This window comes from Streptomyces sp. NPDC004266, from assembly GCF_042874095.1.
Lineage (GTDB): Bacteria > Actinomycetota > Actinomycetes > Streptomycetales > Streptomycetaceae > Streptomyces.
The window spans coordinates 256,479-312,644 of sequence record NZ_JBIAMM010000004.1; the positions used below are offsets into that span (position 1 = coordinate 256,479).

The 56,166-nt window shown below is 71.7% G+C and carries 50 protein-coding genes and 1 pseudogene (2 of these 51 running past the window's edge); 15 read left to right on the top strand and 36 right to left on the bottom strand.

The window, feature by feature from the left end; all coding sequences use genetic code 11:
• The 19 genes and pseudogenes from ACFYUZ_RS12370 to ACFYUZ_RS12460 all read right to left on the bottom strand — a co-directional run.
• On the bottom strand, positions 1 to 614 hold the 5' portion of the coding sequence (locus ACFYUZ_RS12370) for an ABC transporter permease (protein WP_389308133.1). Its footprint begins 382 nt before the window's first position; the window shows 614 of its 996 coding nt (coding positions 1-614); it begins with the start codon at positions 612 to 614; the stop codon falls past the left edge of the window.
• Complete coding sequence (locus ACFYUZ_RS12375; protein WP_389308134.1) at positions 607 to 1,530, bottom strand: ABC transporter permease; 924 nt, start codon at positions 1,528 to 1,530, stop codon at positions 607 to 609. The genes ACFYUZ_RS12370 and ACFYUZ_RS12375 overlap by 8 nt, the downstream gene beginning before the upstream one ends.
• A gap of 92 nt (positions 1,531 to 1,622) precedes the next feature.
• Positions 1,623 to 3,251 carry an ABC transporter substrate-binding protein gene (locus ACFYUZ_RS12380; RefSeq protein WP_389308136.1) on the bottom strand — a complete coding sequence of 543 codons (1,629 nt, stop codon included), beginning with the start codon at positions 3,249 to 3,251 and terminating at the stop codon, positions 1,623 to 1,625.
• 102 nt (positions 3,252 to 3,353) lie between these two features.
• Entirely contained in the window at positions 3,354 to 3,980 is a 627-nt protein-coding gene (locus ACFYUZ_RS12385) for a peptidoglycan-binding protein (RefSeq protein WP_389308553.1), read from the bottom strand.
• A gap of 9 nt (positions 3,981 to 3,989) precedes the next feature.
• Positions 3,990 to 4,277, bottom strand: a pseudogene (locus ACFYUZ_RS12390) (peptidoglycan-binding protein); the annotation flags it as partial.
• 23 nt (positions 4,278 to 4,300) lie between these two features.
• Entirely contained in the window at positions 4,301 to 5,305 is a 1,005-nt protein-coding gene (locus tag ACFYUZ_RS12395) for a penicillin-insensitive murein endopeptidase (protein WP_389308138.1), read from the bottom strand.
• Between the two features lie 32 nt (positions 5,306 to 5,337).
• Positions 5,338 to 6,411: an N-acetylmuramoyl-L-alanine amidase gene (locus ACFYUZ_RS12400; RefSeq protein WP_389308140.1), complete on the bottom strand. Its 1,074-nt coding sequence runs from the start codon at positions 6,409 to 6,411 to the stop codon at positions 5,338 to 5,340.
• Positions 6,412 to 6,429: 18 nt separating this feature from the next.
• A complete protein-coding gene (locus ACFYUZ_RS12405; RefSeq protein ID WP_389308141.1) occupies positions 6,430 to 6,861 on the bottom strand; it encodes a DUF2690 domain-containing protein in 432 nt (143 codons plus the stop codon).
• A gap of 19 nt (positions 6,862 to 6,880) precedes the next feature.
• Entirely contained in the window at positions 6,881 to 7,312 is a 432-nt protein-coding gene (locus tag ACFYUZ_RS12410; RefSeq protein WP_389308143.1) for a DUF2690 domain-containing protein, read from the bottom strand.
• A 23-nt stretch (positions 7,313 to 7,335) separates the two neighbouring features.
• On the bottom strand, positions 7,336 to 7,767 hold the full coding sequence (locus ACFYUZ_RS12415) for a DUF2690 domain-containing protein (RefSeq protein WP_389308145.1): 432 nt from the start codon (positions 7,765 to 7,767) through the stop codon (positions 7,336 to 7,338).
• Positions 7,768 to 7,790: 23 nt separating this feature from the next.
• Positions 7,791 to 8,201, bottom strand: a complete 411-nt coding sequence (locus tag ACFYUZ_RS12420) for a DUF2690 domain-containing protein (RefSeq protein WP_389308147.1) — start codon at positions 8,199 to 8,201, stop codon at positions 7,791 to 7,793.
• A 94-nt stretch (positions 8,202 to 8,295) separates the two neighbouring features.
• Positions 8,296 to 8,715, bottom strand: coding sequence for a DUF2690 domain-containing protein (locus ACFYUZ_RS12425; RefSeq protein ID WP_389308149.1), 420 nt, complete (start codon positions 8,713 to 8,715; stop codon positions 8,296 to 8,298).
• A 390-nt stretch (positions 8,716 to 9,105) separates the two neighbouring features.
• Positions 9,106 to 10,194, bottom strand: coding sequence for an ABC transporter ATP-binding protein (locus ACFYUZ_RS12430; protein ID WP_389308151.1), 1,089 nt, complete (start codon positions 10,192 to 10,194; stop codon positions 9,106 to 9,108).
• A complete protein-coding gene (locus tag ACFYUZ_RS12435; protein ID WP_389308153.1) occupies positions 10,187 to 11,245 on the bottom strand; it encodes an ABC transporter ATP-binding protein in 1,059 nt (352 codons plus the stop codon). The genes ACFYUZ_RS12430 and ACFYUZ_RS12435 overlap by 8 nt, the downstream gene beginning before the upstream one ends.
• Positions 11,246 to 11,259: 14 nt before the next feature.
• Entirely contained in the window at positions 11,260 to 12,213 is a 954-nt protein-coding gene (locus tag ACFYUZ_RS12440; RefSeq protein ID WP_389308155.1) for an ABC transporter permease, read from the bottom strand.
• A complete protein-coding gene (locus tag ACFYUZ_RS12445; protein WP_389308555.1) occupies positions 12,206 to 13,138 on the bottom strand; it encodes an ABC transporter permease in 933 nt (310 codons plus the stop codon). The genes ACFYUZ_RS12440 and ACFYUZ_RS12445 overlap by 8 nt, the downstream gene beginning before the upstream one ends.
• A 170-nt stretch (positions 13,139 to 13,308) precedes the next feature.
• Positions 13,309 to 14,949 carry an ABC transporter substrate-binding protein gene (locus ACFYUZ_RS12450; RefSeq protein ID WP_389308157.1) on the bottom strand — a complete coding sequence of 547 codons (1,641 nt, stop codon included), beginning with the start codon at positions 14,947 to 14,949 and terminating at the stop codon, positions 13,309 to 13,311.
• Positions 14,950 to 15,428: 479 nt separating this feature from the next.
• Positions 15,429 to 17,330 carry a translational GTPase TypA gene (gene typA / locus ACFYUZ_RS12455; protein ID WP_389308159.1) on the bottom strand — a complete coding sequence of 634 codons (1,902 nt, stop codon included), beginning with the start codon at positions 17,328 to 17,330 and terminating at the stop codon, positions 15,429 to 15,431.
• A 282-nt stretch (positions 17,331 to 17,612) separates the two neighbouring features.
• Positions 17,613 to 19,991: an ABC transporter family substrate-binding protein gene (locus ACFYUZ_RS12460; RefSeq protein WP_389308160.1), complete on the bottom strand. Its 2,379-nt coding sequence runs from the start codon at positions 19,989 to 19,991 to the stop codon at positions 17,613 to 17,615.
• 200 nt (positions 19,992 to 20,191) lie between these two features.
• Between ACFYUZ_RS12460 and ACFYUZ_RS12465 the strand changes: the two genes are divergently transcribed.
• From ACFYUZ_RS12465 to ACFYUZ_RS12480, 4 genes are read left to right on the top strand one after another with little or no spacing between them, the layout of a single operon-like run.
• Positions 20,192 to 20,419 (top strand): hypothetical protein, encoded by a 228-nt coding sequence (locus ACFYUZ_RS12465; RefSeq protein WP_389308162.1) that lies wholly within the window; start codon positions 20,192 to 20,194, stop codon positions 20,417 to 20,419.
• A 16-nt stretch (positions 20,420 to 20,435) separates the two neighbouring features.
• Positions 20,436 to 21,266: a hypothetical protein gene (locus ACFYUZ_RS12470; RefSeq protein ID WP_389308164.1), complete on the top strand. Its 831-nt coding sequence runs from the start codon at positions 20,436 to 20,438 to the stop codon at positions 21,264 to 21,266.
• Positions 21,267 to 21,276: 10 nt separating this feature from the next.
• On the top strand, positions 21,277 to 23,151 hold the full coding sequence (locus tag ACFYUZ_RS12475) for a fumarate reductase/succinate dehydrogenase flavoprotein subunit (protein ID WP_389308556.1): 1,875 nt from the start codon (positions 21,277 to 21,279) through the stop codon (positions 23,149 to 23,151).
• Positions 23,148 to 23,918 (top strand): succinate dehydrogenase/fumarate reductase iron-sulfur subunit, encoded by a 771-nt coding sequence (locus ACFYUZ_RS12480; RefSeq protein WP_389308166.1) that lies wholly within the window; start codon positions 23,148 to 23,150, stop codon positions 23,916 to 23,918. Before ACFYUZ_RS12475 ends, ACFYUZ_RS12480 begins: the two co-directional genes overlap by 4 nt.
• A gap of 2 nt (positions 23,919 to 23,920) precedes the next feature.
• Here the strand turns inward: ACFYUZ_RS12480 and ACFYUZ_RS12485 are convergent, their stop codons facing one another.
• Positions 23,921 to 24,676 carry a transglutaminase domain-containing protein gene (locus ACFYUZ_RS12485; protein WP_389308168.1) on the bottom strand — a complete coding sequence of 252 codons (756 nt, stop codon included), beginning with the start codon at positions 24,674 to 24,676 and terminating at the stop codon, positions 23,921 to 23,923.
• 91 nt (positions 24,677 to 24,767) lie between these two features.
• Positions 24,768 to 25,793 carry a hypothetical protein gene (locus ACFYUZ_RS12490; RefSeq protein ID WP_389308169.1) on the bottom strand — a complete coding sequence of 342 codons (1,026 nt, stop codon included), beginning with the start codon at positions 25,791 to 25,793 and terminating at the stop codon, positions 24,768 to 24,770.
• A 172-nt stretch (positions 25,794 to 25,965) separates the two neighbouring features.
• Between ACFYUZ_RS12490 and ACFYUZ_RS12495 the strand changes: the two genes are divergently transcribed.
• Both ACFYUZ_RS12495 and ACFYUZ_RS12500 read left to right on the top strand, forming a co-directional pair.
• Entirely contained in the window at positions 25,966 to 28,041 is a 2,076-nt protein-coding gene (locus ACFYUZ_RS12495; protein ID WP_389308558.1) for a TPM domain-containing protein, read from the top strand.
• 29 nt (positions 28,042 to 28,070) lie between these two features.
• Positions 28,071 to 28,781: a PspA/IM30 family protein gene (locus ACFYUZ_RS12500; RefSeq protein ID WP_389308170.1), complete on the top strand. Its 711-nt coding sequence runs from the start codon at positions 28,071 to 28,073 to the stop codon at positions 28,779 to 28,781.
• 18 nt (positions 28,782 to 28,799) lie between these two features.
• On the opposite strand, the gene ACFYUZ_RS12505 is transcribed toward ACFYUZ_RS12500, so the two are convergent.
• The 7 genes from ACFYUZ_RS12505 to ACFYUZ_RS12535 all read right to left on the bottom strand — a co-directional run bounded on the left by ACFYUZ_RS12505 (position 28,800) and on the right by ACFYUZ_RS12535 (position 37,470).
• On the bottom strand, positions 28,800 to 31,355 hold the full coding sequence (locus tag ACFYUZ_RS12505; RefSeq protein ID WP_389308172.1) for a SpoIIE family protein phosphatase: 2,556 nt from the start codon (positions 31,353 to 31,355) through the stop codon (positions 28,800 to 28,802).
• Between the two features lie 144 nt (positions 31,356 to 31,499).
• Entirely contained in the window at positions 31,500 to 31,922 is a 423-nt protein-coding gene (locus ACFYUZ_RS12510) for an ATP-binding protein (protein ID WP_389308173.1), read from the bottom strand.
• Between the two features lie 143 nt (positions 31,923 to 32,065).
• Positions 32,066 to 32,548, bottom strand: a complete 483-nt coding sequence (locus ACFYUZ_RS12515; RefSeq protein ID WP_389308175.1) for a (deoxy)nucleoside triphosphate pyrophosphohydrolase — start codon at positions 32,546 to 32,548, stop codon at positions 32,066 to 32,068.
• 40 nt (positions 32,549 to 32,588) lie between these two features.
• On the bottom strand, positions 32,589 to 32,768 hold the full coding sequence (locus tag ACFYUZ_RS12520) for an SPOR domain-containing protein (protein ID WP_093874257.1): 180 nt from the start codon (positions 32,766 to 32,768) through the stop codon (positions 32,589 to 32,591).
• A 595-nt stretch (positions 32,769 to 33,363) separates the two neighbouring features.
• Positions 33,364 to 34,116, bottom strand: a complete 753-nt coding sequence (locus ACFYUZ_RS12525; protein WP_389308177.1) for a GntR family transcriptional regulator — start codon at positions 34,114 to 34,116, stop codon at positions 33,364 to 33,366.
• Positions 34,117 to 34,504: 388 nt separating this feature from the next.
• Positions 34,505 to 35,683, bottom strand: a complete 1,179-nt coding sequence (locus ACFYUZ_RS12530; protein ID WP_389308179.1) for a DUF4190 domain-containing protein — start codon at positions 35,681 to 35,683, stop codon at positions 34,505 to 34,507.
• 212 nt (positions 35,684 to 35,895) lie between these two features.
• Positions 35,896 to 37,470 carry a S8 family serine peptidase gene (locus tag ACFYUZ_RS12535; protein WP_389308180.1) on the bottom strand — a complete coding sequence of 525 codons (1,575 nt, stop codon included), beginning with the start codon at positions 37,468 to 37,470 and terminating at the stop codon, positions 35,896 to 35,898.
• A gap of 183 nt (positions 37,471 to 37,653) precedes the next feature.
• Here ACFYUZ_RS12535 and ACFYUZ_RS12540 point away from each other — a divergent pair, with 183 nt between their 5' ends.
• Entirely contained in the window at positions 37,654 to 38,766 is a 1,113-nt protein-coding gene (locus tag ACFYUZ_RS12540; protein ID WP_389308182.1) for a threonine synthase, read from the top strand.
• A gap of 4 nt (positions 38,767 to 38,770) precedes the next feature.
• Here ACFYUZ_RS12540 and ACFYUZ_RS12545 read toward each other — a convergent pair whose 3' ends face one another.
• The 3 genes from ACFYUZ_RS12545 to ychF form a co-directional block, all read right to left on the bottom strand.
• Positions 38,771 to 39,550 (bottom strand): DUF4232 domain-containing protein, encoded by a 780-nt coding sequence (locus tag ACFYUZ_RS12545; RefSeq protein ID WP_389308184.1) that lies wholly within the window; start codon positions 39,548 to 39,550, stop codon positions 38,771 to 38,773.
• 129 nt (positions 39,551 to 39,679) lie between these two features.
• Positions 39,680 to 42,325 (bottom strand): BTAD domain-containing putative transcriptional regulator, encoded by a 2,646-nt coding sequence (locus tag ACFYUZ_RS12550; RefSeq protein WP_389308186.1) that lies wholly within the window; start codon positions 42,323 to 42,325, stop codon positions 39,680 to 39,682.
• 324 nt (positions 42,326 to 42,649) lie between these two features.
• Positions 42,650 to 43,738: a redox-regulated ATPase YchF gene (gene ychF / locus ACFYUZ_RS12555; protein WP_389308188.1), complete on the bottom strand. Its 1,089-nt coding sequence runs from the start codon at positions 43,736 to 43,738 to the stop codon at positions 42,650 to 42,652.
• A gap of 161 nt (positions 43,739 to 43,899) precedes the next feature.
• On the opposite strand from ychF, the gene ACFYUZ_RS12560 reads away from it, so the two are divergent.
• Positions 43,900 to 44,559 (top strand): DUF6542 domain-containing protein, encoded by a 660-nt coding sequence (locus ACFYUZ_RS12560; protein WP_389308190.1) that lies wholly within the window; start codon positions 43,900 to 43,902, stop codon positions 44,557 to 44,559.
• Between the two features lie 49 nt (positions 44,560 to 44,608).
• Here the strand turns inward: ACFYUZ_RS12560 and ppgK are convergent, their stop codons facing one another.
• Together ppgK and ACFYUZ_RS12570 are read right to left on the bottom strand one after the other, a co-directional pair.
• A complete protein-coding gene (gene ppgK, locus ACFYUZ_RS12565) occupies positions 44,609 to 45,364 on the bottom strand; it encodes a polyphosphate--glucose phosphotransferase (protein ID WP_389308192.1) in 756 nt (251 codons plus the stop codon).
• Between the two features lie 30 nt (positions 45,365 to 45,394).
• Positions 45,395 to 46,447 carry a 4-hydroxy-3-methylbut-2-enyl diphosphate reductase gene (locus ACFYUZ_RS12570; protein ID WP_389308194.1) on the bottom strand — a complete coding sequence of 351 codons (1,053 nt, stop codon included), beginning with the start codon at positions 46,445 to 46,447 and terminating at the stop codon, positions 45,395 to 45,397.
• Between the two features lie 54 nt (positions 46,448 to 46,501).
• On the opposite strand from ACFYUZ_RS12570, the gene ACFYUZ_RS12575 reads away from it, so the two are divergent.
• The 4 genes from ACFYUZ_RS12575 to ACFYUZ_RS12590 all read left to right on the top strand — a co-directional run bounded on the left by ACFYUZ_RS12575 (position 46,502) and on the right by ACFYUZ_RS12590 (position 50,472).
• Complete coding sequence (locus ACFYUZ_RS12575) at positions 46,502 to 47,854, top strand: APC family permease (protein WP_389308195.1); 1,353 nt, start codon at positions 46,502 to 46,504, stop codon at positions 47,852 to 47,854.
• Positions 47,855 to 48,062: 208 nt separating this feature from the next.
• Entirely contained in the window at positions 48,063 to 49,280 is a 1,218-nt protein-coding gene (gene xseA, locus ACFYUZ_RS12580; protein WP_389308196.1) for an exodeoxyribonuclease VII large subunit, read from the top strand.
• Positions 49,281 to 49,436: 156 nt separating this feature from the next.
• Entirely contained in the window at positions 49,437 to 49,706 is a 270-nt protein-coding gene (locus ACFYUZ_RS12585) for an exodeoxyribonuclease VII small subunit (RefSeq protein WP_389308198.1), read from the top strand.
• Between the two features lie 175 nt (positions 49,707 to 49,881).
• Complete coding sequence (locus ACFYUZ_RS12590) at positions 49,882 to 50,472, top strand: malonic semialdehyde reductase (protein ID WP_389308200.1); 591 nt, start codon at positions 49,882 to 49,884, stop codon at positions 50,470 to 50,472.
• An 80-nt stretch (positions 50,473 to 50,552) separates the two neighbouring features.
• Here the strand turns inward: ACFYUZ_RS12590 and ACFYUZ_RS12595 are convergent, their stop codons facing one another.
• Positions 50,553 to 51,086 (bottom strand): DUF4245 domain-containing protein, encoded by a 534-nt coding sequence (locus tag ACFYUZ_RS12595; RefSeq protein WP_389308202.1) that lies wholly within the window; start codon positions 51,084 to 51,086, stop codon positions 50,553 to 50,555.
• 117 nt (positions 51,087 to 51,203) lie between these two features.
• Here ACFYUZ_RS12595 and glpX point away from each other — a divergent pair, with 117 nt between their 5' ends.
• Positions 51,204 to 52,238 (top strand): class II fructose-bisphosphatase, encoded by a 1,035-nt coding sequence (gene glpX / locus ACFYUZ_RS12600; protein ID WP_093874272.1) that lies wholly within the window; start codon positions 51,204 to 51,206, stop codon positions 52,236 to 52,238.
• Between the two features lie 98 nt (positions 52,239 to 52,336).
• Here glpX and ACFYUZ_RS12605 read toward each other — a convergent pair whose 3' ends face one another.
• Both ACFYUZ_RS12605 and ACFYUZ_RS12610 read right to left on the bottom strand, forming a co-directional pair.
• The gene (locus ACFYUZ_RS12605) at positions 52,337 to 52,708 is read right to left on the bottom strand and encodes a WhiB family transcriptional regulator (protein WP_352016757.1); all 372 of its coding nucleotides are present in this window, start codon (positions 52,706 to 52,708) and stop codon (positions 52,337 to 52,339) included.
• A 146-nt stretch (positions 52,709 to 52,854) separates the two neighbouring features.
• Entirely contained in the window at positions 52,855 to 53,574 is a 720-nt protein-coding gene (locus tag ACFYUZ_RS12610) for a DUF1707 domain-containing protein (protein ID WP_389308205.1), read from the bottom strand.
• Positions 53,575 to 53,840: 266 nt separating this feature from the next.
• On the opposite strand from ACFYUZ_RS12610, the gene ACFYUZ_RS12615 reads away from it, so the two are divergent.
• Positions 53,841 to 55,511: a fumarate hydratase gene (locus ACFYUZ_RS12615; RefSeq protein WP_389308207.1), complete on the top strand. Its 1,671-nt coding sequence runs from the start codon at positions 53,841 to 53,843 to the stop codon at positions 55,509 to 55,511.
• 177 nt (positions 55,512 to 55,688) lie between these two features.
• Positions 55,689 to 56,166: the 5' portion of an HAD family acid phosphatase gene (locus ACFYUZ_RS12620; protein ID WP_389308209.1), read on the top strand. 152 nt of this gene lie beyond the right edge of the window; 478 of the gene's 630 nt are visible here — the first part of the coding sequence; it begins with the start codon at positions 55,689 to 55,691; its stop codon lies beyond the right edge, outside the window.

The window sequence follows — 56,166 nt, forward strand, 5'->3', positions numbered from 1 at the left end:
CAGCCGAGCAGCACCATGAAGCCGATGACGGGCCAGACGGTGGAGCTGGTCACGACCGAGAGGAGCACCAGGCCGCCGAGGACGACGGGGATGGCGAAGAAGACGTCGGTGATCCGGGAGAGGAAGCCGTCCCAGGCGCCGCCGTAGAAGCCGGCGAGTCCGCCGAGGACGCCGCCGAGGATCGCGACGCCGAGGGTGGCGCAGACGCCGACGGTGACGGAGGTGCGGGCGCCGTAGACGACCCGGGTGTAGACGTCGCAGCCCTGGCCGTTGAAGCCGAAGGGGTGGCCGGGCTGGGAGCCCTCCTGGGCCTTGGAGAGGTCGCAGTCGAGGGGGTCGCCGGAGGCGAGCAGCGAGGGCCAGATGGAGATGACGACGAGGAACAGGATGATGAGCCCGGAGATGATGAAGATGGGGTTGCGGCGCAGGTCGTGCCAGGCGTCGGACCAGAGGGAGCGGGGCTTCTTCTCGGCGCCGGTGCCCTGGGGTCCGCCGGGTGTCTTCTCCAGCGTCTCCGCCTCCGCCGTGCCGAGGTCGGATGCGCCGCCGGCGCCGGTGGAGGCGATGGCGCGCCCTTCGTCGTAGGACTCAAGAGGTTCGAGCGGCTCAGGCATAGCGAATCCTCGGGTCAAGGACGGCGTACAGGAGGTCGACCAGGAGGTTGGCCAGCAGGAACACCAGGACGAGGATGGTCACGAAGCCGACGACCGTCTGGGTGTTCTGGCGGACGATGCCCTGGTAGAGCTGGTAGCCGACGCCGTGGATGTTGAAGATCCGTTCGGTGACGATGGCCCCGCCCATGAGGGCGCCGATGTCGGCGCCGATGAAGGTCACCACGGGGATGAGGCTGTTGCGCAGCAGGTGCCGGGTGACGACCCGGCGGCGCGGAAGGCCCTTGGCGACGGCCGTGCGGACGTAGTCGGCGCGCTTGTTCTCGGCGATGGAGGTCCGGGTGAGGCGCGTGACGTACGCGAGCGAGACGGACGCGAGGACGAGGCCGGGGACGATCAGCTCGTCGAAGGGCGCCTCGGGCGAGACGGCGGGTTTGATCCAGCCCCATTCGACGCCGAGGAGCAGCTGGAGCAGCAGGCCGGTCACGAAGGTCGGGATGGAGAGGACGACCAGGGTCAGCAGGAGCACCGAGGTGTCGACGGGGTGGCCGCGCTTGAGCCCGGTGACGACGCCGAGGGTGATGCCGATGACGACCTCGAAGAGGATCGCGACGATGGTGAGCCGGATGGTGACGGGGAAGGCGTTGGCCATCAGCTCGGTGACGGGCTGGCCGTTGAAGGCGGTGCCGAAGTCGCCGGTGAAGACGTTGCCCATGTAGGTCAGGTATTGCTGCCAGACCGGCTTGTCGAGGCCGAACTCCTTCTCCAGCTGGGCGGCGGTGGCCGGGTCGCAGGCGCGGTCGCCGCACAGTCCGGCGACGGGGTCGCCCATCACGTTCACCATCAGGAAGATCAGCAGCGTGGCGCCGAAGAAGACCGGGATCATCTGCAGCAGCCGCCGGATCACGTATCGACCCACGGAGGCCTCCAGGAAGGGTGGGTTGTGGGACGGCGTACGGCCCGGTGCGGAGATCCGCGGTCCGGGCCGTACACCGCCTGACCGCTACGGCGTCACTTGACCTTGATCTGGTCGTAGACGGGGACGCTGAAGGGGTTGAGCGTCACGTTCTCGACGCGGTCCGAGTAGCCGGCGCTGCCGTTCTGGTACCAGAGCGGGATGGCCCCCATGTCGTTCTTCAGGACCTCTTCGGCCTGCTGGAAGATCCCGACGGCCTTCGGGGTGTCGGTCTCGGCGTTGGCCTGGTTGACCAGCTTGTCGAACTGCGGGTTCGAGTACTTGCCGTCGTTGGAGGAGGCGTTGGTGTAGTACAGCGGCTGGAGGAAGTTCTGGATGAGCGGGTAGTCCATCTGCCAGCCGGCCCGGAACGGTCCCTTCATCTTCTGCGTGCTGACCTGGCTGCGGAAGTCGGCGAAGGTGCCGATCGGATTGCCGACGCAGGCCTTGTTGTTGCCGAGCGCGTTGTTGATGGAGTTGCAGACCGCGTCCACCCACTCCTTGTGGGAGCCGGTGTCGGCGTTGTACGAGATCGTCATCGTGCCGCCGGGGATGCCGCCGCCCTCGGCGACCAGCTTCTTGGCCTCGGTGGGGTTGTACTTGCAGGCGTCGCCGCAGATGTCCTTGAAGCCGCCGGCCGCGCCGAGGACCGGGGAGGTCCAGTCCTGCGCGGGGGTGCGGGTCTTCTGGAAGATCGTCTCGGTGATCTGGTCCCGGTTGATCGCCATGGAGAGGCCCGTGCGGAGCTTCTCCTGGCCGGGCTTGTTCCAGGCCGGGTCGTAGAAGGGGAACGACAGGGTCTGGATGATGCCGGCGGGGGTGTTGATGTACCGGTCGCCGAGGTCGGCGGAGACGTTCTTGAGCTGCGAGGCGGGGACGTCGTCGACGAGGTCGAGGTTGCCGGCCGTCAGGTCCGTGTAGGCGGTGTTGTTGTCGGTGTAGACCTTGAGGGTGATGCCGCCGTTCTGCGCCTTGTCGGGGCCCGGGTAGCCGTCCCACTTCTTGAGGGCCATCTGGGAGCCCTTGGAGTAGGAGTCGACGGTGTACGGGCCGTTGCCGATCGGCTTGCTGAGCCAAGCGGCGTGATCGGTGTAGAAGGCCTGGGGCAGCGGGGCGAAGGCCGCGTAGCCGAGGGTGTCGGGGAAGGTCGAGAACTTCTGGGTCAGCTTGACCGTGAAGGTCTGGTCGCCGGTGACCTTGAGTCCGGACAGGGTCGTGGCCGTCGGCGCGCCCTTGTCGGGGTGGACCTTGTCGTATCCCTCGATGTAGCCGAAGAAGTAGGCGCCCTTCTGGTTGTTCTTCAGGTTCGCGCCGTAGTTCCAGGCGTCGACGAAGGACTTCGCGGTGACCTTCTCGCCGTTGGAGAAGGTCCAGCCGCTCTTGACCGTGATGGTGAAGTTGATCGAGTCGGTGGTCTCGATCTTCTCGGCGAGCATGTCCTTGGCCTCGCCGGTCTTCGGGTCGTACTGCTTGAGCCCTCGGAAGATCATGGACAGGACCTTGCCGCCCTGGACCTCGTTGGTGTTGGCGGGCTCCAGCGGGTTCTGCGGGTCGCCCCACGAGGAACTCACGATGCCGTCGGCCCCTCCGCCACCGCCGCTGTCGCCGCCACCACCACAGGCCGTCGCCGCGAGGGCTACGGCGGTGGCCAGTGCGGCCCACTTGGCGTGCGTGGCTCCGCGCATGGAGTGCCTCCCGTTGTCTTGCCGAGACTTAGGCCCCCATACCACCGCAACCCGGACAGGGGCGCATCTCGGCGACAGCTGTCCGGGGGGCGGGCGACGCGGTCAGTGCAGGAAGGTCACGTCCCAGTGGCTGCTCTCGCGGGCGTAGAGGTTGCCCGAGGGAGCGGTGTAGAGGGCGGCGCCGTCACCGCGGGTGCCGGAGTAGGCGAAGGTGCCGGTGATGTAGTTGCTCAGGCAGGTGGTCGGGCTGAAGTCCAGCTTGTAGCCGTTCCAGTGGCTGTACGTGCCGCTGGCGTGTCCCGTCTCCGTGCCGCCGGTGACGGTCAGGGCGCAGCCGCTCGCGCGGCGCAGCGTCACGGCGCCGTCGGCGGAGGTCTGGCGCAGTCCGTCGAAGGAGGTGCAGCTGCTGCTGTTGCGGTCGGAGCAGTTGCCCGAGGAGGTCCAGGTGATGCCGGCCGAGGTGAAGAGGGCGGCCGCCTGGGCGTGGGTCAGCAGGCCGCTGCTGCCGCCGCTGCCGCCGGAGGAGCCGGTGACCAGGGCGCGCCAGGTGTCCGGACCGACGATGCCGTCCGCGTCGAGGCCGTGGGAGGACTGGAAGGAGCGGACCTTGGCGTCGGTGCCGTCGCCGAAGGCGCCGTCGACGGCGAGCCCGGCGCCGTACCGGTTGAGCTGCGTCTGGGCGGCCTTGACCGCGGAGCCGTTGTCGCCCTTGCGGACGGTGACGATCAGCTTGGACCAGGTGTCGGCGCCGACGACGCCGTCGGCGGACAGGCCGTTCGCGCTCTGGAAGCCGCGGACCTTGGACTCGGTGCCGTCGCCGAAGGCTCCGTCGGCGGCCGTGGCGTAACCGCGGGCGGTCAGCAGGTGCTGGACGGTGGTCACCTGCACGCCGCTGCTGCCGTTCTTGACCAGCGGCCAGTCGGCGGCGAAGGCGGGGGCGGTCTGGAGCACACCGGCCACGAGGGCGGCGACCAGGGCGGCGAGCAGCGTGGTCGCGAGGCCGGGCAGTCTTCTCGCGAGTGTCATGGCGGGTACCTCGGATTCTCGGGTCAGCACTGGTAGCTCGCGTCCGGGTGAACCGGCTCGCAGTAGCGGATGTGGAGGTGGTTGTCGTGGTTGGGGTACTGGACGGTCAGCCCCTCGGCGATCAGCTGCGGGTCGTTGAAGTAGACGAACTTCACGTGCCCGGGCGCGGCCGCGCGCAGGGCCTTGACCAGCTCGCGGGTGGCGCCGCGGTCGTAGGCGGCGGACTCCCAGGTGATCCGGGAGCCGGCGCACTGCGCCGAGTCGGTGCGCACCGGCCAGAAGTCGACGTCCAGGCCGACCTGGTGGCTGGCGTGGCCGTAGATGGAGCCGCCGTGCTCGAAGGCGATGTCACCGACCGGGACCTTGCCGCGGCCGAGGGCGGCGAAGCTGCGGGCTCCGGCCTCCAGCTGGCCGATGGCCGCACCGGTGCCCCAGTCCGCGGAGGCGTTGCCGTCCGGGTTCTGGTTGCACAGGGTGCCGGCGTTGTAGTCGGCGTACTCGTAGTGCCAGAGCAGGTTGGTCCAGGTGTCCGGGCCGACGACGCCGTCCGCGCCGAGACCGGCGTGGCTCTGGAAGGTGCGGACGGCCGAGGCGGTGCCGGGACCGAAGGCGCCGTCGACGGTGAGGCCCGCTCCGCGCTTGGCGTTGAGCAGGTGCTGCACGGCCTTGACGGCCTCGCCCTGGCTGCCCTCCCGGACGGTGACGGTCAGCGCCCGCCAGGTGTTGGGGCCGACGATGCCGTCCGCGCCGAGGCCGTGGGAGGACTGGAAGGAGCGGACGGCGGTGTCGGTGCCGGAGCCGAAGACGCCGTCGGCGGTGAGCTGCGCGCCCTGCCCGTTGAGCAGGTACTGGAGGGCGACGACGTCCGAGCCCCGGTTGCCCTTGCTCTGGGTGGGGACGAACGCGCCCGCGAAGGCGTGCGCGGGCGTGCCCAGGCCGATGAGCACGAGCAGCGCGGCGAGTGCGGCGAGGGCCGCGAGGGGGACGGCCCCGAGCGCGGGGCGGAACGACCGGGTGGTCGACGACATGGCGGTGGGCTTCTCCTTTGTCGGTGGGGGCTTCAGGCGAGGAGGCGGCTGAACGTGCGCGCGTCGGCAGAGCCGTCGGCGGGCAGTCCGGCCGTGTTCTGGAAGGTCGCGACCGAGGCCAGGGTGCCGGGGCCGAAGGCGCCGTCGACGTCGGTCGGGACGCCCTTGGCGGTGAGCAGGAGCTGGACGGCCTTGACGGCCTCACCGGTGTCGCCCTGCCGTACGGGCACGACGAGTTGGTGCCAGGTCTGGTTGCCGGCGTAGCCGTCGGAGGTCGCGGTCACGAGCGTCTGGAAGTCCCGTACGGCCTTCTCGGTGGCCGGCCCGAAGCTTCCGTCCACGGTGATCGTGGCGCCGCGCCGTACGAGCAGGTGCTGGAGCGCGCGCACCCGGTCGCCCGTGTCGCCGTTGTGCAGCAGCGGCCACACGGGTGCCGTCGGATCGCCGCCGACGCGGGCGGCGACGTCCCGCCGCAGCTGCGGAAGCAGCGCGTACAGGCGGTCGCCGGGGCACTCGGTGGCGTTGAAGTCCCGGTGCCCGTAGATCTGGTAGGCGCGCAGCCCGTACTGGCGGCAGATGTACGCGCACAGCTCGACGAGGGTCGCGTACTGCTGGCTCCTCGGGTCGACCGTGGTGTAGGTGCCCTCGTTCTCGATGCCGATGGCGACGGTGTTCTGCCCGGCGCAGTGCGCCGACTCCACGGTCTGGGTGCCGCCCCGGAGCGCGGCCAGACTGCTGTGCCGGCCCTCCAGGACGTACGCGCCGCGGGAGACGGTGAAGTGCTGGCCCGTGTCGATCCAGTGGCGCTCGTCCATCGCCCAGTTCTGCATCGCGCGGGCGAGCTGGAAGGCCTGGGCCTGCGAGTAGTCGGTCGTGTTGGGCGTGTCCGTGTGGTGCACGATGATCTTCTGCGGCGGGGTCGACAGCACCCGCACGGGGCTGCTCGACGGACGGGCGCCCCACGCGGTGGTGTCCGCGATGACGGGCCCGTCCGCGGCCTGTGCCGGGCCGCTCGCCCACAGGGGCAGCGCGGCCGCGGCGCCTAGCGCGAGGCCTCCGGTGAGCAGGGTGCGGCGGCTGGGGGTCGGTTCGTTGACCGGGGTCATGGTGTGGAGGTCCTCAGCTCAGTACGTGCCGGTGCAGTGGGTCTGGAGGGTGTCGTAGGCGCGGGTCTCGCACGCCCAGGCGACGATGTCCTTGTCGTTCACCATGGCGGTGTAGACCGTTCCCCAGCCGCCGTAGTAGACGCCGTGCGTGTCGCCCGCGCTGTTGCGCACCCGTATCTCGGTGTCGAGGGAGCCCCCCGAGGTCTTGCGGGCCCAGGCGGCCCGGCAGGTGGGGCTGTAGCGCAGCTCCACGCCCCAGTCGGCGGTCCGCACGGTGCGGGCGTCGTTCTGGCAGACGGTCGTGGACGGGTCCAGGCCGGTGCAGCTCGACGCGTAGCAGGAGGTGGCCGCGGAGGCCGGGGAGGACGCGAAGAGCAGTCCGGACGCGGCGAGTCCGAGGGCGGAGGCGGCGGTGGCGAGCTTGCGCGTGAGGGGCGGCAGTGCCTTCACGGGCCGTGTCTCCTTCGGTCTAGTACCAGGAGGTGCAGTCGGAATCGGGCGTGGGCGCGCCTTCGTAGTAGCCGCAGGCCCGGGACAGGAGGTCCTTGTCGTTCACCATGGGGGTCCAGACGGCGTGGCTGGCGTCGGTGGGCGTCGAGTAGAACCCGTTGCCGTCCCTGCGCTGCACGAAGATGGTCAACCGGGCCGGCGTGAACGTGGGGTAGCGCGCCCACGCCGCCCGGCAGGTGGGGCTGTACCGCAGCTCCACCCCCCAGAGCTGGGTCGTGCCGACGGTGCGGGCGTCGTTCTGACAGATGGTCGTGCTCGGGTCCAGGCCCTGGCAGCTGCTCGCGTAGCAGCTCGTCGCGGCGGACGCCGGGGAGGACGCGAAGAGCAGGCCGGACGCGGCGAGCGCGAGGGCCGAACCGGCCGTCGCGAGCTTGCGGGTGAACGTGTTCACGGTGAAGGACTCCTTCTCTCGGTCTAGTACCAGGACGTGCACTCGGCCGTGGACGGGGAGTTGTAGTCCACGTAGCCGCAGGCCCGGGACAGGAGGTCCTTGTCGTTCACCATCGGGGTCCAGACGGCGTAGCTGCCGCTGGTGTGCACCGAGTAGGTCCCGTTGCCGTCCTGGCGCTGCACGAAGATGATCAGCCGGTTCGGCGTGAACGTGGGGTAGCGCGCCCACGCCGCCCGGCAGGTGGGGCTGTAGCGCAGCTCCACGTCGTAGAACGAGGTCGTGCCGACGGTGCGGGCGTCGTTCTGGCAGATGGTCGTGCTCGGGTCCAGGCCCTGGCAGCTGCTCGCGTAGCAGCTCGTCGCGGCGGACGCCGGGGAGGACCCGAGGAGAAGACTGGACGCGGCGAGCGCGAGGGCCGAACCGGCCGTCGCGAGCTTGCGGGTGAACGGCCTCATGGTGAGGGGCTCCTTGTCTCGTTCTAGTACCACGACGTGCACGTCGCCCCGAACCCCATGATGTAGCCGCAGGCCCGGTCGACGATGCCCTTGTCGTCGATCATCGAGGTCCAGACGGTGCCGCTGCCGGTGTAGTAAGCGGACTGGCCCAGACCGGTGTTGCTCTCGACCCAGATGGTCATCGAGGTGTTGCTGCTCTGCCGTGCCCAGGCGGACCGGCAGGTGGGGCTGTAGCGCAGCTCGGTGCCGATGCTCGAAGTGGCGACCGTGCGGGCGTCGTTCTGGCAGATGGACGTGCTCGGGTCCAGGCCCGTGCAGGACGGCCCGTAGCAGGAGGTCGCTGCGGACGCCGGCGCGGAGGCGAGGAGCAGACCGGACGCGGCGAGCCCGAGGGCCGAACCGACGGTGGCGAGCTTGCGGGTGAGCGGGTTCACGACGAAGGACTCCTTCTGAGGACTCGTGTCGAGTGACTGCGGGGTCCGCGGCGCGCCGCGGGCCGGACCGGTCCCGTGGGCCGCCCGGGGCGGGTCACCACCAGAGGGTGCTCGACGCCTGGGTTCCGTCGGGGCGGTAGTCGGCGGCGTAGGCGTAGATGTCCTTGTCGTCGACCATGGTCGTCCAGACCGTGCCGCCCGAGCTGGTGGGCACCACGAACTGCGTCTCGCGCCGGTCGTTCTGGACGATGTACTTGTGCCAGGCCACCGCCGAGGTCTTGCGGGCCCACACCGCGCGGCAGGTCGCGCTGTAGCGCAGCTCGACGCCGGTGTCGCTGGTGAGGACGGTCCGCGCGTCGTTCTGGCAGACCGTGTACGCCGGGTCGAGGCCGTGGCAGCTCGTCGAGTAGCAGGACGTCGCGGCCGACGCCGGCGACGAGGCGAGCAGGAGGCTCGACCCCGCCATGGCGAGGGCCGAACCGACGGTGGCGAGCTTGCGGGTGAGCGCGTTCATGGTGACCCCCGGGCCTGAAGTGGTGTGCGTTCGGCGGCAGTCGGGCTGGGCCGCGGCACACACGCTGCCAGTCCCGCCCGCCGTCCGCGCCGTCCCGCAGGACCGGGGCCGTCCCGTGCGCGGGCCCGGTGGGACGGCGTGCCGTCGACGGCCGAGGCAGGGGCGCGGGTGGGGGGCGGCGTCCCGCCGGGGTCACGGGACGGGCCGGGGGACGCGGGACGGGAACGGGACGGCCGTACGCCCGTCCCGTGGGACGCCCCTGCTCCCGTCGCCGTCGCGCGGCGCGGGGCCGGGAACGCCGAAGGCCCCCGGTCACCCTTGCGGGTGGCCGGGGGCCTTCGGACCCGGGGCCTCTTCGGCTCCAGGTGGATCAGACGGCGCGTCGGTGCGTCAGTGCACCGGGACGACCTGCTTCTCCTCGGCGAAGTGGCACGCCGAGAAGTGGGCGGCCGGGGTGTCCTGGCCCTTGAAGCGCTCCGGGACCGCGAGGACCGGAACCTCCTGCGAGCACTTCTCCTGCGCCTTCCAGCAGCGGGTGCGGAAGCTGCAGCCCGACGGCGGGTTGGCCGGCGAGGGGACGTCACCGGTGAGGATGATCCGCTCGCGGTGCGCGCGGGCCTCCGGGTCCGGCACCGGCACCGCGGAGAGCAGCGCCTGGGTGTACGGGTGCGTCGGGTGCTCGTAGATCTGCTCGTCCGTACCGATCTCGGCCATCTTGCCGAGGTACATGACGCCGACGCGGTCGGAGATGTGCCGGACGATCGACAGGTCGTGCGCGATGAAGACGTAGGACAGGTTGAACTCGTCCTGCAGCTTCCCCATCAGGTTGATGACCTGCGCCTGGACGGAGACGTCCAGGGCCGAGACCGGCTCGTCGCAGATGATGATCTCCGGGTTGAGCGCGAGGCCGCGGGCGATGCCGATGCGCTGGCGCTGGCCGCCGGAGAACTGGTGCGGGTACCGGTTGATGTACTCCGGGTTCAGACCGACGACGTCGAGCAGCTCCTGCACCTTGCGGCGCCGGTCGCCCTTCGGGGCCACCTCGGGGTGGATGTCGAAGGGCTCGCCGATGATGTCGCCGACCGTCATGCGCGGGTTGAGCGAGGTGTACGGGTCCTGGAAGACCATCTGGATGTTGCGGCGGACGGCCTTCAGCGCGCGCCCGGACAGCTTGGTGATGTCCTGGCCCTTGTAGAAGACCTCGCCGGCGGTGGCCCGCTCCAGGTTCATCAGGAGCTTGGCGACCGTGGACTTGCCACAGCCGGACTCGCCCACGATGCCGAGGGTCTCGCCCTGGTAGAGGTCGAAGCTGACCCCGTCCACGGCCTTGACCGCGCCGACCTGCTTCTTGAAGAGGATGCCCTGCGTCAGCGGGAAGTGCTTCTGCAGGCCCCGCACCTGGAGGATCGGTTCGCCGCGGCCCACGGGGGCCTCGATGGCGGCGGCCACGGCCTCGTCGTTCTTGCTGAGGTCAGCCATGGATCGTCTCCTTCCAGAAGTGGCAGGCGCTCTTACGGCCCGGCAGATCCGCGCCGTCCTGCTCGGTGACCGGCACCAGGGCCGGGATCTCCGTGCGGCAGATGTCGTCGGCCTTGGGGCAGCGCGGGTTGAAGGCGCAGCCGGTGGGCACCTTGAGCAGGTTGGGCGGCAGGCCCTTGATCGCGTAGAGCTCCTGGCCCTTCTGGTCCAGGCGCGGGATCGAGTCCAGCAGACCGCGGGTGTACGGGTGGGCCGGGCGCTTGTACAGCTCGTGCACCGGCGCCTGCTCGACGATCCGGCCGGCGTACATCACGGCGATCTTGTCCGCGACGTCGGCGACGACGCCGAGGTCGTGGGTGATCAGGATCAGACCCATGTTGTATTCCTGCTGGAGCTCCGCGAGGAGGTCCATGACCTGGGCCTGGACGGTCACGTCGAGAGCCGTGGTGGGCTCGTCGGCGATGATCAGGTCCGGCTCCAGGGCGAGCGCCATGGCGATCATGATGCGCTGGCGCATGCCGCCGGAGAACTGGTGGGGGTAGTCGGAGACCCGGGCCTTGGCGGCGGGGATCTTGACCTTGTCCATCAGCTCGATGGCCTTGACCTTGGCGTCCTTCTTGGACATGCCGTGGTGGACCCGGAACATCTCGCCGAGCTGGTAGCCGACGGTGAGGACCGGGTTGAGGGAGGACAGCGCGTCCTGGAAGATCATCGCGATCTTCCGGCCGCGGATCTTCCGGCGGTCCTCCTCGGACATCTTCAGCATGTCCTCGCCGCGGAACAGGATCTCGCCCTGCGGGATCTTGCCGGGCGGCATGTCGAGGATGCCCATGACGGCCTGGGCCGTGACGGACTTGCCGGAGCCGGACTCGCCGAGGACGGCGAGGGTCTCGCCGGCGTTCACCGAGTAGTTGACGCCGTTGACCGCCTTGGCCACGCCGTCACGGGTGTGGAACTCCACGTGCAGGTCGCGGACTTCGAGGAGCGGACCGGTGTGGTCGGAACCGCCGCGCGGCGCCGGGACGGCCGCGGTCTTGTCGATGGTGCTCATCTGTTACGCCCTCCTCAGCGCAGCTTGGGGTCGAGGGCGTTGCGAACGGCTTCGCCGAGCATGATGAACGCCAGGACGGTGAGGCTCAGCATGATCGACGGCCAGAGCAGGACGTGCGGAGCGATGCGGATCTGGGCGACGCCCGCGGAGATGTCGACACCCCACGAGACGGTCGGGGCGGCGAGGCCCAGACCCAGGAAGGACAGGGTCGCCTCGGCCGAGATGTAGCCGCCGAGCGCGATGGTCGCGACGACGATCACCGGGGCCATGGCGTTCGGCAGGATGTGCTTGAACAGGATCCGGACGGTGCCGGCGCCGAGGGCCTTCGCCGCGTGGACGTAGTCCGCCTGCTTGACCGTGATCACGGCACCGCGCATGACGCGGGTGATCTGGGTCCAGCCGAGGAACGCGAGGGCGAAGACGACGACCCAGACGGTCCGCTCGACGAAGGCCTGCAGGACGACCATGGCGCCGAGCAGGAACGGGATGCCGAAGAAGACGTCGGTGAGGCGGGAGAGGATCGCGTCGACCCAGCCGCCGAAGTAGCCCGAGATCATGCCCATGATGCCGCCGACGATCGTGACGATCGCGGTGACCGCGATGCCGACCGTCACCGAGGCGCGGGTGCCGTGGATCAGACGGGCGTAGACGGAGCGGCCCTGCTGGTCGTAGCCCAGCCACTCGGGCGAGCCGATCTTGCCCAGCTCGGGCTTGCTGAGGAAGTGGTGGACCAGGTCACCGGCGGTCGGGGACGCGCTGGTGAAGAGGGTCGGCCACGCCGAGACCAGCAGCAGCAGCGCGATCAGGACCGACGAGACGATGAAGTACGGGTTGCGGCGCAGGTCGGCCCAGGCGTCGCCCCAGAGGCTGCGGGCCTTGTCCTGCTTGGCCGCCGGCGCCGGGCCCACGGTGGGCGGGGCGATGGCGTCCTCGACGGCCGCGGCAGCGGTCTTGGTCACGTCAGGCATACCGGATCCTCGGGTCCAGGACCGCGTACAGCAGGTCGATGAGCAGGCTGGTGACGAGGTAGACGATCACCAGGATGGTGACGAGGCCCACCAGGGTCGAACCCTCACGCCGGGAGATCGAGTCGGCGATGACGCCACCGACGCCGTGGATGTTGAAGATCGCCTCGGTGACGACCGCGCCGCCCATGAGGGCGCCGATGTCGGTGCCGAGGAAGGTGACCACGGGGATCATCGAGTTGCGCATCAGGTGGACGCCGATGACGCGGCGCCGCGGCAGGCCCTTGGCGACGGCCGTGCGCATGTAGTCGGCGCGCAGGTTCTCCGCCATGGACGTACGGGTGAGGCGCGCCACGTAGGCGAGGGAGAGACCGCCGAGCACGATGGCCGGGGCGATCATCTCGCTCAGGACCGGCTCGGTGCTGACGTTCGGCGCGATCCAGCCCAGGTTGAAGGCGAACACCATCTTGATGATGTAGCCGAGGACGAAGACCGGGATCGAGATGATCAGCAGGGTGAAGATCAGGATCAGGTTGTCGGCCAGGCGACCGGCGCGCAGACCGCCGATGATGCCCAGGCCGATGCCGAAGACCAGCTCGATGGCGAAGGCCAGGGCGGCAAGCTGAAGGGTGATGGGGAACGCGTCGCCGAGCACTTCCGTGACCGGGCGGCCGTTCCGGATCTGGGTACCGAAGTCCTGGTGCCAGATCATGTCCCACATGTACGTGACGTACTGCTCCCACTGCGGCCTGTCGAGACCCAGCTCGTGGCGCTTCGCGGCGAGCGTCGCCGGGTCGGCGCCCTTGTCGCCGAACATGGCCAGCACGGGGTCACCGGGCAGGCTGTGCACCATGAGGAAGATCAGCAGGGTTGTCCCGAGGAATACCGGGATCATCTGGAGCAGTCGTCGTGCGACATAACGCCCCATCATGCCTCCGTTGAGATGTGACAGCGCAACCGACGGGCCCTCCCCCGACAGCGTGCCCGGATCCGGGCACGCTGATGTCGTGGAAGGGCCCCCCAGCCGCTGCGTAAGGCACCGAAACGGGACTGACGATCCGTCAGTCCCGTGACGGTGTGCGGACTACGCTTGGGTGATTACTTCTTGACCTCGACGCCGGTCAGGATCGGGTCGCCGTCCTGGCCGTAGGCGACACCCGAGACCTTCTCGGAGAAGCCCGCGTTGACCTTGTAGTACCAGAGCGGGATGGACGGCATGTAGTTCTTGAGGTCCTTCTCGATCGCCTGGTACGCCTTGACGGACTCGTCAAGGGTCGTGGCGGAGTCGGCCTTCGCGATCTTGGCGTCCAGCTCCTTGTTGGAGAAGTCGCCCTGGTTGCCGCCCGCACCCGTGCGGAACAGGTCCGAGATGAAGTTGGCGTTCACCGGGTAGTCGAGCACCCAGCCGGAGCGGTAGAGCGACTTGACCTGCTTGGTCTTACGGGCGGTCAGGTCGGCCTGGAAGTCCGGCTTGCCGTCGCCGACGCACTGGACGCTGGTGGCCTGCTGGATGGAGTTGCAGACAGCGTCCACCCACTCCTTGTGGCCACCGTCGGCGTTGTACTGGATCGAGATCTTGTTGCCCGGGACGCCGCCGCCGGCCTTGATGAGGGCCTTGGCCTGAGCCGGGTCGTACTTGGTGACGCCGGCGCCACCGTCCTCCTGGAAGCCCAGGACGCCCTTCGCGACCCAGCCGGTCGCGGGCTCACGCGTGCCGTTCAGCACCGTCTTGGTGATGGTGGCGCGGTCGATCGCCATGGAAAGACCCTGGATGACGCGCGGGTCGATCTGCTTCGGCTTCTTCCACTGGTCGGAGTAGAAGGCGACGGCGATGGTCTGGATCGCGGAGTACGGCTGGTCCACGGCGCGGTCGCCGAGGTCCTGGCGGTAGACCGGGAGGTCCTTCGGCGCGATCTGACGCAGGACGTCGACGTTGCCGGACTTCAGGTCCTCGTACGCGGCCTCGAGGGTGGTGTAGTTCTTGAAGACCACACCGCCGTTCTTCGCCTTGTTCGGGCCCTTGTAGCCGTCGAACCGGGTGATCTCGATCTTCTTCTTGTGGTCCCAGCTCTTGAACTTGTAGGGACCGTTGCCGACCGGCTTCTGGCCGCCGGCGACCGGGTCCTTGTAGAAGGAGGCCGGGAGCGGGGCGAAGACGATGTAGGCGAGCTTGTGACCGAAGTACGGAACGGCCTTCGAGAGCTCGATGGTGAAGGTGTTCTCGTCGACGACCTTCAGACCCTCGAGCTTGTCGGCGGTCTGCTTCGCGCCCTCGGCGTCCGGGTGGACCTTGTCGTAGCCCTTGATGTCCGCGAACCAGGACGCGAGGCCCTGGGCGTTCTTCAGGCTGGCGTTCCAGTTCCACGCGTCCACGTAGGACTTGGAGGTGACCGGGGTGCCGTCGTGGAAGGTCCAGCCCGGCTTGAGCTTGACGGTCCACGTCTTCGAGTCCGTCGTGGTGACCGACTCGGCGTTGATCATCTCCAGGGAGCCGTCGGCCTTGTAGTCGACCAGGGTCGAGAACAGGCCGGCCATGACGGCGGAGCCGTTGGACTCCATCGTGTCACCGGTGAGCAGGGGCTTCTCAGGCTCGCCCAGCTCGATGGAGAAGATTCCGTTCGGGTCAACAGCGCCCTTGGCGTCGCTGCCGCCGTCGCTCTTACCCCCGCCACAGGCGGTCGCAGCAAGGGCGACGATGATCGCGCCCGTTACCCACTTGGCGCTCTTGGCACCGCGCATGGGTTCCTCCTCATGAGTCCACTTTGTCACTACAAGAGGGGCACTCCGAGTTTCGCCGACACCCCTGACGGCTTTGGACTCAAGTGCCCCGAGTGTGCTCGTGAGTCGGCACTCCCCACAGTGCGTGACCCATTGACCCGAGCTCAATGGAGCCAACTATTAAGTACGTCCGGGCTGTAAACCACACTTAAGCGGTCTCGTTTTGACAACATCACCGGGTCCCGGGTGACCGAAATCCGGACAAAATGAGCACAGACAGACACGCCCGAAACGGACTGTTAACACACGTACCGGAGAGCGATCGCCGATATCCGGACACCCGGACTCCGAAATGGAGTTGACGGCACTTGACGAAAAGCCCGGACCCCCACAGTGCCTGTGGGGGTCCGGGCTCCGGTGCTGACGTCGCGTCAACCGCGGGCGGCGAAGATCACAGAAGCGTGATCTACCCCGCCGTCAGCGGCCGTATGCGACCTTACTCAGCCGTTCTTGGCGCGGGAAGCGGAACGACCGCGCTCCTTCTGGTCCAGGACGACCTTGCGGATGCGCACGGCCTCCGGGGTGACCTCGACGCACTCGTCGTCGCGGCAGAACTCCAGCGACTGCTCCAGGGAGAGCTTGCGCGGCGGGACGATCGCCTCGAAGGAGTCGGCGGAGGAGGAGCGCATGTTGGTGAGCTTCTTCTCCTTGGTGATGTTCACGTCCATGTCGTCGGAGCGGGAGTTCTCGCCGACGATCATGCCCTCGTAGACCTCGGTGCCCGGGTCCACGAAGAGGACGCCGCGCTCCTGGAGGTTGGTCATCGCGAAGGCGGTGACCGCACCCGCGCGGTCGGCGACCAGGGAGCCGTTGTTACGGGTCTGCAGCGGGCCGAACCAGGGCTCGTGGCCCTCGTGGATCGAGTGGGCGATGCCCGTGCCGCGGGTGTTGGTGAGGAACTCCGTGCGGAAGCCGATGAGGCCGCGGGACGGAACGACGAACTCCATGCGGACCCAGCCGGAGCCGTGGTTCGACATGTTGTCCATGCGGCCCTTGCGGACGCCCATGAGCTGCGTGACCGCGCCCATGTGCTCCTCGGGGACGTCGACCGTGAGGCGCTCGACGGGCTCGTGGATCTTGCCGTCGACCTCCTTGGTGACGACCTGCGGCTTGCCGATGGTGAGCTCGAAGCCCTCGCGGCGCATCTGCTCGACCAGGATGGCGAGCGCGAGCTCACCACGGCCCTGGACCTCCCAGGCGTCCGGGCGCTCGGTGTCGAGGACGCGGAGCGAGACGTTGCCGACGAGCTCGCGGTCCAGGCGGTCCTTCACCTGGCGGGCGGTGACCTTGCGGTCCTTGACGGCGGCCTTGGCGTCGGCGCCCTTGCCGGTGCCGCCGCGGCCGACGAGCGGCGAGGTGTTGGTGCCGATGACCATGGAGATGGCGGGCTGGTCGACCGTGATCAGCGGGAGCGCGATCGGGTTCTCCGGGTCGGCCAGGGTCTCGCCGATCATGATGTCCGGGATGCCGGCGACGGCGCAGATGTCACCGGGGCCGGCGACCTCGGCCGGCTTGCGGGTGAGCGCCTCGGTCATCATCAGCTCGGTGATGCGGACGTTGGAGATCGTGCCGTCCCGCTTGATCCACGCGACCGTCTGGCCCTTGCGCAGCTCGCCCTGCTCGACGCGGAGCAGCGCGATGCGGCCGAGGAAGTTGTCGGCGTCCAGGTTGGTGACGTGGGCCTGGAGGGGGGCCTCCTCGTCGTACGACGGGGCCGGGACGTGCTCCAGGATGGTGGAGAAGAACGGCTCCAGGTTCTCGGAGTCCTGCGGGACCGTGCCGTCCGCCGGCTTGGTCAGCGAGGCGATGCCGTCGCGGCCGCAGGCGTAGACGATCGGGAACTCGATCTGGTCCTCGTCCGCGTCCAGGTCGAGGAAGAGGTCGTAGGTCTCGTTGACGACCTCGTCGATCCGGGAGTCCGGGCGGTCCGTCTTGTTGATGCAGAGGATGACGGGCTTGCGCTGCTGGAGGGCCTTGCGCAGCACGAAGCGGGTCTGCGGAAGCGGGCCCTCGGAGGCGTCGACGAGGAGGACGACCGCGTCCACCATCGACAGACCGCGCTCGACCTCGCCACCGAAGTCGGCGTGGCCGGGGGTGTCGATGATGTTGATGGTGATCGGGGCCCCGCCGTCCTTGGGGTGATACTTCACCGCCGTGTTCTTGGCGAGGATCGTGATGCCCTTCTCACGCTCCAGGTCGTTCGAGTCCATCATGCGGTCGTCGAGCTGCTGGTGGGCGGCGAAGGCACCGGCCTGCTTGAGCATGGCGTCGACGATGGTCGTCTTGCCGTGGTCGACGTGGGCGACGATGGCGACGTTACGGATGTCGTGGCGCGTGGGCATGGGTGCTTGCGCTTCTCTCGGATCGTGGGATGCGGCGTCAGTTCCTCGTACGCCCGCCGGGCGGACGCGCCACGGCTATGTCCTATGGTACGGGGCTGCCGTGCAAGGGGCTTCCCCGGCCAAGATCCGAGTGGTAATCCTGAGGGTTTTCAAGGGTGTGGGGGGCCGTGCGGGGGGTCGTGCGACCGGGTCAAAGGGCCGACGCGATCCTGCCCGCCGGGATCACCGGCGGGCAAGGAACTTGAGCTGGTTCTGAGGTTGTGACCAGCGGTTTCAGAGGTTTCAGCGGTTTCGTTCGGCTCCGTTGGAGGATTCGGGCTTCTTGAAGCCGATGTCCTGGTAGCGGGGGGTGCCGAGTCCCCAGGCCCCGGCGTTCACGAGATCGGCCCTGGCGGCGACGAGCTGCGGGCGCTGGTAGAGGGGGATGGATCCGGCCGCGGCCCAGATCCGGGCGTCGGCCTGGCGCACCAGCTCGCGGGCCTCCTCCTCGTCGAGCGTCCCCGCCGCCTGGTCGAACAGCTGGTCGATGCGGTCGGTGCCGACCCGGGAGTAGTTCTGCTCGACGAGGAGCGAGCCGTCCGAGGCCGGCTCGGGCTTGGCGAAGATCGGGCGGGCGTCGGTCGCCGGGAAGGCGGAGGCCGGCCAGGAGTAGAGGGCCAGGTCGTAGTCGCCCGAGGCCACGTGGTCCTTGAAGAAGCTGTCGTCGGAGACCTTGGTGACCTCGGTGCGGATCCCGACCGCGTCGAGCATCCGGACGATCCGGTCCCCGACCGCCCGCAGCGACTCGGAGCCGGGCCCGGACGGCAGGACGAAACGGAGGCTGAGGGCCTTGCCGTCCTTGCCGAGGGCCTTGGCGTCGGGGGCGGTCACGGGGGCGGCGGTGCCGCGCGGGGCGTAGGCGCCGGCCATCCCGTGGTCCGGCTTGGGGGCCGACCGGGCGGCGCTGGAGCCGGTGTCGAGGGCCTCGGCACGGGCGAGCAGCGCGGCGCTCCGGCGGGCGGCGTCGGGGGCCGGGGCGAGGGTGCCGGCGCCGTCGCCGGGGCCGTTCGCGCCGATGGCGGGGGCCGCGCGCCGGTCGCCGGGCTTGTCGTCGCCGACGATGTAGAGGCCCTCGTCGGAGGCGGTGTCGTCGTTCCTCTTCTTGGCGTCGGTGGAGCCCCCGTCCTCCTTCTCCGACTCCTTCTTCTTCTCGGCCTCCTTCTTCTCGGCCTCCTTCTTCTCCGACTCGCCGCCCGCCTTGGTGCCGGCGGGCTTCCGGAGCGCGCCGCCCGGGACCCAGCCCGCGTCGGCGAGGAGCGCCTGCGCCTCCTTGGTGTCCTGGTCGCCGAGCGCGTCGCTGCTGTCCGCGTACGCCGCCTGGCCCGCGAGGGCGAGGTGGCTGCCGGGGGGCTTCGCGGGGAGGCCGAGCGGCTTCAGTACGGATTCGGCCAGTTCCTGGCGGTTGATGGCGCGGGCCACCGCGCGCCGGACCCGCTCGTCGGCCAGCGGGCCGGACTCGCCGTTCAGCGAGAGCTGGGTGTAGGCGGGCTCCAGGGACTTGCGGACCACGTACGCGGCCAGGGCGTCCTGGGCGCTCGCGTACCGGTCGATCGCCTCCTGGTTCTTCTTGCGGGCGGCCTTGGCGTCCGCCGCCTTCTCGTCGTCGGAGCCGTGGGCGAGGGCCCAGGAGCGGAGGGCCTTGGAGGGGGTGATCGCGGCGCCGGGGCCGTGGGCGAGGGCGGCCTGGGCGCCGTTCCGGCCGGCGCGGGCGTCCCGGAGGGCGAGGGAGATCCGTTCGGCGGTGGACCGGTCGATCTCGGCCAGGTCGAGGCTGCCCGCGGCGAGCGCGTCGGCCCGGTCGGCGCGGGGGACGGCCTTGAGGACGAGGCTGTCGAGCTTGGCCTGCTGCCCCCACCAGCGGGGGTTGCGGGTGAGGGTGACGTCGCCGCGCTTCCGGTCGATCCCCTTGAGCAGGAACGGTCCTGCAGTGACCTTGAGGGTGGTGCGCGCCCCGTCGTTGAAGGTGTTCGGCGAGCCCATCACCTGTTTGGGGTAGAGGGGCGTGAAGAGGGACTGCCAGTCGGCGTAGGGCTTGGCGAAGGTGACCCGCACCTCCAGGTCGTTCTTGCCCCGCTCGATCTTCTCGATCCGCTCGTAGCCGGAGTTCCGGGCGGTCCAGTACGCGGTGTCGCGGCCGCTCAGCGCGCGCCACTGGGCCACGAAGTCCGGGGCGCCGATCTCGCGGCCGTCGCTCCACACCGCCTGCTGGTTGAGCTTGTAGAGGACGACCTGCTTGGGCTCGGTCTCGATGACCTGCGCGGACTCCAGGTAGTCGGGGTCGATCCGCGGCCGGCCGCGCCCGTCGAGCGTGTAGAGGGAGGGGAGCACCGCTCCGGCGATGCGCGCGGTGGTGCCGTCGGCGTCGGCCTGGAAGGCGTTGAGCGTGGTGGGCAGCGCGTCGACCGCCCAGCGGAGGGTGCCGCCGTCGGCGACCCGGTCGCGTGCCGCGGGCGCGTTGTCCTGGACCGCGACGGGGGCCTCGTCGGTCTCGTCGCCGGAGCTGCAGCCGGCGAGGACGGTGACGGAGAGGACCGCGCTGGTGAGGGTGGCGACGGAGCGGAGCGTGCGGGAGCGGGGGCTCCTGGAGCATGTCCTCCCGCGAGGGGCGCCGACCTGGGACATGACTTGTACCCCTTCGTCCAGATTTATTCCATTTGGAGATGATCAGACCTATTGCTCATACACTGAAAAGGACCGACCGGATTCGGCCACGGCGACACGGCGGCGCGACCGGCAAACCCCACTCGTGCGGCCCAACCGCCCGTGCACACGACTTCCCAAGCGGGATGTGACGCGCGACACTCACGAAGGTGAGGGCAACCATGTCCGTTCAGGACGATCTGGCGGCCGTCAAGCGCCGCTTGCAGGACCTGGAACACACGGTCGAAGAGCTGGAACGCCGCGTCGGGACGGGGCAGACCGTGCCTCCCGCGCCCGCCTCCGGCCGCGCCGCGAGCATGGTGACCATCCCCGACGCCCCGTACGACGCCGGGAAGTGGACCGACGTCGACGACGAGGGCCTGGGAGCACACGACCGCCACGCGCCGTAGAGCCGAGGAGGCCCGGTTGGCCACAGGTACGCAACCCCCGACGAGTCCCAGGGCCGCGACGGGGGTGCGCTCCCCGGGGCGCGCCCCCCTCGCCGCCCGCCATCTGCGCACCGACCGCTGGTGGCTCTCCCCCGCCGCCACCGCGGTCGGTCTGCTCGCCTTCGTCGCGTACTCGACGTGGCGGGCGTTCGCGAACGCCCACTACTACTCCGCCCCCTACGTCTCCCCGTTCTACTCGCCCTGCCTCGCGGAGAACTGCGTCCCCATGCGCGGCGGGCCGAACTGGGAGGTCTTCGGCAGCTGGTGGGGGCTCTCCCCCGCCCTGCTGATCCTCGTCTTCCCGCTGGGGTTCCGGCTGACCTGCTACTACTACCGCAAGGCGTACTACCGGGGGTTCTGGGCGGCTCCCCCGGCCTGCGCGGTCGCCGAACCCCACCGCACGTACACCGGCGAGACCCGCTTCCCGCTGCTCCTGCAGAACCTCCACCGGTACTTCTTCTACGCGGCGCTGCCGGTCGCCGGGATCCTCACGTACGACACCGCGCTGACCTTCCGGGACGCCGACTACGCCTGGGGCCACGCGGGGCTCGGGACGCTGGTCTTCCTCGTCAACATCGTCCTGATCTGGGCGTACACCCTCTCCTGCCACTCCTGCCGGCACATCGTCGGCGGCCGTCTGAAGCACTTCTCGAAGCACCCCGTCCGCTACCGGCTGTGGACGTGGGTGGGGCGCCTGAACCGGCGTCACATGCAACTCGCCTGGGCGTCGCTGATCAGCGTCGCCGTCTGCGACCTGTACGTGTACCTGCTCGCCACCGGCGCCTTCGACGACCCGAGGTTCTTCTGACATGAGTCCTGTGAGCTCCGTGGAACGGCAGCGGTGGGACGTGGTCGTGGTCGGCGCGGGCGGCGCCGGGCTGCGGGCCGCGATCGAGGCGCGCCGGGCCGGCGCGCGCACCGCCGTCATCTGCAAGTCCCTCTTCGGCAAGGCGCACACGGTGATGGCCGAGGGCGGCATCGCCGCCGCCATGGCGAACGCCAACGAGCACGACGACTGGAAGACGCACTTCCGGGACACCATGCGCGGCGGGAAGTTCCTCAACCAGTGGCGGATGGCCGAACTGCACGCCCAGGAGGCACCCGAGCGGGTCTGGGAGCTGGAGACCTGGGGCGCGCTCTTCGACCGGACCCCGGACGGCCGGATCTCGCAGCGCAACTTCGGAGGTCACGAGTACCCCCGGCTCGCGCACGTCGGCGACCGGACCGGCCTCGAACTGCTGCGGACCCTCCAGCAGAAGGTGGTCGGCCTCCAGCAGGAGGACCACCGGGAGACCGGCGACCACGAGGCGCGCCTGAAGGTCTTCCAGGAGTTCACCGTCACCCGCGTCCTCAAGGACGGAGACGGCCGGGTCGCCGGGGTCTTCTGTTACGAGCGGGAGAGCGGGCGCTTCCTCGTCCTGGAGGCGCCCGCGGTCGTCCTCGCGACCGGCGGCATCGGCAAGTCCTTCAAGGTGACCTCGAACTCCTGGGAGTACACGGGCGACGGCCACGCGCTGGCCCTGCTCGCGGGGGCGCCCCTGGTGAACATGGAGTTCGTCCAGTTCCACCCGACCGGCATGGTCTGGCCGCCGTCGGTGAAGGGGATCCTGGTCACCGAGTCCGTGCGGGGCGACGGCGGGGTGCTGCGGAACTCCGAGGGGCGGCGCTTCATGTTCGACTACGTCCCCGACGTCTTCAAGGACAAGTACGCCGAGTCGGAGGAGGAGGGCGACCGCTGGTACGAGGACCCCGACCACAACCGGCGCCCGCCCGAGCTGCTGCCGCGCGACGAGGTGGCGCGGGCCATCAACGCCGAGGTGAAGGCGGGGCGCGGCTCCCCGCACGGCGGGGTGTTCCTGGACGTGTCGACCCGGATGCCGGCGGAGACGATCCGGCGTCGGCTGCCCTCGATGTACCACCAGTTCAAGGAGCTGGCGGACGTCGACATCACGGCCGAGGCGATGGAGGTCGGGCCGACCTGCCACTACGTGATGGGCGGCGTCGCCGTCGACTCCGAGACGGCCGCCACCGTCGGGGTGCCCGGGCTCTTCGCGGCCGGCGAGGTCGCGGGCGGCATGCACGGCTCCAACCGGCTCGGCGGGAACTCCCTCTCCGACCTGCTGGTCTTCGGACGCCGGGCCGGGCTGCACGCGGCGGGGTACGCGGCGGGGGCGGCGGCCGCCGAGGTCGGCGAGGAGGCGGTGGAGGCGGCGCGGACGGAGGCGCTGGCCCCGTTCCGGGACGGGCCCGCGGAGAACCCGTACACGCTCCACCAGGAGCTCCAGCAGACGATGAACGACCTCGTCGGGATCATCCGGCGGGAGGGCGAGATGGTCGAGGCCCTGGCGCGGATCGCCGCGCTGCGGGAGCGGGCCGAACGGATCTCGGTCGAGGGGCACCGGCAGTTCAACCCCGGCTGGCACCTCGCCCTCGACCTGCGGAACATGCTGCTGGTCGGCGAGTGCGTCGCCCGGGCCGCCCTGGAGCGCACCGAGTCCCGGGGCGGGCACACCCGCGAGGACCGGCCGGCGATGGAGCGGTCGTGGCGCCCGGTGAACCTGCTCTGCCGGGCCGGGGACGGCGGAATCGTCCTGGAGCGGGTGCGCACCGAGCCCATCAGGCCCGATCTGCTGGCCCTCTTCGAGAAGGAGGAGCTGGCGAAGTACCTGGCGGAGGAGGAACTGGACGCATGAGCACGTATCAGGCCCGCTTCCGGATCTGGCGCGGCGACGCCGACGGCGGGGAGCTCACCGACTACACCGTCGAGGTGCACGACGGCGAGGTGGTCCTCGACATCGTGCACCGCCTCCAGGCCACCCAGGCCCCCGACCTGGCCGTCCGCTGGAACTGCAAGGCGGGCAAGTGCGGGTCGTGCTCGGCCGAGATCAACGGCCGGCCCCGGCTGATGTGCATGACCCGGATGTCGGTCTTCACCCGGGACGAGGTGGTCACCGTCACCCCGATGCGGGCCTTCCCCGTCGTCCGCGACCTGGTCACGGACGTCTCCTTCAACTACGAGAAGGCCCGGGAGGTGCCGGCGTTCGTCCCGCCCGCCGGGCTCGGCCCCGGCGAGTACCGGATGGGGCAGGAGGACGTCGACCGCTCCCAGGAGTTCCGGAAGTGCATCGAGTGCTTCCTGTGCCAGGACACCTGCCACGTGGTCCGCGACCACGAGGAGAACAAGGAGGCCTTCGCCGGGCCCCGCTTCCTCATGCGGATCGCGGAGCTCGACATGCACCCCCTGGACGCGGCGGAGGAGGCCGGGCTCGACCGGCGGCGGACCGCGCAGGAGGAGCACGGCCTCGGCTACTGCAACATCACCAAGTGCTGCACCGAGGTCTGCCCGGAGTCCATCCGGATCACCGACAACGCCCTGATCCCGCTCAAGGAGCGGGTCGTGGACCGGAAGTACGACCCGCTGGTCTGGCTCGGGAAGACGATCAGGCGGCGGAAGGCCTGACCTCAGGCCGCCGCGCCCGCGCTCCAGCGTCCGAGGACCGGCTCGGCGAGGGTGCGGGCGGGGCGGCACAGGGTCTGCCCGTGGAGCTCGAACAGCTCGTCGCGCGAGGAGAAGCGGCCGAGGTCCGTGCGGAGGTGGGCGGAGAGGTCGCAGGGCGCCGAGCCGGCGCAGGCGGCCGGCGCGTCCCAGTCGACGGTGGTCCGGGCGACGGCCTCGAAGAGCGTCTCCGCCCCGGAGTTGGTGAACCCGCCCCCGTGCCCGCCCGGCGCGAGACCGCTGAACAGCTCGGCGATGGGGACCCAGACGTCGTCGAGGCGGAACTCCGGCCAGGCGAGGAGGACCTCCTCGGGCACGAAGGGGCGCAGCTTCGGGAACCTCGGGTACCAGAAGGTGCCGTCGACGAGCAGGCCGCGCACCCGGGTCTCCACGCCCAGGGACCGGGCCACCGCCTCCAGGACCGCCATCCGCTGGCTGCACGAGCCGCGCCCGAGCCGCAGCGTGCGCGACACCCGGCGCCGGTCCTCGACGGAGTACACCGGTCGCACGGCGGTGACGAGGATGCCGTGCGCCACCTGGAGCCGGGCGCGGTCGGTGACCGCTCCCCGCGCCTCGGACTCGTGCAGCACCCGGGCCACGAGCGCGGTCACGAGGGGATGCCCCAGGTCCAGGATCGGGGTGGGCCGGGTGGACCCGGGGGCCTCCCGCTCCGGTGAGCGCCCGTCACGGGTGCGGACGGGCATCAGCAGACGGCTGGTCATGGCGTACTCCCCCTCGTCCGGCGGCCCGCCCCCGGGGCCGCACGGCACCATCCTCCTCCGCCCGTTCCGGCCCCGGCGCGCGGGGTCCCGCTCAGAGCCAGCCCGCACGGTAGGCCGCCCAGTCCTCCTCCCGCGCGGCGAAGTCGACGTACAGGGCGAGGCCGAACCGCTCGCGGTCGGGGTCGGTGCGGCCGAGGCCGAGTCTCGCGCCCTTGACGGCCGCGGCGACCGTCTCCGCGTCCTCGTGGTGGCCGAGGTCGTCCTCGTGGAAGAAGGGGAGGCCCATCAGCAGGTCGGTCGTCTCCGGCGTCACCTCCAGGGCGAGGGCCGTCTGCTGGGCGACGTACCCGCCGTAGAGGCTCTCCAGCGGCATCCAGGTGTCGTACGACATGACGGCGATCTGGTCGACGCGCCGGGCGACCTCGCCGAAGAACTCCTGCGACCACCACTTCTCGCTGCCGTTGTCGCTGACCGCGCCCAGGGCCGTGTGGGCGCCCGGCAGCGGGTCGATCTGGTGGGCGGCGACCGAGAGCGGGACCCTGCGGGTCCGGGTCAGCTTCCCGAGGTCGTCGAGGAGGGAGAGGTAGTCGCGGTCGTCGGAGTGCAGCGGCTCCAGGTCGAAGTGGACCCCGTCGAAGCCCGCGTCGAGGATCTGCCGGGCCGAGCCCACCACGGCACGGCGTGACCCGGCGTCCTCCAGGCGCAGTCCCACGGGCCCTTCGGTGGCCAGGACGTCGCCCAGCCAGGCCTGCACCCGTATCCCGGGCATCGCGCGGTGCACGCCGTCGACCAGCCACGTGGCGCGGGGGTACTTCGCCGCCGGCAGGGTGCCGTCGTGCTCCAGGGGCCCGGCGTGCACGTACAGGTCGCGTATCCCGCTGCCCTTCAGCCGCGCGGCGAGGGCCGCGAGATCGGCGTCCTTCTTCCGCCCGTCCACCCAGGCGTGCCCGATCCAGAAGGCGTCCTTGCCGCGGGTCCTCGCGTCGTCCACGAGGTCGCCCGTGTAGCTGACGCGCAGGGCCAGGGCCCCGAAGAGCGGGGGCACCACGAGCAGCAGGACGAGGCCGAGGACGAACCAGCGCCCCCGCCTCCACACACGCCTCAGTCGTCCGTCCACCCGAGCCCCCCGAGAGCCGTCGCGTCAATGGAACCACCGTAGCGGCGGCTACTGACAGTGACGCCCGGGCGGGCGCGACGGTTTCCGGACGCCACGGATCCGGCCCCGGACTCCGGCGTCGGCCGGGTCGCGGGCGGACATACGCAGACATAACCTCCCCCTTGTGACAGGAATGGCCACCCGAGCCCTCGTCGCGGTGCTGGTGGCGGCGTGGTGGCTCCTCGTGCCCGCCGTATCCGGAGCCCACGCCGACGACCCCGTCGTCCTGTCCCGGGACGGGCAGATCACCGACCGGGTCGGCGCCCTCGGCGACCGCCGCGCCTCCGTGGTCCAGGCCCTCGACCGGCTCTACGACGACCGGCGCGTCCAGCTCTTCGTCGTCTACGTACGGGACTTCTCCGGGCGCTCGGGCCAGAACTGGGCCGACGCCACGGCGGAGCGCAACGCGCTCGGCCTCGACGACGTCCTGCTCGCCGTCGCCACCCACGACCGGCAGTACGGCTACTCGGCCGACCCCGGCTCCCGCTTCACCCAGGCCCAGCTCGACGAGGTCGCGCGGACCGCGATCGAACCGGCCTTGAGGCAGAACGACTGGGCCGGCGCCGCCATCGGCGCGGCGGACGGCTACGCCGCCGTCCTCGCCGGCCGGCCCGTCCCCACCCCGACGCTCACCCCCGGCCCCGCCGACCCCGGCGCCGCGGCCGGCGACGGCGCCTCGGCGACCGACCTCGTCCTGCCCGTGCTCCTCGTCGGCGGCGCGGGAGCCGTGGCGGCCTACGCGTACGCCAAGCGGCGACGGCGTGCCGAGACCCGCACCACGCCGCGGGGCGGTCAGGGCTGGGGCCCTCCGAAGGCGCCCGCCCCTCCGTCCCTGGACGAGCTCGACGGAGAGGCCCGCCGGACACTGGTCGCCACCGACGACGCCGTCCGCACCAGCCAGGAGGAACTCGGCTTCGCCTCCGCCCAGTTCGGCGAGGAGGCGGTGCGCCCCTTCACCGAGGCGGTCGACTTCGCCGAGGAGCAGCTGGCGGCCTCCTTCCGGCTGCGGCAGAAGCTCGACGACTCCTTCCCCGAGGACGACCCGACCCGCCGGGCCATGCTGGACGAGATCCTCCGCCGCTGCGCCGGGGCGAACGCGCGCCTCGACGCCGAGACGGAGGACTTCGACCGGCTCCGGGCCCTGGAGCGCACGGCCCCGGAGGCGCTGGCCGCGGTGGAGACCGCCTTCCGCGAGCAGACCGGGCGGATCGGGACGGCCGAGGCGGCTCTGACCGCGATGCGCGAGCGGTACGCCGAGACGGCGGCCGCGCCCGTCGCCGGCGACGTCGAGCAGGCGAAGGACCGGCTCGTGTTCGCGACGACCCACCTCAACCAGGCCCGCCAGCGGATCGACACCGGCGACAACGGCGGGGCCGCCGTGCACATCCGGGCCGCCGAGGGCGCCGTGGACCAGGCGGCCCGGCTGATCGAGGCGGTGGACCGGCGGGCGCGGGACCTGGCCGAGGCCGTGGGGAGGCTGACGGGCGCGCTCGCGGAGACGGACGCCGATCTCGCCGAGGCCCGCGGGCTGTTGGAGGGGACCGCCGAGGGGATGTCCACGGCTGGCCTCCAGGGCCGGATCGCCCGCGCCGAGTCGGTGGCCGCCGAGGTGCGGCGCGGGGTGGACGCGGGGCGGTACGACCCGATCGACGCCCTGCGCCGGGTCGAGGAGGCCGACGCGGCGCTCGACGAGGCGCTGGAGGGCGCGCGGGAGCGGGAGTCGGGGACGCGGCGCGCCCGCGTGCTCCTCGATCAGGTGATGCTGACGGCCCGTTCGGCGATCGGGGCGGCGTCCGACTACATCACCACGCACCGGGGCGCGGTGGGCAGCGAGGCCCGTACGCGCCTCGCCGAGGCCCGGCGCCGCTGGGAGGAGGCGCGGTCGCTCGCCGACGCCGGCGACCCGCAGGCGGCCCTCGTGGAGGCGCAGCAGGCGGACGCGCTGGCCCGGCGAGCCCAGGACCTCGCCGAGCAGGACGTCCGCACGTACGGGAATCCGAACGGCCTGGGCGGTGCGACGGGGGTGGGCGGCAGCGGTGGCGGCGGCCTCGGCGGCGCGGTGCTCGGCGGCATCGTCCTCGGCGGGCTGTTCGGCGGCGGGTCCGGCGGAGGAGGTTCCGGCGGAGGAGGGGGTGGTTCCGGCGGAGGGCCCGGCAGCTTCGGCGGCAGCGGCACGCGCGGCCGGCTGGGCGGCGGAGGCCGTTTCTGAGTCCCACGAGTTCCCCAGGGAGTAGAGCCATGAGCAGCAGGCAGACGATCGTCGGCCGGGTCACCCAGCTGGCGAAGGCGAACATCAACGCCCTCCTCGACCAGGCGGAGGATCCGCAGAGGACGCTGGACCAGCTGATCCGCGACTACGCGAACAACATCGCGGAGGCGGAGGAGGCGGTGGCGGCGACCATCGGCAACCTCCGGCTGATGGAGCAGGACCACCGGGAGGACGTGGACACGGCGAAGGAGTGGGGCGTCAAGGCGCTCGCCGCCAGCAGGAAGGCGGACGCGTTGCGGGCCGGCGGGCAGACGGCGGAGGCGGACCGCTTCGACGACCTGGCGAAGGTGGCGCTCGGCCGCCAGCTGCAGTCGGAGAAGGAGGCGAAGACCGCCGAGCCGACGATCGCCGCCCAGACCGAGGTCGTGCAGAAGCTCAGGACCGGCCTCGACCGGATGAAGGCCAAGCTCGGCGAGCTGCGGACCAAGCGCGACGAGCTGGTCGCCCGTGCCGGATCGGCCCGGGCGCAGAACCGCATGACGGACGCCGTGCGGAGCGTCGACGTGCTCGACCCGACGAGCGAGCTGAGCCGCTTCGAGGACAAGGTGCGCCGGGAGGAGGCCCGGGCCCTGGGCGGGCAGGAACTCGCCGCCTCCTCCCTGGACGCCCAGTTCGAGCAGCTGGAGGCGCTCGGCGACAGCGCCGAGATCGAGGCCCGGCTGGCCGCGCTCAAGGGCTGACGACGGAGTGGCGGCCGCTCAGAACATGCTGAGGAGCTGCTCCACCGTGGGCTCCGCCGCCCCCTCCCCGTCCGGCAGGGCCAGCTCGAACCAGACGGTCTTGCCGCGCGGGGTGCGGCGGGAGCCCCAGGAGGCGGAGAGCAGCCCGACGAGCTGGAGGCCGCGGCCGCCCTCGTCGGTGTCCCGGGCCCTGCGGCGCCGCGGCTGGACCAGGCCGGAGTCCCAGACCTCGCAGACGAGGGTGCGGTCGCGCAGCAGACGCAGCCGGATCTCGCCCTCGCCGTAGCGCAGGGCGTTGGTGACGAGTTCGCTGACGAGGAGTTCGACGGTGTCGACGAGCGGTTCGAGGTCCCAGGCGGCGAGCTGGGCGCGGGCGAGTTCGCGGGCCCGGCCGACCGAGCGGGGCTCCCTGGGCAGCCGCCAGTCGCCGACCGCCTCGCTGGGCAGCCCCTGGATCCTGGCCATGAGGAGGGCGATGTCGTCCTCGCCGTGACCGGTGTTCAGGCTGGTGAGGACCCGGTCGCAGACGTCCTCCAGGGGGCGGGCCGGGTCGGTGAGGGCGCGCCGGAAGGCCTGGAGGCCTTCGTCCAGGGGGTGCTCGCGGGACTCGACGAGCCCGTCGGTGTAGAGGGCGAGGAGGGCGCCCTCGGGCAGTTCCACCTCGACCTCCTCGAAGGGTTCCCCGCCGACGCCGAGCGGCATGCCGGGGGGTACGTCGAGGAGCATGGCCGCCTCGCCCGGCTCGACGAGGACCGGCGGGAGGTGTCCGGCGTTGGCGAAGGTGCAGCGGCGGGTGACCGGGTCGTAGACGGCGTAGACGCAGGTGGCGAGGTAGACCTCGGAGAGTTCGGGCCCCCGGTTCTTGTGGGCGCGGGACTGCTGGGCGCCGATGGGGGCGCCCAGGCCGCGGGCGATCTCGTCGAGGTGGGAGAGGACTTCCGCGGGCTCCAGGTCGAGCTGGGCGAGGGTGCGGACGGCGGTGCGGAGTTCGCCCATGGCGACGGCGGCGCGCAGGCCCCGGCCCATGACGTCGCCGATGACGAGGGCGGTGCGGTGGCCGGGGAGCTCGATGACGTCGAACCAGTCGCCGCCGACCTCGGTGGCGGTGGTGCCGGGGAGGTAGCGACAGGCGATGTCGAGTCCCGCGGCCTCGGGGTCGCCGGGCGGGAGCAGGCTGCGCTGGAGGATGAGGGCCCGCTCGTGCTCGCGGCGGTAGAGGCGCGCGTTGTCGATGCAGACGGCGGCGCGGGCGGCGAGTTCGACGGCGAGGGCCCGGTCGCGCTCTCCGAAGGGCTCGCTGCCCTTGGCGCGGGAGAACTGGACGAGGCCGACGACGGTGTCGTGGGCGGTCATCGGGACGACCAGGGTGGACTGGACGAGGTCTCCGTCGGTGCCCGGGACCGTCCGGATGCGTCCGGTGCGCAGGGCTCCGGCACAGGGCGAGTTGAACGGGTAGCGGTGGACGGCCCCGACCTCGATGGGCACGGGACCCGGGCCGTGTCCCTCGTCGGTCCTGAGGGGGGTGTCGGAGACGGCGCTGGCGAAGGCGACCCTGCGGAGTTCGGCGCTGCCCGCCCCGTAGCCGACGTCGTGGGAGTTCCCCCAGCGGCCGGGCGGTGCCTCGTCGCCGGTGAGGAGGCCCTGGTAGAGGTCGACGGAGGCGAGGTCGCAGAAGCCGGGGACGGCGACGTCGAGGAGCTCGCGGGCGGTGGCCTCCAGATCGAGGGAGTTGCCGATGCGGGCGCCGGCCTCGTTGAGCAGGGCGAGGTTGCGGCGGGCGCTGGCGGCCTCCCTGGCGGCGTTGTGCCGGCGGGTGACGTCGATGCCGAGTCCGGCGACCCCGATCGGGCGTCCGGAACCGCTGTGCACGCGGTAGAGGTTGATGGACCAGTGCCGGCGGTCCCTGGCGCCGGGGGCGGCGCCGACGATCTGGAAGTCGGTGACGGACTCGCCGGTCTCCAGGACCTTCCGGAGGGCGGTGGTCATCCGGTCGGCCTCGGCGCGGCCCAGGTAGTCGTGGACGGTCCGGCCCCGGTGGTCGTCGGCCTCGCCGCCGAAGACGGTGGCGAAGCGCCGGTTGGCCCGCTTCACGGTGAGGTCCGTGCCGAAGAGAAGGAAGCCGAAGGGGGATTGGCCGAATATCGCCTGGGAAGCGGCGAGGTCGGTCTCGATGCGGCGCAGGGCGCGCACATCGACGACGATGCACAGCGCGGCCCGTTCCCCGGTCTGGGTCTCGCTCGGCATGACGTACATCTCGGCGATGCCCCGGGGCCGTTCCTCGCCGGGCACGCGGAAGGGGACGAGGCCCGTCCACTCCTTGCCGTCGAGGATCTCCTTGACCCGCCGGTGGCCGCGCTCGCGCAGGTCGGCGGGCATGAAGGCCTCGACGGGGTCCTTGCCCCTGGCCTCCTCCGCGGTGACCCCGAAGAGGTCCACGGCCCTTCGGCTCCACTGCTCGACGAGGCCGTCGGGCCCGATTGAGAACGACGCCACCCGGATGTAGTCATAGATGGAGCCGGGCGGGCTGCTCTGCCACACGACGCCGCCGCTCGCCGTCTCAGGTATCTCGCTCACGCGACCGTCCCCTCCAGCTCACCGCACCGGACCGGCCATGCCCGCAGTATTCAATACGGCAGGCCCCGACGGCACGACGTTCACGATCACAGGGTGGTCTCGTTCGTCCCTGGGCGAGTACCGGTGATCGTTGTCCCACCCTGTTTACTCACCAGGGAGAGCCAGCTCGAACCATACGGTTTTGCCCGTCCTTCCTCTACGGGTTCCCCAGCGACGAGCGGAACAGGCCACGAGCCCGAGGCCACGGCCCCCCTCGTCGTCGGGTCCCGGGACCCGCTCGGTCGGCGGATCCGGAAGCGGATCGGAAACCTCCACCAGGAGTGCCGGAGACCGCGCCGGGTCGGGGGCGCCGTCGCGGGGCCGGACGAGCCGGACGCCGATGGGGCCGGAGGCGTACCGCAGCGAGTTGGTCACCAGCTCGCTGACCAGCAGGACGGTCAGATCGCCGAGGGCCGCGTCGAGCTCCCAGGCGCGCAGGGTCTCGCGCACCGCGTGGCGGGCCGTACGCACGGCGTTCGCCTCCGCCGGGAAGTTCCACTCCGCGCGGTCGCCGTCGGTGTCGATCACACCCGATCACTTCCCCAGCCGTGCGTCAGCAGGAAGATCCATGCCCCTCCCCAAGGGGTCATTCTGGACATACCCGCTATTTGGGACGCGATATCCCGCCAGGAGCGTCGGCGGGCGCACGGGGGCACGAACGGCGTAGGGACTCAGTCGCGCGCTCCGTCGGCGGGGGCCGCCGGCAGTCTCAGCGCGGCCTCGGCGACGGCGGGACGGTCCTGGTCGAGCCAGTCGACCGAGTCCAGCTCGCTCCGCGAGAGCCAGCGCAGCTCGTCGTGGTCCTCCAGGGGGCGCGGCTCGCCGGAGAGCAGCCGGGCGGTCCACACGCGCAGGACGTACCCGGGCTTCAGCGGCCACTCGCCGGGGAGCCGCTCGCCCGGCTCGACCTCGACGCCGAGCTCCTCGCGCAGTTCGCGGACCAGGGCTTCTTCCGGGCTCTCGCCCGGTTCGAGCTTGCCGCCGGGAAGTTCCCAGCGGCCGGCGAGCTCGACGGGGGCGCTGCGGCGCGCGGCCAGCAGCCGCCCCCGGTCGTACAGGGCGCCCGCGACGACCACGACGCCGGCGTCCCGGTCGGGGCCGGCGTCGCGGTGGTGCTCGTGGGGCGCGGCGGGGTCGGTGGTGCGTTCCGTCATGGGCGCGAGCGTAGCCGGGCCCGGTGGGCGCCCGCCGGGGTCAGAGGGCGGGACTGCCGATGCGCTCGACCCAGTAGAGCTGCTTGTGCCCGCGGTCGTCGAGGCTGTCCGCGATCTTCTGGGCTTCGTCCTTGGTCGCGTACCGCCCCACCCGGTAGCGGTTGCCGTTGTCGTCCTGCCGTATGACGAGCCAGGGAAGGACGGGGCCACTGTCGGTCATCAGGCTTCTCCCTCCGCCGGTCCGGGTGCCAATGAGGATCTCCGGGAAACCGCAATCCGCATATGCCGGAGCTTACGCCTGACCTTCACACAGCGGATACGGGTTTTCACAAAGAGGCACGGATCGGCCGGGAACCGACGGAGAGAGGCCGAAGGGCACGCTCTGGGCGCCACGGCGGGAAGGGGCGACACCGGCATCGGGAGGGTCGGCACCGGCATCGGGACGGGTGGAGTCGACTCCAGGGCGGGCGGAAGCGGCTCCGGGCGGCCGGAGCGGCTCCGGACGGCAGCGGCTCCAGGCGGACAGGAGGAGCTACGACTACGGGGGCAGGAGCGGCCCTGCAGGGGCGGGGCACCGCCGGGGGCGGGCGGTGGCGAGGGGCGCGACGAGGGTGTCGGACGAGGCCCTGGTGTCGGTCACGGACCAGCGGCTACGGAAGAAGCGCGGCAGGCGCGGCCACGGGCTGTCGCCCCGCCACAGCGACGACCGGCCCGTCATCGCCGCCCGGCCACGGGGGCCGTCGGTCCGCCGCCCCGTCCGGCCCCAGGCCCCCCTCGCCCCCCCTCACGGGCGTCCGTCGGGCGGTCGGCGCGGATCAGCGCACCGGCAGGTGATAGGTGAGGCGGTAGCGGTCGGCCGGGACGACGACGTCGGCCGTCTCGACGGCGCGGCCCGAGGCGTAGTACGTGCGCTCCACGACCATGACCACGTGTCCCGGCACCCCGCCGAGCGCGAGGAGCTCCTCCGCGAGGCCGGGCCGGGCCCCCACCTCCTCCACCACGTTGTCCACGACCACGTCGATGGCCGCCATGCGCTCGACGACGCCGCAGCCGCCCAGAGGGCCCTCCTCGGGGAGCATGACGGGCGTCCGGCCGGTGACGGCGAGGGGCTCCCAGGAGGTGGAGACCATCATGGGCTCGCCCCCGTCCCGGTACACGTACCGCGTGCGCATCACGCGTTCCCCCGGCTCGATGCCGAGCCGCTCGGCCACCTCGACGCTCGCCGGCTCCTGCTCGCTGCTCGACTCCCAGGTGCCCCGGGCCCCTTCGGCGGCCTGCTCCTGACGGAAGGGGCTGGCGCCGGCCGCGGGGCGGTAGCCGGAGCGGGCGATCCGCCGGGGCACGGGGCGCTCGCGCACATAGGTCCCCGAGCCCGACCGCCCCTCCACGAGCCCCTCGGCCATGAGCACCTTGCGGGCTTCCAGCGCGACGGTGTCCGACACCCCGTACTCCTCGCGGATGCGTGCCTGCGAGGGGAGGCGGGTATGCGGTGGAAGCGAGCCGTTGGCGATCTTCTCCCGCAGATCGCTCGCCACGCGCAGGTAGGCGGGCTGCTCACCGAACGTCACTGGACACTCCCCTCAGGTTGACTGACAGCTACAGCGTGACAACCCACGGTCGCGATCCGCAAGCATGGGCCAGGGTTTCACTCGAAGTGATGACAACCCCGACCACTCGCGGCCACTCGGGGGGAGGCCGACCGAACCCTTGACTCCTATTGGTCCAGACCAATAAATTCTGCCCGCACGTCCCGGCACCGCGTGTGCCGGGCCCCCGGCCGCGGACCGGCACCCCGCCGCTCACGGCGCTCCGGGACGGCGGTCGGTCACGGGCCGCCGCCCCCGGAGCGCCGGCCCGGTCCGCACGCGGCGGGGCCGGGCCTCCCGACGAGGGAGGCCCGGCCCCGGACCCGTGACCCGTCCCCGTGCTCCACGCCCCCGTACGGGGGCGTGCGGCTCAGGCCTGGGCGCCCTCGCCCGCCGGCGGCGTGTCCGTCAGGCCGAGCGCGGTCCGCGCCTCGGCGCCCAGGTCCTCGGGAAGGGCGTCCCAAGCGGCGTCGTACGCCTCCCAGTAGGCGTCCGCGTCGGCCGCCGCCGCCAGCCTCCCCCAGCGCTTCGAGGCCGTGTCGAGCTCCTTGCCGAGCGCCGCGAGCGCGGCCTTGGACGTGCCGGGCCAGTCGTGGTCCCGCACGCCCGCGCGGGCCGAGTCGATCGCGGCCAGCATCTCGCCGGCCCACTTCCGGTTGGCCTCGAAGTCCTCGTCCGGGTCCTCCTCCGGCTCCTCGTAGCCGAGCTTCTCGACCGGGTTGAGGCTCAGCAGGAACTGTTCCTGATCGAGGGTCAGACTGGTCGAGTCGGAGCGCAGGGACCCGCTGAACGGGGCCTTCTCGGTGGCGAGCGCACAGGTCACCGTCCGGTCGCCGCGGCGCCAGCTCTGGCTGCTGGGAAGGTAGTAGTAGGTCCAGACGTCCTTGGGGACCTTCCAGGTGTCCAGCGCGTAGGACGAGTTGATCGTCTCGCAGCGCGTCTGGGCGATCCGGTCGATCGGGTCGTCGCCGGGCCACTTGTCGAAGCCGGTCACCTTGAAGTCCCCGGTGACCTCGCCGTCGTGCGGGCGGGCGCAGTCGACGACCTTCACGTCCGTCGCGTACTCCTCCTCCTTGCTGTCGTCGGAGAAGCACTGCCCGGCGCGCAGCGAGTACGGCGTCCTGGAGCGGGAGGCCTCGTCCACTCCCTTCTGGAAGCCGTTCCACGCCGAGCCGAAGGCGCCGCTCGCGAGGCCGACGACGAGCAGCAGGCAGCTGACGGCGGAGAGCGCGATGCCGGCGACCGCGAACCCCTTGCCCGCCTGGTCCTTCCTCCTGATCTGCGGGAGGGCGACGAGGCCGAGGATCAGGCCGAGGGGCGGGAGGCAGCAGACGATGCCGGAGACGAGGGAGCCGATGGCGAGTCCGTTGGTGGAGCGTCGCGGCGGCATGCCGTACGGGACGGCTCCCGGGGCCCCGGGCGGGCCGCCGTGGGGTCCGGCCGCGTACGGCATGCCCGGGGAGGTGTACGGCCCGGGGGCGGGCCACCCCCCGGGCTGCGGGCCGCCCGGGGGAGGCGGGGTCGGCGGGGTCGGCTGGCTCGGCTCCACGAGTACGTGCTCCTGTTGCGGGCGGGCGATGCGAACAAACGCTCGGGCGCGCATCGTACGCGGCGGGGCGGAGGGAGCGGGCACGTGGGTGCCGACGGGCGAAGGGGGCGCTGACCGGACGGGACATGAGCCGAAGGGGCACGCCCGGAAGGGACATGGCCGGAAGGGGCGGTCGTCGCGAGACGACCGCCCCTCACCGGTTAGGGCCGGGCTCAGAACTGCAGGGCCCAGGAGTCGATCTTCCCGGTGTCGAGGTTCGCGTTGTCCGTGACCCGCAGCTTCCAGGTGCCGTTGGCGACCTCGGAGGAGGCGTTCACGGTGTACGTGGTGTTGATGTTGTCCGCGCTGCCGCCGGTGCCGAAGGACTTCAGCGTGTACGCCGAGCCGTCGGGGGCGATCAGCTGGACCTGGAGGTCACCGATGTAGGTGTGGACGATGTTCACGGGCACCTGGAGGGCGGCGGGGGCGTTGCCCGTGACGCCGCTGACGGTGACCGGGGACTCGACGGTCGCGTTGTCGTTGATCGCGTAGTCCGTGGTGTTCTCGAACTTCGGGCCGGTGGGCGGCGGGGTGGTGCCGCCGCCGACGTACAGCAGCTTGTTCGGGGAGCCGGTGCCGGGGCTGGTGACGACGTTCGGGGTGGCGGCGGTCGTCAGGGCCGTGGAGACCTGCGCCGGGGTCGCCGTCGGGTTGTCCGCCAGGTAGAGGGCGGCGGCGCCGGCGACGTGCGGGGTCGCCATCGACGTACCGGAGATCGTGTTGGTGGCGGTGTCGCCGGTGCCCCAGGACGAGGTGATGGAGGAGCCCGGGGCGAAGAGGTCGAGGCCGCTGCCGTAGTTGGAGTAGCTGGCCTTGGCGTCGCTCGACGTGGTGGCGCCGACGGTGATGGCCTCGGCCACGCGCGCGGGCGAGTGGTTGGCGGCGTTGTCCGTCTCGTTGCCGGCGGCGACGGCGTAGGTGATGCCGGAGGCGATCGAGTTGCGGACGGCGTCGTCGAGGACGGAGTCGACGCCGCCGCCGAGGCTCATGTTGGCGACGGCCGGCTTGACGGCGTTCCGCGTGACCCAGTCGATGCCCGCGACGACCTGCTCGGTCGTGCCGGAGCCGGAGTTGTCGAGGACGCGGACGCCGACGATCTTCGCCTTCTTGGCGACGCCGTACGACGTGCCCGCGACGGTTCCGGCGACGTGGGTGCCGTGGCCGTGACCGTCCTGGGCGGTGTTGTCGTTGTCGATGGCGTCGTAGCCGTAGGAGGCGCGGCCGCCGAAGTCGGTGTGGGTGATGCGGACGCCGGTGTCGATGATGTACGCCGTGACGCCCTGGCCCGCGGAGTCCGGGTAGGTGTAGCTCTGGTTCAGCGGAAGGGCCCGCTGGTCGATCCGGTCCAGGCCCCAGGACGGCGGGGAGGGCTGGGTGCCGTCGATGTGGAAGACGCGGTTCTGGACGACGGACTTCACCGCCGGGTCGGCCGCGAGCTTCCGCGCCTGCGCCTCGGAGAGTTCGACGGAGTAGCCGTTGACCGCGGTGGTGAAGGTCCGCTTGATCTTCGCGCCGAACTTGGCGGCGACGGCCCGGCCCTTGGCGGTCTCCGCCTGCGCGGACTCGTCGAGGGTGACGATGTAGCTGCCCGGGACGGTGCCCTCGGCACCGGCGTTCTCGATGACGCCTTCGGGGGCGGTCGGCGCGGCGGCCGCCGGGAGGGCGGTGAGGGAGCCGAGGGCGAGGGCGGCGACGGCGATGGCCGCGGCGGTGGCCGTCCGGCGACGCGGTGTACGCATCACTGACATGTGGGGGGTCCTCCTCGTGGGGGCAAGACAGGAGCGCGACACGATTAAGGCATGGACATGTCAATACGACACGGGAGGCCCGCGCCGTCTCGAACGTCCGGCTGCCGAGCGAAAGATTGACTGATCCATAGGAATCCCACAAGAGCCCTCGCAGCTCCGCAACACCCGTGCCACACCCCTGACATGCTGCCCCTCATGACCGCTTACGAGTGCCCCCGCTGCCGGATCCAGTCCCCCGCCGACGCCCTCACCTGGTGCTGTCCTCGATGCCGCGGCCCCTGGGACCTCGCGTTCACGAGTGCGCCGGTCCCCCTCCCGTCACTCGCCTCACGCGTGAATTCATTGTGGCGTTACACGGAGGCGCTGCCTCCGCTCCCGTACGGGCCCGAGGTGAGCCTCGGCGAGGGCCGCACACCGCTCGTCCGGCTCACCGACTCGGTTTCGGCCAAACTCGACTTCCTCATGCCGACCCTGTCCTTCAAGGACCGGGGCGCCGTCATGCTCGCCGCGCACGCCCGCCGCCTGGAGCCCCGCACGGTCCTCGCCGACAGCAGCGGCAACGCGGGCACCGCGATCGCCGCGTACGGCGCGCGGGCCGGGCTCCACTGCGTCGTGTACGTCCCCGAGGGCACCTCCCCGAAGAAGCTGGAGCAGATCCGGGCCCACGGGGCCCGGGTCGTCGAGGTGCCCGGAGACCGCGAGGCGACGGCCCGCGCGGCGCGCGAGGCCGCCGACGAGCCGGGCGTCTTCTACGCCTCGCACGTGTACAACCCGTACTTCCTGCACGGCACCAAGACCTACGTCTACGAGCTGTGGGAGGAGCTCGGCGGCCGCCTCCCGGACACGATCGTCGTCCCCGTCGGCAACGGCACCCTGCTCCTCGGCGCCGCCCTCGCCCTCGACGAGCTGCACCGCCACGGCCTCGTCGACACCCGGCCCGCCCTGGTCGCCGTCCAGGCGGAGGCCGTGTCCCCGCTGGCCGAGGCCTTCCACGCGGGCGCGGAGGACCTCGTACGGCCGGCGGACCCCCGCCCCACCCTCGCCGAGGGCATCGCGATCCCGGCCCCGCCGCGCGCCCGCCAGATCCTGCGGGCGGTCCGCGCGACGGGCGGCACGTTCCTGACGGTGACGGAGGATCAGATCGGTGCGGCGCAGCGGGACCTGGCCCGTCGGGGCCTGTTCGTCGAGGCGACCGGCGTGGCCTGCTGGGCCGCGGTGAGCGCGGCCCCGCCCCGCCCCGGCCTCACGGTGGTGCCGCTGTGCGGGGCGGGCGCGAAGACGGGTCTCGCGGCGTGACGGCTCAGAACTCGTCGGCGCCGTTGCGGAGCTCGTACGTCCAGTAGCCCGTCTTCGCGGCGGCCTCGTCGACGGCCAGGCCGCCGGCGGGGGCCTTGACGACGATGCTGCCCTCGGCCGGACCCTGGGGGGCGAAGAGGTTCACGTTGAACTCGTTCACGACCTTGTTGTCCTCGTGGACACCGCCGAGCGCGATCCGCACGTTCGCGTAGGCGGGCGCACCGGGCTTCAGGACGACCGGCGCCGCCGGCTTGCTCTTCGCGACGGCCGGGACGTCCTTGGCGGTCTGGATCGGACCGAAGGCGACGAGCGGGTACTCCAGCAGGGTGCACGAGCGGCCGGAGGTGTTGGTGGCGGTGAGGGTGATGTGCTCGGTCGGGACCTCGTCCGCCTTCGCCGCCGTGACCTTGAGGTCGTTGTAGGCGCAGGCGGGGGCCGCGGCGGAGCCCTTGCCGCCGGTGGAACCGGTGGAGCCGCCCGTGGTGGAGCCGGCCTTCGAGCCGCCGGCGGAGCCGGTGGAGCCGCCCGTGGTGGAGCCGCCCGTGGAGCCGCCGGTGGCCGAGCCGCCCGTGGAGCCCGAGCCGCTCTTCGCGGCGGTCTGGTCCGCCGTGCCGCCGCCGGCCGCGCCGTTGCCGCCGGCACCGGTGGCGGACTGGGAGGAGCTCGCGCTCCCCGCGTCCTTGGCGCCCGTGGCGTCGTCCCCGCCGCCGCAGGCGGTCAGGCCCAGCGAGAGGGCGGCGATGGCGGCGGCGGCCAGGACGGTGTTCTTGCGGTGGTTGCGCATGGTGGTTCTCCCCCGTTGACGCGGTCGGTCGGGGCGCACGCCCGGTGCGTGCGCCTCGCGGCACCGGCCTGTTCTCCCCGGTGCTGCGTCCAGCTTCCCCATCGGCGCTGCCGTCCCGCTTGCGTACCGCTAACGATTCGCTGTCAGCCGCGAGAGACGCGCCGCCGCCCGCGCCGAACCCTCGGTGAAACCGGCCGCGTCGGCCGCGACGATCGCACGTTCCAACTGGTCGGCGGCCTCTTCGAGACGACCGATACCGGCCAGCGCCTCGCCCAGGGTGATCTGCAGCGAGGCCCGGATGACCACCGCGTCGGGCGCGACCAGTTCCCCGGCGCGAAGAGTGTGCGCGAGCGCCGCCTCGTACTCCTCCGCCTTCAGGCAGTGGCCCGCCAGGTGCTGGAGGGTCAGCACCTGGGTGGACGGGTGGCCGGTGCGGTCGGCGAGGTCGACGGCGTGCAGCATGAGCAGGCCGGCCCGCTCGTGCTCGCCGGTCGCGTCCAGGACGGCGGCGTGGTTGACGTACGCGATGGCCTCGCTGATCGGATCGCCGGCCCGGGCGGCCAGCCCGGGCGCCTTCTCCAGGTGGACCAGGGCCTCGGCGCTCCGGCCCTCCTCGTGCAGGATCCAGCCGAGCAGGGCACGCGCGCGTGACTGCGCGTCGAGGTCGCCGACCGCCTCGGCCGAGGCGAGCCCGGCCTCCAGGAGCGGGGTCCAGCCGTCCCCGATCCGCCGGAGCATCAGCGGCCACGGCACGAGCGCCAGCCGCCAGGCCCGGTCGTGCATCCCGAGGGCGGCCGCGGCGGCGACCGCGCCCTCCAGGGCGGGGCGCTCGGCCGCGTACCAGTCGAGCGCCGCCGTACGGTCCTCGAACTCCCTCGTCGCGGCGGGCCGTCGGGCGTCGGCGGGCAGCGCGTAGCAGGGCTGCGAGCCGGGCTCGGCGGCGGCGTCGGCCGCGAGGCCCGTGTAGAGGTAGTGGTCGAGGAGCCGGGGCAGGCCCTCGGGGTCGGCCTGCGGGGCGAGATGGCGCGCGTAGAGGCGCACCAGGTCGTGCGGTGTCCAGCGGCCGGGGACGGCCTCGGTGAGCAGGTGCGCGGCGGCGAGCCGGTCCAGGTCGGCGGAGGCCTGCCCGGGCGCCGTCCCGGCGAGCGCGCCCGCCGCGAACCGGTCCAGGTCGGATCCGGTGTGCAGGCCGATCGCGCGGAACATCCGGGCGGCGGACTCGGGCAGCTGCTGCACGGTGAGGCGCAGCGCGGCGGAGACGCCGCGGTCCTCCACGTCGAGCAGCGCCAACCGGCTCTGCTCGTCGGCGAGTTCGCCGACCATCGCGTCGAGCGTCCACTGCGGCCGCTCGGCCAGGCGGGCCGCCGTCACCCGGAGGGCGAGCGGCAGGCCGTCGCAGAGCCGGGCGAGGCGGGTGGCGGCGGCCGGTTCGGCGGCGACCCGCTCCTCGCCGAGCACGGTCGTGAGCAGGGCGGCCGAGGCGGCCGCCTTGAGGTGCCCGAGCGGCACGGGGCGGGCGGCGTCGGAGGCGATGAGGCCGCCGAGCCGGTCGCGGCTGGTGACGACGGTCGCGCAGTGGTCGCCGCCGGGCAGCAGCGGCCGGACCTGCTCGGAGGAGCGGGCGTTGTCGAGGACGACCAGCAGCCGGCGTCCGGCGGTGAGGGAGCGGAACAGCGCTCCGCGCGCGTCGACGGTCTCGGGGATCCGCTGCGGCGAGACGCCGAGGGCGAGCAGGAACTCCCGCAGGACGGCGGCCGTCTCGGGCGCCGGGGTCTCGCTGAAGCCGCGCAGGTCGGCGAAGAGCCGCCCGTCGGGGAAGTCGGCGCGCCGCTCGTAGGCCCAGTGGACGGCGAACGCGGTCTTGCCGACGCCGGCCGGCCCCGTGACGAGACAGACGGGACCGTCCCCGGCACGCACGGCACGGTCGAGCGCGGCCAGCTCGGCCCCGCGGCCGGTGAAGCCGCGCGGCGCCCGCGGCAGGCCCTCCGGCGCCGGGGCCCTGACCTCGACGGCGGGACGGGGCGGGGAGACGGGCGCGGCGGAGCGGAGCAGCGTCGCGTACGCCTCGCTGAGGGTCTCGCCGGGGTCGACCCCCAGCTCCTCGACGAGCAGCCGCCGGGTCCTGTGGTACCAGTCGATCGCGTCCGACTGCCGGCCGGAGCGGGCGAGCGCCAGCATCAGCGCGGCGGCCAGGGACTCGCGCAGCGGGTGGGCGACGGCCTCGGTGCGCAGGACGGCGGCGGCCCTGCCGTGCTCGCCGAGCTGCCCGTACGCCTCCGCCAGCGCCTCCACCGACGCGAGCCGCATCTCCTCAAGGCCGCTCGCGGCGGCTTCGAGGGGCCTGCTGTGCACGGTGCCGGTGAGCGCGGGCCCCTGCCAGTACGACAGCGCCTCCCGCAGCATCCGCACTGCGTCGGCGGGCCGGCGCTGGACACCGGCGAGACCGACGAGCTCCTCGAAGCGGTGGGCGTCCACGAGCGACTCGGGCATCCGGAGCACATACGCCGAACCCTGCGTCGCGAGCTCGACCCCGTACGCCTCGGCCCCGTGCTCGGCGAGCAGCGCCCGCAGCCGCGAGACGTGCCCCTGGAGGACGGTCTTGGCGTGGGTGGGCGGCTCCTCCTCCCACAGGGCGTCGATCAACTGGCCGACGTTCACGGCACTGTTGGGCCTCAGCAGCAGCATGGCCAGCAGACTGGACCGCTTGGCGGGCCCCAAGGCTACGTCCCTGTCCTCCGTCACCAACGCGACGGAGCCGAGCAGCCGGAACTCCACCTGTATACCTCCGCGATCCCTCTCCCCCATTTCCGAGGAATCGAGGATACGTGGGACGGGAGGACCGCCCGCGCCGAGGCGGGGCGGCGCACCGCCACCACCGGGTGGCCTTGATCACACCGCCCCGGCCGCCCGCCTGCCGGCCGTGGCCGCCCGCACGGCCCCGGACTGCGTGCCGTGCGTGCCGGACGACGACCACCTGCCGCACGAGCCCCTGTTCCCCGCCGACCCCGCGTGGCGAAATCGGCGCCCGCCGCGCCCTCCCCACCGCAAAGGCCGCCCGACCCGCTCCTCCGCGGCTCGGACGGCCTTTCGCCGGACGTGTCAGACGTTGAAGCGGAACTCCACGACGTCGCCGTCCTGCATGACGTACTCCTTGCCCTCCATGCGGGCCTTGCCGGCCGCGCGGGCCTCGGCGACCGAGCCGGTGGCGACGAGGTCGGCGAAGGAGATGACCTCGGCCTTGATGAAGCCCTTCTGGAAGTCGGTGTGGATGACACCGGCCGCCTCGGGGGCCGTCGCGCCCTGCTTGATCGTCCAGGCGCGGGATTCCTTCGGGCCGGCCGTCAGGTAGGTCTGGAGGCCGAGGGTGGCGAAGCCGACGCGGGCGAGGGTGGCGAGGCCGGGCTCCTCGGCGCCGACGGACTGGAGGAGCTCCATGGCGTCCTCCTCGTCGAGCTCGGCGAGGTCCTGCTCCAGCTTGGCGTTGAGGAAGATCGCCTCGGCCGGGGCGACCAGGGCGCTCTGCTCGGCCTTGAAGTCGTCGTCCGTCAGCTCGTCCTCGTCCACGTTGAAGACGTACAGGAACGGCTTCGTGGTGAGGAGGTGGAGGTCGTGCAGCAGCTCCGCCTTCTCCGAGCCCTGGACGATGCCCTGCGAGAAGAGGGTGTCGCCCTTCTCCAGGATCGCCTGGGCGGCCTCGACCGCGGCGACCTTGGGCGCCACGTCCTTCTTGATCCGGGACTCCTTCTGGAGGCGCGGGAGGACCTTCTCGATGGTCTGCAGGTCGGCGAGGATCAGCTCGGTGTTGATCGTCTCGATGTCGTCCTTCGGCGAGACCTTGCCGTCGACGTGGACGACGTTCTCGTCCTTGAAGGCGCGGATGACCTGGCAGATCGCGTCCGACTCGCGGATGTTCGCGAGGAACTTGTTGCCCAGGCCCTCGCCCTCGCTCGCGCCGCGCACGATGCCGGCGATGTCGACGAAGTCGACCGTCGCCGGGAGGATGCGCTGGGAGCCGAAGATCTCCGCGAGCTTGGTCAGGCGGGGGTCGGGGACGCCGACGACGCCGACGTTGGGCTCGATCGTGGCGAACGGGTAGTTGGCCGCCAGCACGTCGTTCTTGGTCAGGGCGTTGAACAGGGTCGACTTGCCGACATTCGGCAGACCGACGATTCCGATCGTGAGCGACACGGTGGCGACTTCCTGAAGTGTGGATGGTGGGCCGATCCCCCAGTTTACGGGCGGGCCGAACCGGCCAGTGACGGAGACCTTCGGTCGTTCTCGGGGGCAAGGTCACCCAAAGGGCGTGTCCCGGACCCGGTTCCCGCCCCTTTCGGACCTACGTTGGTCGGGTGGAGCAGCACAGGACAAGTCAGCCGCAAGGCCGCCGAAGGCCGCAGACCCCCACCACGCCGCCGGTCGCACCGCCCGGCGCTCTCGTGGAGGGCGCGGCCGTCTACCGCGTGACCGGCAGAGCCGGCCGCGCGCCCGGTCGCGCCCGCGTGGAGCGGGCCGTGGCCGCCGGCGGCCCGGGGGCCCGCCCGTCCGGGCGGCCCGCCGGGCGCCGGCCCGTGCCGCCGGTCGTCCTCGCCCTGCGCCGACTCCCCTCGCCCCGCCTCACCGGGCTCGGTGCCGGGCTCTTCGCCTCCGCCGTCATGCTGGCCCTCGGTCTCCTCGACCAGCTGCTCCTGGACGGCTCCCCCGTCGTCTACGGGCTGCTGTTCCTGCCGGTCAGCGCCCTGACCGCGCTCTGGGTCCGGACCGCGGACCTGGTCACCGCCCCGATCGGCGTCCCCATCGCCTTCGCCGTCGGCGTCGTCCCCATCGCGGGCGGGACGGGTGGCTTCGGCGGTCAGGCCATGGCCGTCGTGACCGCCCTCGCCGTGCACGCGGGCTGGCTCTACGGCGGCACCCTCGTCGCCGGTCTCATCGCGAGCGTCCGCAAGGTGCGGGACATGGGGCGGCGCCATCAGCGTGCTGCCGCGGCGGCGGGGCGGCGGCCCGTGGCCTAGGGCCTGTCTTTCGGATCCGGGATCCCGGATCCCCGCCCCGCCCTCCCGTTCAGACCAGCCTCGCCGCCGTCCCCGCCGCCATCCCCGCCCCCACGATCCCCGCGCTGTTCTGCAGCTCCGCCGGGACGATCTGCGCGCGGATGCCCTCGATCAGCGGCAGGAACTTGTCCGCCTTGCGGCTCACGCCGCCGCCGATGATGAACAGCTCGGGCGAGAAGAGCATCTCGACGTGCGCGAGGTACTTGCTCACCCGCTTGGTCGCCCAGTGCTCCCAGCTGAGGCCCTCGTCCTCCTTGGCCCTGGTCGAGGCCCGGGTCTCCGCGTCGTGGCCCTTGAGCTCCAGGTGGCCCAGCTCGGTGTTGGGGACGAGCCGGCCGTCGACGAAGACGGCGGAGCCGATGCCCGTGCCGAGGGTCAGCAGGATCACCGTGCCCTTGCGGCCCCGGCCCGCGCCGAAGGTCATCTCCGCGACCCCGGCCGCGTCCGCGTCGTTCAGGACGGTCACCGGGCGCCCGCCGAGGCGGTCGCTGATCAGGGCGCCCGCGTCGACGCCGATCCAGGACTTGTCGACGTTGGCGGCCGTACGGACGGTGGAGCCGGTCACGACGCCCGGGAAGGTCACCCCCACCGGCCCCGTCCAGCCGAAGTGCGCCACGACCTCCGCGACGCAGCCCGCCACACCGTCGGGTGTGGCGGGCTGCGGGGTCGGTACCTTGTGACGCTCCTCGGCGAGCACCCCGTGTGCCAGGTCCACGGGGGCGCCCTTGATGCCCGAGCCGCCGATGTCCACTCCGAAGACGTTCATGGACCCCACGGTAAGGGCAGGCGCGCGGCGTTACTCCTCGACGGGCGCGGCGGGCGCGGCGGCCGCGAGCTTCTCGGCCTCGGCCCGCAGGTCCTTGTTGCGGAGCTCCTTGGGCAGCGAGAAGGTCAGGGACTCGTCCGCCGTCTTGACGATCTCCACGTCCGCGTAGCCGCGCTCGGCGAGCCACTCCAGGACCTCCTGCACCAGGACGTCCGGGACGGAGGCGCCGGAGGAGAGGCCGACGCTGGTCACGCCCTCCAGCCAGGCCTCGTCGATCTCGCTGGCGAAGTCGACCAGGTACGCGGCGGGGACGCCGGCCTGCTTGGCGACCTCGACCATGCGGATCGAGTTGGAGGAGTTCTTCGAGCCGACGACGATCACCAGCTCGGCCTGACCGGCGAGCTCCTTGATGGCGGTCTGGCGGTTCTGCGTGGCGTAGCAGATGTCGTCGGACGGCGGGGAGATCAGCTGCGGGAACTTCTCCTTCAGCGCGTCGACCGTCTCCATCGTCTCGTCGACCGAGAGCGTGGTCTGGGAGAGCCAGACGACCCGGGAGGGGTCGCGGACCTCGACCTTGGCCACGTCCTCGGGGCCGTCGACCAGCTGGATGTGGTCGGGCGCCTCGCCGGAGGTGCCGATGACCTCCTCGTGGCCCTCGTGGCCGATGAGGAGGATGTCGAAGTCCTCCTTGGCGAAGCGGACGGCTTCCTTGTGGACCTTGGTGACCAGGGGGCAGGTGGCGTCGATGGTCGCGAGCCGGCCCACGCGGGCCTCCTCGTGGACGGTGGGGGCGACGCCGTGCGCGGAGAACATCACGATGTTGCCCGGCGGCACCTCGGTCGCCTGGTCGACGAAGATCGCGCCCTTCCGCTCCAGCGTCTGGACCACGTACTTGTTGTGGACGATCTCGTGCCGGACGTAGATCGGCGCCCCGTACTGCTCCAGGGCCTTCTCGACGGCGATCACGGCACGGTCCACGCCCGCGCAGTAGCCGCGGGGAGCGGCGAGCAGGACACGCTTCGGGCGGTTCGTCGCGGAGGCGGCATCGGGCGTCGGCGCGGGCGTTGCAGTCATGCGTCCCATCGTAAGGCCGCGTCGGTGAGCGGTTGGAGCGGCGCCGTGGCCGAAACTGGCGCCATGGCTCAGGAGACGCAGGCGGCGGACCACGAGAGGCTCCGGCGGAATCTCGGCTTCCGCGACCTCGTGGTGTACGGACTGCTGTTCATCGCCCCCATGGCCCCGGTCGGCGTCTTCGGGACGCTCGACGCCAAGTCGCACGGGGCCGTCGCACTCGTGTACGTCGTGGCGACCGTCGCCATGGCGTTCACGGCCTTCAGCTACGCCCAGATGGTGCGGGTCGCGCCGCAGGCCGGCTCCGTCTTCACGTACGCGCGCAAGGGCCTCGGGGAGGGGCCGGGATTCATCGCCGGGTGGATGGCGATGCTCGACTACCTGCTGATCCCGGCCGTCGCCTACCTCTTCGCGGGCATCGCGATGGAGGCGCTGGTCCCGGAGGTGGACCGGTGGGTGTGGACCGGGATCGCCGTGGTGGTCACCACGCTGCTGAACCTGTGGGGCGTGCGGGCGGCGGCCCGGGTCGGCTTCGCGGTGCTCGCGATGGAGATCGTCGTCCTGCTGGTCTTCGTCGTGTCGGCGGTGGTGGTGCTCGTACGGGACGGGGCGCTGCGCGACGGGTGGTCGCCGCTCACCGGTGACACCTCGTTCTCGCTCGCCGCGGTGGTGGGCGCGGTCTCGGTGGCCGTCCTCTCCTACCTGGGCTTCGACGCGATCGCCTCCTTCGCGGAGGAGGTCACGGGCGGCTCGGCGAAGGTGGCGCGGGCGGTGCTGTTCTGCCTGGCGCTGGCGGGCGTCCTGTTCGTGGCCCAGACCTGGCTGGTGGCGCTCCTCGAACCGGTCTCCTCGGCGGAGCTCGCCGCCGACCCGGCCAAGCAGGGCTCGGCCTTCTACGACGCCGTGGACGCCTCGGTCGGCGGCTGGCTGCACGATCTCGTGGCCGTGTCGAAGGCGATCGGCGCGGCCTTCGCGGCGCTCGCGGGGCAGGCGGCGGGCGGCAGGCTGCTGTTCGCGATGGGGCGCGACCGGCGCCTTCCGCACCTCCTGGCCCGCACCGACGGCGGCGTCCCCCGGGTGGCGCTGCTGGTGGCCGCGACCGTGACGATGATCGCGGCGGTGTGGGCGGCGCGCCGGGACGACGGCCTCGACCATCTGGTCTCGGTGGTCGACGTCGGCGCGCTGACCGCCTTCGTCCTGCTGCACGCGAGCGTGGTGGGCTGGTTCGCCGTGCGGCGGGCGGAGGGGCCGCCGCACTGGTTCAGGCACGTCGTGATGCCGGTGGTCGGCGCGGCGATCCTGATCGCGGTGATCGTCGAGGCCTCGGCCGCCGCGCAGGTGGTGGGCGTGGTGTGGCTGGGGGTGGGCCTCGTCGTCCTCGCCTTCCAGGGCGCGACGAGGACGTCCACGCGCGCGTAGGCCTCCACGCGCGCGTAGGCCTCCACGCGCCGGGCACGCCCGGCGCCGCGCGCGGCACGTGCACCTCGCGCCGTACGCGAGGACACGTCCGCGCCGTACACGAGGACACGTCCACGCGCGCGTGTCCCGCCGCTCGGCGCTCCCCGGGCGGGCCGGGCGGCCGCCGTGCGCCCCTGACGTTGTCGTACCGCGCGGTTACGCTCGGTCCATGGGTCTGACTACGTCCGCCGAAGCACCGCTTCCCGTCGGTGAGGTCTCCCGGATGATCGGGGGGTGGATCGACCGCCTCGGGGCGATCTGGGTCGAGGGGCAGATCACGCAGCTGTCGCGGCGCCCCGGCGCCGGGGTCGTCTTCCTGACGCTGCGGGATCCCTCCTACGACGTCTCCATCGGCGTCACCTGCTACCGCCAGGTCTTCGACGCGGTCGCGGACGTCGTCTCGGAGGGCGCCCGGGTCGTCGTGCGCGCCAAGCCCGAGTGGTACGCGCCGCGCGGGCAGCTGTCGCTGCGGGCGGCGGAGATCAAGCCGGTCGGGATCGGCGAGCTGCTCGCCCGGCTCGAACAGCTGAAGCGGACCCTGGCCTCGGAGGGGCTGTTCGCCCTCGACCGGAAGAAGCCGCTGCCGTTCCTGCCGCACCTCGTGGGCCTGGTCTGCGGCCGCGCCTCGGCGGCCGAGCGGGACGTCCTGGAGAACGCGCGCCGTCGCTGGCCGGCCGTCCGCTTCGAGGTGCGGAACGTCGCGGTGCAGGGCGTGAAGGCGGTCCCGCAGGTCGTCGAGGCGGTCAGGGAGCTGGACGCGCACGAGGACGTGGACGTGATCATCGTGGCCCGGGGCGGCGGCAGCGTCGAGGACCTGCTGCCGTTCTCGGACGAGCAGCTGATCCGTACGGTGGCCGACTGCCGTACGCCGGTGGTGTCCGCGATCGGACACGAGCCGGACTCCCCGCTGCTCGACCTGGTGGCCGATCTGCGCGCCTCGACACCGACGGACGCGGCCAAGAAGGTCGTCCCGGACGTCGGGGAGGAGCTGGACCGGGTGCGCGGACTGCGGGACCGGGCGCTGCGGACCGTGCAGGGGCTCCTGGACCGGGAGGAGCGCGGCCTGGCGCACGCGCTCGCGCGGCCCGTCATGGAGCACCCGCAGCGCATGGTGGAGGTCCGCGAGGACGAGGTGGCGGCGCTCCTGGCCCGGAGCCGGCGGGTGCTGGGGCACCTGCTGGACCGGGCGGACTCGGAGCTCTCGCACACGCGGGCGCGGGTCCGGGCGCTGTCGCCCGCCGCGACGATGGAGCGGGGGTACGCGGTGCTCCAGCGGGCGGACGGGGCGGTGGTCCGCTCTCCCGAGGAGGTCGCGGAGGGCGAGGAGCTGCGGGCCCGGGTCGCCGAGGGCGAGTTCACGGTGCGCCGCGTGCCCGACCCGGCCTGAGCGGCGAGCCCGGGGGGAGCCCGGAGGGGGAGCCCCGGGGGCAGCCCGGGGGGAAGCGCCGAGCGAAAACCCTTGGGGGCGGCCCCGAGCGGGAAACGGGCGGCGAGAACAGGCAGTCGAGGAAGAGACGACCGGACACGACGGATGGAGCGGTACATGGCAGCGGGCACGAGCACGGACACGAGCACGGGCGCGGAAGAGGCGGCCCTCGGGTACGAGCAGGCGCGGGACGAGCTGATCGAGGTCGTCCGGCGCCTGGAGGCGGGCGGGACGTCCCTGGAGGAGTCCCTCTCGCTCTGGGAGCGGGGCGAGGAGCTGGCGAAGGTGTGCCGGCTCCGCCTGGAGGGGGCGCGGGCCCGGCTCGACGCCTCGCTGGCGGCGGAGCACGCGGCGGAGGCGGACGAGGAGGAGGACGGCGACGAGTGAGGCGGAGGAGGGCGGGAGGGGCGGGGGCGAGCAGGGCTCAGGCGGGTAGACTCCAAGTGAAACGGATCACTATCCGGATAGATTAGTTGAATTTTCACCAACCTTGGGCGTACTGTCGAGACATCGCTTGAATCTTGTACGAGCGAACCCCCTTGCAGTTCGGAAGGTACGCAGCATGTCTCTCGCCCTCGACGCCGTCGCCCAGGACCTCCTCTTCCGTGAGGCCCGTACCGCCAACACGTTCACCGACGAGCCGGTGACCGACGAGCAGGTCCAGGCGATCTACGACCTGGTGAAGTACGGCCCGACCGCCTTCAACCAGTCCCCGCTGCGCGTCACCCTGGTCCGTTCCCCCGAGGCCCGCGAGCGCCTGGTGAAGCACATGGCCGAGGGCAACCAGGCCAAGACCGCCTCCGCCCCGCTGGTCGCGATCCTCTCCGCCGACAACGAGTTCCACGAGGAGCTCCCGGCGCTGCTCCCGCACTTCCCGCAGGCCAAGGACATGTTCTTCTCCGAGCGCCCGGTCCGCGAGGGCTCCGCGCTGCTGAACGCCGCCCTCCAGGCCGCGTACTTCATCGTGGGCGTCCGCGCCGCCGGCCTGGCCGCCGGTCCGATGACGGGCCTGGACTTCGCCGGCGTCCAGAAGGAGTTCCTGGACGACGACCACACCCCGCTGATGGTCGTCAACATCGGCAAGCCGGGCGAGGACGCCTGGTTCCCGCGCTCCCCGCGCCTCTCGTACGACGAGGTCGTCACCACCGTCTGAGCCTGACGGAACACGGAAACGACGCACGGGAAGGGCCCCGCACTCCACGAGTGCGGGGCCCTTCCTCGCGTCCCGGCGCCTCAGGCCTTCTTCGCCTGGAGCGAGCCGGCCATCTCGGCCAGCCGCTCGAAGGAGGCCGTGCCGGCCACCACGGTGGTCGCGCCGTTCTCCGTACGGACCAGCGCGTCGTACTTGGGGCCCTCCCAGCGCTGCCAGACCCGCCCGGCCACCGTCTGGGTCTTCCCGGTGTTCTTCGCCTTCCGGGTCACCTCGGGCACGAACTTGCCCGGCTCCGTCGTCGACTGGTTGACCGCCACGTACTGGGTGTCCGGGGAGAGGAAACCGAGCTGCCAGGCATCGCCCTCCTCGCGCTTGTACGAGACGACCGTCGCCTTCCATCCCTCGCCGAGGCCCTCGGGGGCCAGCACCGGATACGGCGCCGCCCGCTGGGCCGTGAGGAGCTCCACCCGGTAGTCCTTCGCCTTGACCGGTTCGGCGCTCTCGTCGTGCGGGATGAAGAGATACATCACACCCGCGGCGACCATGATCACCCCGAGGGACTGGAACATCCCGCGTACCGTCTGCCTGCCTCGCATACCTGCCACGCCCACCATGGTCGCATCATGGTGTCTTGCTCATACGTGGGCCCCTCTGCTCATTTTGTCGACGTACCGATAGAGTCGCAGCACCCTCTTTTTCCCGGCCGTCGCCGTACAGAAAGGTGCGTTCCGATGACCGAGCACCACCACCTTCCGCCCGAGCTTGTCGTTTCCCCCGAGGCCCCCGACCGCAACCTCGCCCTGGAGCTGGTCCGCGTCACCGAGGCCGCCGCCATGGCCGCCGGCCGTTGGGTCGGCCGCGGCGACAAGATCGGCGCGGACGGGGCGGCGGTCAACGCCATGCGGACCCTGATCTCCACCGTCTCGATGAACGGCGTCGTCGTCATCGGCGAGGGCGAGAAGGACGAAGCCCCCATGCTCTTCAACGGCGAGCGGGTCGGCGACGGCACCGGCGCCGAGGTCGACATCGCGGTCGACCCGATCGACGGCACCACGCTCAACGCGAAGGGCATGCCGAACGCGATCGCCGTCCTGGCCGCCGCCGACCGCGGCACCATGTTCGACCCGTCCGCGGTCTTCTACATGGACAAGCTGGTCACCGGCCCGGAGGCCGCCGACTTCGTCGACATCAACGCCCCCGTCTCGGTCAACATCCGCCGGGTCGCGAAGGCGAAGAACTCCTCCCCCGAGGACATCACGGTCGTCATCCTGGACCGCCCGCGTCACGAGGGCATCGTCAAGGAGATCCGCGAGACCGGCGCCCGGATCAAGTTCATCTCGGACGGCGACGTCGCCGGCTCGATCATGGCCGTCCGCGAGGGCACCGGCGTCGACATGCTCATGGGCATCGGCGGCACCCCCGAGGGCATCATCTCCGCCTGCGCCATCAAGTGCCTCGGCGGCGTGATCCAGGGCAAGCTGTGGCCGAAGGACGAGGCCGAGCGCCAGAAGGCCCTGGACGCGGGCCACGACCTGGACCGCGTGCTCTCCACGAACGACCTGGTCAGCGGCGACAACGTCTTCTTCGTCGCGACCGGCATCACCGACGGCGAGCTGCTGCGCGGCGTGCGCTACCGCGCCGAGACGGCGACCACGCAGTCGCTGGTCATGCGCTCGAAGTCCGGCACGATCCGCCAGATCGACTCGACGCACCGGCTCTCGAAGCTGCGCGCGTACAGCCAGATCGACTTCGACCGGGCGAAGTAGCCGACCGGCCGGGAGCCGGCCGTACGAAGAGGGGCGCCCCCATGTGCGGTGGGGGCGCCCCTTCCCGTACGGACCGGGCGCGGGCCTTCGCGGTCCCGTCAGCCCGCCTGGGCGATCCGCTCGGTCGCGGCCGCCTTCCGCAGCTCCACCTCGCGCCGCCGGCGCCGGGCGAGGACGACGCGGCGCTCCGCCGCCGTGAGCCCGCCCCACACCCCGTACGGCTCGGGCTGGAGCAGCGCGTGCTCCCGGCACTCGACCATCACGGGACAGCGCGCGCAGACCCGCTTGGCCGCCTCCTCGCGGGCGAGCCGCGCGGCGGTCGGCTCCTTGGACGGGGCGAAGAAGAGCCCGGCCTCGTCCCGGCGGCACACCGCCTCCGCGTGCCATGGACCGCCCTCGTCCTCCCGGGCAGGGGCGCGCTGGGGGGGTACGGCGGCGACCTGGAGGGGCTGATGCGGCAGTTGCAGCACGGTCTACTCCTGACGACGGCTTCGCGAGCGAGCGGCGATGCACCAGCCCTACCCGCTGTGCGCGCGCCTATGCACCGCGTGCCCCGCCGTTCCGCACTGCGGATACCCGAGGGCGAATTCCGGTCACCCCCGCGCCTCCTCCTGCGTCAGTGGCCGAGGTGCTTGCGGAGCTTGCCCTGGAGGTCGGTGATCCACTTGCCGCGCTTGGGCCTGGCCTCGACGTTCCCGAAGATCGAGAAGCCGTTGACGACGACGACCGGCGCCTGCGGGTCGGCCCCTTCCAGGGTCACGACCTCGAAGTTCCCGAAGATGCCGCTGCCGTTGCCGCGCAGGCTGATGTTCTCCGGGACCCGCACCTCGACGTTGCCGAAGATGGAGGTGGCGTTGATCGTGGTCAGTCGCTGGGCGAAGATCGCCTCCGTCAGGTCGACCTCGATGTTCCCGAAGAGGGCGAAGGCGTTCGTCCGGCGGCTCACCCGCCAGCGGCCCTTGCGGGTCGTGCTGGAGAAGATCGCGACGAGGTTGTCCGCGGGGCCCTCGGCTTCGTCGGAGCCCCAGGCGAAGGCCGGTTCGGACGCGCGGGCGGTCCGGGCGCCCGGCAGGTCGCGGACGATCGGCTCCAACTCGCCGACGGTCTTGGCCCGGTAGACCGCGTCGATCCGCTCCGAGTGCTCCTCGGCGTCGAGCCGTCCCTCGGCGAGGGCGTCCCCGAGGATGTCCGCGATCCGGTCCCGGTCCGCGTCCGAGGCCCGCAGCGAGCCCTGCGGATCGGCGAAGGCGGGCCCGGCGGGAGCGGGCTCGGCGGGGGCGACCGGCCGCTGCGGCCGCGGCTGCTTCTCGGGTTCGGGCTGCTTTTCGAGGTCCACGGAGCCAGCGTAGCGACACGCGATAGATCGCAACCAGAGGGAACACCCCGGGCCCACCCCCGAACGCCCCGGCCGCGTCCCCTAGGGGACGCGGCCGGGATCCGGCAGAGGACGCGAGTGGGATCCGAACACGCCATTCCGGTGCGTTCCACCCGCCTAGTGAGCCTTACCTCACAGAATCCGGGCCACCCCCGCGTCTTACGCTGGACGGTGCGCCGCCAACGGAGGCGGCGCCGCTGTCTGCCGAGTGAGGAATGGCCGCCGTCATGCCTGAGTTTGCGTACTCCGATCTGCTCCCCCTGGGAGAGGACACCACGCCCTACCGCCTGGTGACCTCCGAAGGTGTCTCCACCTTCGAGGCCGACGGGCGTACGTTCCTCAAGGTCGAGCCGGAGGCGCTGCGCAAGCTGGCCGCCGAGGCCATCCACGACATCCAGCACTTCCTGCGCCCGGCCCACCTGGCCCAGCTGCGCCGGATCATCGACGACCCGGAGGCGTCGGGCAACGACAAGTTCGTCGCGCTCGACCTCCTGAAGAACGCGAACATCGCCGCCGCGGGCGTGCTGCCCATGTGCCAGGACACCGGCACCGCGATCGTCATGGGCAAGCGCGGGCAGAACGTGCTGACCTCCGGCCGTGACGAGGAGGCCCTGTCCAAGGGCGTCTACGACGCGTACACCAAGCTGAACCTGCGCTACTCGCAGATGGCTCCGGTCACCATGTGGGAGGAGAAGAACACCGGCTCGAACCTGCCCGCGCAGATCGAGCTGTACGCGACGGACGGCGGCGCGTACAAGTTCCTCTTCATGGCCAAGGGCGGCGGCTCGGCCAACAAGTCCTTCCTCTACCAGGAGACCAAGGCGGTCCTGAACGAGGCCTCCATGATGAAGTTCCTGGAGGAGAAGATCCGCTCGCTCGGCACGGCCGCCTGCCCGCCGTACCACCTGGCGATCGTCGTCGGCGGCACGAGCGCCGAGTTCGCGCTCAAGACCGCGAAGTACGCCTCCGCGCACTACCTGGACGAGCTGCCCACCGAGGGCTCGGCCGAGACCGGCCACGGCTTCCGGGACAAGGAGCTGGAGGAGAAGGTCTTCGAGCTGACGCAGAGGATCGGCATCGGCGCGCAGTTCGGCGGCAAGTACTTCTGCCACGACGTCCGCGTCGTCCGCCTCCCCCGCCACGGCGCCTCGCTGCCCGTCGCGATCGCCGTCTCCTGCTCGGCCGACCGCCAGGCCGTCGCGAAGATCACCGCCGAGGGCGTCTTCCTCGAGCAGCTGGAGACCGACCCGGCGCGCTTCCTGCCGGAGACGGAGGACTCCCACCTCGACGAGTCCTCGGACGTCGTGAAGATCGACCTCAACCAGCCGATGGACGAGATCCTCGCCGAGCTGACCAAGTACCCGGTCAAGACCCGGCTGTCCCTCAGCGGCCCGCTGGTCGTGGCGCGCGACATCGCGCACGCCAAGATCAAGGAGCGCCTGGACGCGGGCGAGGAGATGCCGCAGTACCTGAAGGACCACCCGGTCTACTACGCGGGCCCGGCGAAGACCCCCGAGGGGTACGCCTCCGGTTCCTTCGGCCCGACGACGGCCGGCCGCATGGACTCGTACGTGGAGCAGTTCCAGGCGGCGGGCGGCTCGAAGGTCATGCTGGCCAAGGGCAACCGGAGCAAGCAGGTCACGGACGCGTGCGGCACGCACGGCGGCTTCTACCTGGGCTCGATCGGCGGCCCGGCGGCCCGTCTCGCGCAGGACTGCATCAAGAAGGTCGAGGTCGTCGAGTACGAGGAGCTCGGCATGGAGGCGGTCTGGAAGATCGAGGTCGAGGACTTCCCGGCGTTCATCGTCGTCGACGACAAGGGCAACGACTTCTTCCAGAACCCGGCGCCCGAGCCGACCTTCACGCACATCCCGGTGCGCGGTCCCGGTCTCGGCTGACCGTCACGGCCCCGGAACCCCCCGGTCCGTCCTCGGACCGGGGGGTTCCGTCGTTCCCGGGTGTCGATCTTCGCTCAGAAAGTCGCTACCGACCGGTAGCCCTCCCGTCACCTACTGGCCAGTATGGGTCGCGAGCATGTCAACCACTGAGCCGGTCGACCCCCTCGGGAGCCCCCCATGCCCTCCGCCAAAGCCACTGCCACGGCCACCACGGCCCTCGGTCTGACGGCCCTCCTCGTCCTCGGCCCGGCGCCCGCCGCCTCCGCCGCCGACCCGGACACCCACGTCACGTCGGCCGCGGCCCTCGCGGACGTCGACTACGCGACCTGGCGCCGCGACGTGGCGGCCGTCGTCGCCGAGGCGCGCCCGTACGTCGAGGCGCGCTCCGAGAACGCCGGCCGCGAGAAGCAGGCCATCGTCCTCGACATCGACAACAGCTCCCTGGAGACGGACTTCCACCCGTTCTGGGAGCTGCCGACCCCGGCCATCGCGGACGTGCGGGCGCTCGTCCGCGACGCCCACGCGCGCGGGGTGGCCGTCTTCTTCGTCACCGCCCGGCCCGGAATCGTCTACTCCCTGACGGACTGGAACCTGAAGAAGGCCGGCTACCCGGTCGACGGGCTGTACGTGCGCTCGCTGCCCGACCTGTTCGGCG

Excerpts from the sequence above, each read along its gene's own strand:
- ACFYUZ_RS12380 (WP_389308136.1), bottom strand. The coding sequence starts at position 3,251 with ATGCGCGGAGCCACGCACGCCAAGTGGGCCGCACTGGCCACCGCCGTA.
- ACFYUZ_RS12395 (WP_389308138.1), bottom strand. The coding sequence starts at position 5,305 with ATGTCGTCGACCACCCGGTCGTTCCGCCCCGCGCTCGGGGCCGTCCCC.
- ACFYUZ_RS12400 (WP_389308140.1), bottom strand. The coding sequence starts at position 6,411 with ATGACCCCGGTCAACGAACCGACCCCCAGCCGCCGCACCCTGCTCACC.
- ACFYUZ_RS12415 (WP_389308145.1), bottom strand. The coding sequence starts at position 7,767 with ATGAGGCCGTTCACCCGCAAGCTCGCGACGGCCGGTTCGGCCCTCGCG.
- ACFYUZ_RS12425 (WP_389308149.1), bottom strand. The coding sequence starts at position 8,715 with ATGAACGCGCTCACCCGCAAGCTCGCCACCGTCGGTTCGGCCCTCGCC.
- ACFYUZ_RS12430 (WP_389308151.1), bottom strand. The coding sequence starts at position 10,194 with ATGGCTGACCTCAGCAAGAACGACGAGGCCGTGGCCGCCGCCATCGAG.
- ACFYUZ_RS12435 (WP_389308153.1), bottom strand. The coding sequence starts at position 11,245 with ATGAGCACCATCGACAAGACCGCGGCCGTCCCGGCGCCGCGCGGCGGT.
- ACFYUZ_RS12440 (WP_389308155.1), bottom strand. The coding sequence starts at position 12,213 with ATGCCTGACGTGACCAAGACCGCTGCCGCGGCCGTCGAGGACGCCATC.
- ACFYUZ_RS12445 (WP_389308555.1), bottom strand. The coding sequence starts at position 13,138 with ATGGGGCGTTATGTCGCACGACGACTGCTCCAGATGATCCCGGTATTC.
- ACFYUZ_RS12450 (WP_389308157.1), bottom strand. The coding sequence starts at position 14,949 with ATGCGCGGTGCCAAGAGCGCCAAGTGGGTAACGGGCGCGATCATCGTC.
- typA (WP_389308159.1), bottom strand. The coding sequence starts at position 17,330 with ATGCCCACGCGCCACGACATCCGTAACGTCGCCATCGTCGCCCACGTC.
- ACFYUZ_RS12460 (WP_389308160.1), bottom strand. The coding sequence starts at position 19,991 with ATGTCCCAGGTCGGCGCCCCTCGCGGGAGGACATGCTCCAGGAGCCCC.
- ACFYUZ_RS12465 (WP_389308162.1), top strand. The coding sequence starts at position 20,192 with ATGTCCGTTCAGGACGATCTGGCGGCCGTCAAGCGCCGCTTGCAGGAC.
- ACFYUZ_RS12480 (WP_389308166.1), top strand. The coding sequence starts at position 23,148 with ATGAGCACGTATCAGGCCCGCTTCCGGATCTGGCGCGGCGACGCCGAC.
- ACFYUZ_RS12485 (WP_389308168.1), bottom strand. The coding sequence starts at position 24,676 with ATGACCAGCCGTCTGCTGATGCCCGTCCGCACCCGTGACGGGCGCTCA.
- ACFYUZ_RS12495 (WP_389308558.1), top strand. The coding sequence starts at position 25,966 with ATGGCCACCCGAGCCCTCGTCGCGGTGCTGGTGGCGGCGTGGTGGCTC.
- ACFYUZ_RS12500 (WP_389308170.1), top strand. The coding sequence starts at position 28,071 with ATGAGCAGCAGGCAGACGATCGTCGGCCGGGTCACCCAGCTGGCGAAG.
- ACFYUZ_RS12515 (WP_389308175.1), bottom strand. The coding sequence starts at position 32,548 with ATGACGGAACGCACCACCGACCCCGCCGCGCCCCACGAGCACCACCGC.
- ACFYUZ_RS12520 (WP_093874257.1), bottom strand. The coding sequence starts at position 32,768 with ATGACCGACAGTGGCCCCGTCCTTCCCTGGCTCGTCATACGGCAGGAC.
- ACFYUZ_RS12535 (WP_389308180.1), bottom strand. The coding sequence starts at position 37,470 with ATGTCAGTGATGCGTACACCGCGTCGCCGGACGGCCACCGCCGCGGCC.
- ACFYUZ_RS12540 (WP_389308182.1), top strand. The coding sequence starts at position 37,654 with ATGCTGCCCCTCATGACCGCTTACGAGTGCCCCCGCTGCCGGATCCAG.
- ACFYUZ_RS12545 (WP_389308184.1), bottom strand. The coding sequence starts at position 39,550 with ATGCGCAACCACCGCAAGAACACCGTCCTGGCCGCCGCCGCCATCGCC.
- ppgK (WP_389308192.1), bottom strand. The coding sequence starts at position 45,364 with ATGAACGTCTTCGGAGTGGACATCGGCGGCTCGGGCATCAAGGGCGCC.
- ACFYUZ_RS12570 (WP_389308194.1), bottom strand. The coding sequence starts at position 46,447 with ATGGGACGCATGACTGCAACGCCCGCGCCGACGCCCGATGCCGCCTCC.
- ACFYUZ_RS12575 (WP_389308195.1), top strand. The coding sequence starts at position 46,502 with ATGGCTCAGGAGACGCAGGCGGCGGACCACGAGAGGCTCCGGCGGAAT.
- xseA (WP_389308196.1), top strand. The coding sequence starts at position 48,063 with ATGGGTCTGACTACGTCCGCCGAAGCACCGCTTCCCGTCGGTGAGGTC.
- ACFYUZ_RS12585 (WP_389308198.1), top strand. The coding sequence starts at position 49,437 with ATGGCAGCGGGCACGAGCACGGACACGAGCACGGGCGCGGAAGAGGCG.
- ACFYUZ_RS12590 (WP_389308200.1), top strand. The coding sequence starts at position 49,882 with ATGTCTCTCGCCCTCGACGCCGTCGCCCAGGACCTCCTCTTCCGTGAG.
- ACFYUZ_RS12595 (WP_389308202.1), bottom strand. The coding sequence starts at position 51,086 with ATGGTGGGCGTGGCAGGTATGCGAGGCAGGCAGACGGTACGCGGGATG.
- glpX (WP_093874272.1), top strand. The coding sequence starts at position 51,204 with ATGACCGAGCACCACCACCTTCCGCCCGAGCTTGTCGTTTCCCCCGAG.
- ACFYUZ_RS12615 (WP_389308207.1), top strand. The coding sequence starts at position 53,841 with ATGCCTGAGTTTGCGTACTCCGATCTGCTCCCCCTGGGAGAGGACACC.